Origin of the sequence: Sphingomonas sp. HMP9 (assembly GCF_013374115.1) — a bacterium.
Classification (GTDB): Bacteria; Pseudomonadota; Alphaproteobacteria; order Sphingomonadales; family Sphingomonadaceae; genus Sphingomonas.
Map to the genome: position 1 here is coordinate 692,243 of NZ_AP022673.1, position 57,671 is coordinate 749,913.

The following is a 57,671-nucleotide window of genomic DNA, read 5'->3' on the forward strand; positions in this document are numbered from 1 at the left end:
CGACTGTACCGCCTCGTCCGTCGCGTCACGATCAAGCTCGACGAAACTCTGCCGCGCGGCAACCCCGTTCTCGCGGTCAGGCGGCGATCGCGGCCAGCTCGATGGTGAAGCTGATCGGCAAGCCGGGGACGGCGTAGTCGCCAGCATGCGGCTTGAGGGTTTCACCAAGCGCGCGGGCGGTCGCGGGGGTCAGTCGCACGACCAGTTTATCGTCCGCTTCGACAACCGCGTCGCGCTCGCCCGGCTCGAACAGCACTCGTGACTGACCGTCGCCGCCTTCGCCGACGAGCAGCAATGGCCGATCGAACGGCAGGCGCAACGGCAGCAACCGCGTGAACTCGTCGACCTGCCGCGGCCCCAGTATGATGTGGTAGTCCGGTGCCCGCAAAAGCCGCTTGCGACCTGTCCACCTGAGTATGTCGGTGAGGAGATAGCCAGTCGATGAGCCATCGCGGATCGTACCGTCCTCGACCTGCTGCGACATTACCGGATCGGCCAGCAACGAGGTGCGCCCGAGATCGGTCACCAGCAGCGGCAGCTTGGGCCGGAACGCATCGAGCAGCCGCGACGTCTTCCACTGCTTGGCGGCGCGTTCCTCGTCCTCGGTCAGCCCGACGACCTGCAGGAATGCGACAGCGCCGGACGGTGTCTCCAGCGCGGGTAGTTCCGGGTCGGCCGTGAACGCGATGGAGCGCAGCGCGGTATCGCTCTCCTGCGACAGCGGGCCGTTGATCGGCATCCAGTCACCGTCGCGGAACACGTTGCCGGTCTGGAACACGTAGCGGGCAAGGTTCTGCAGGAAGTTCAACGCCCAGACCGGCGGCTCCTCCTCAGCCGGGTCGCAGGTCGGGCGGAACGTCAGTTCGAAACCATAGCCGCTGACCTCCGGGTCGTCGCTTTCCTTGGCGTAGAGTTCCGACAGGCCATAGGTCACGATATGCCAGTGCGGCACCGGCTCGAGCCGCTTCCAGGCACTCAATCCATCCAGCGGGTCCGGCCCGCCCAGGCTGTAGCGGATCAGCGGACCGAAGTGGCGCGGCTCCCGACCCGGGTAGAGGTGATCGAACGCTTCGGTAATCGCATCCCAGCCCGGCGACAGGTTGTCGGCGGCATTCTCTGCGGCATCGTCCAAGGCAGGGCTCCCAGCAACAAACGGATATCGCTGGCCTAGCTGCCGGATCGTCGGCTTGCTAGACGTTCAGGCCAGAGACTTTCCACCCCGGCGGCGCAAAGCCGGCGGCAGACGCGGAGATGCGTCCCAGCGTCGGCAGCGTAGATGGGGTCATCGCCGGAATGTCCATCGGGTCGGACGAGTCGGACGCTTCGGCGGCAGCGATGCAGATTCCCGGGGCCGCAAGAAGGAGGATCGTCACGTGGTCCTTTGGACCGAAGATTGCCTGCGACCGAACGTGCGGGCGCGGGACGGCCTCCGATCTGGCGTCCTCACGCGCGCCGCCCCGCCGTTCAGAAGCGCTGGCTCGGGAAGTCGGTGAAGAATTCGCGGCGGCAATCGCCCTCGGCAAGGCTCGCGCCGGAACCAGACCAGCCCATCATGACGGATTCGCTGACCTTGCCAGTGGTGCGCGACAGGCGGAGCTCGGTGTCGGAAGGCCCGCCGATCGAAGCGCGGCTGTCGTTGATGACGATCTCGTCCGCGGTCACCGTGCTGATCGCGGCGGGCACTTTGCATGCGCCGCGGCACCAGCGCTTGGCGTCGAGATCGATGCGGAAGCGTTCGGTCCAGGCGGTAGCGGGCACGCCGGTACGCTTCTGTTCCTTGCCCTTGCAGACCAGATCGAACTGGTTGGACGAAGCCGCGATCGCCGGCGCCGTGACGCCGATGGCGGTAAGCAAAGCGATGGCAACGAGGACTGGCCGCTTGAACATGATGCTTCCCGGTTGGTTTACGACGGCTCAAAAGTGGCATGCCGGTTGGTTGGCAGCAAGGCGTTTTAAAAACGCACGGTGCCTTGTCGTGGCGCGCCCCGTCCGACGTCGAGAACATGTCGCCCGCATACCGGAAGGACTGTGCCGGGTCTTGGCCTGGCAGAAACAGCTCACGCAATACGCCTGAAAACGAGGGGTAGCAAGCAAGGGCGCTGACGGCCTTGCGCCCGCCGAAGCTGGTCATGGCGGTCAACAATGTCTCGGTGGGCGCCGCGCGTGCGGCGGACGATTGGCTTGTAGCGCGCTGACTGTAATAGTCTCATTCTCGCGGTCCGGAATTTGATATTTCGGAAGAGGTTTCAGTCCCACGAACACGACGGAGAGTTGAATGATCGCGTTGGTTTTGATGCTGGCTGCCGGTAATTGTGGCGACAAGCCTAATCAGACGGCCATGACGATGTGTCAGAGGGCAGTCGCGAGTGCGGCAGATGTCGAGATGAACCAGGTGTGGAGACGGGTACGCGCTGTCATGCAGGCCGCCGACCGCAGCGCCAGTTCCAAGCCGGCAAAGGCAGGCAACGTCGCAGCGCTGCTCGCGTCTCAACGCACTTGGCTCACGTTTCGCGACGCGGAGTGTCGGATCGAGAGTTACGAATGGCGCGGCGGGTCGATGCAGCCGTTCACCGAGAACCAGTGCCTGACCCAAGTGACCCGGTCGCGCACGCAGCAATTGCGAGAGATGTTGAGCTGGCAACGATGAGGTAGCGGGGGCCGACACCCGCTGAACCGCTGCTCATGCCCGCAGCCTTGGCGATGGTACCGGCCGGTTCGCTCAGACGTACTGCATCGGCGGCGGGGCGGGGTAGACCGTGCCTCGTCTCCGCAAAGCAGCCAGTGCGTTCCGGTATTCCAAAGCGTCGCCGAAGGTGGCTGGACTGCTGTCGAACGGCGCTCGACGGCATGTACGGTAAGCGGAACGGCGAGACGGTCTGCCTGTGGCGCGGCGGCGATCACGACAATGAGATCCTGGAGAGAGACGGGTCCCCCGGTCTCTTGTCGTTCCCGATCGATCATCCTGGTGGGACAGCGTCAGCCTGCGTGGTCGCGGTTTATCTGCCGGACTGCCGCTTGGACCGTAGCATAGGCAGAGATTGATGATGCGCTCCCCATCACCTTGGCCGTCAGCAACGTCGAGTGCTCGCCGACTTTCGCACGACGGGAACTTAAGCTGACCTCTCTAGTTTGGACAGCATGTTGTCATAGCGACAGGATGCTGATTTGAGTGACCAAACATCGTCTGCCCCTGTCAGGGATCTTGCGCTCGCGGTGTTCGAGACGAACGGCCGCTTGGTCGATGCAGGCAATGCGCTGGTCCGTCCGATCGGCCTGACGACGGCGTGGTGGCAGGTCCTGGGGGCTTTGGGCTTTTCACCCCATCCGCTCCCGGTCGCGCATATTGCCCGCAACATGGGGCTGACCCGGCAGGCCGTGCAGCGTGTCGTCGATCTCCTCATCGCAAATGGGCTGGTTAGCCAGCAGCCTAATCCGCACCACCAGCGCGCCAAGCTGATCGTCCTTACCGCCGTCGGCTGGGCTGCACTTGCCGGGGCCGAGACAGCCGTCGCCCCGCTCGATCAGGCTATCCTCGATCGGATCGGCACCGATCGGATCGTCGCAGCCATTGCCGTGCTTCGCGAAATGAACGCAGCGATCGCCGACAGCCTTTCACCGATGACGGACGCTGCCGCACCCTCAACGCCCAAGGATATCGCATGACCAGCACATCGCTCCGTGACGGCTTCGACGCCGACGTCATCATCGTCGGCGGGGGACCGATCGGTCTGACGACCGCCTGCGCGCTCGCGCATCACGGCGTCGATTGCTTGCTGATCGAACAACGCAGCAAACCCAAAGAGTGGTCGCGGGCTAATAACCTGTGGGCCCGGCCGCAGGAGCTGCTTGCCAGCATCGGTGTACGCGATGCTATCGCTGCGCAAGCGTACAGCATCACTCAGGTCAACACGCTGCTGAACGGCCGCACGGTCGATCCGGTCGAGATCGCGGACGTACCAAGCCCCTACGGCCCCGTCCTCTACAGCGGGCAGGACGTCATCGAAAAGACGCTTGCCGATCAGGTGGACGCCAAGGGTGGCAGGATCGAGCGCGGGCGCAAGGTGACGGGGTTCGTCCAGGACGAGGACGGCGTGACCGTGACGCTCGCAACGGTCAGCGAGGACGACGAGACCGTGACGGTCGGCCCCGAGGAAACGCTGCGCTGCCGCTACATGATCGGCGCGGACGGGCCCAAGGGCTTTGTGCGCGAGGCGCTTGGTCTCGGCTTCGAGCCGAAGAAGCTGCCCAACTGCATGAACCGTCAGGTCGATGCCAAGCTGAGCTGGCGCCGCTCGACCGATTTCGACCATCTCTGGTTCTTTTACTATCCGCGCGGTTTCTGCGGCGTGCTGCCGGTCTGGGGCGGCTACCACCGCCTGTTCTTCCTTGCCGACGACACCGGCATCCCCGATCGCGATCCGACGCTCGAGGAAATGCAGGCGATCGCGCGCGAGGTCACCGAGGACGAGACGTTGACGCTCACCGATCCGATCTGGCTGACGCACAGTCGCTTCCAGCACGGCGCCGCGGCGCATTACGCGAAGGATCGCGTGCTGCTCGTTGGCGATGCCGGGCATTTGTCGCTGCCTGCCGGCGGCCAGGGTATGAACTCCGGCTTTCACGATGCGATCGGCGTCGCATGGCGGCTCGCGATGGTGCTGGCAGGCAAGGGCGCGCCGATATTGCTCGACTCGTACGACGAGGAACGCGGCGGTGAGCATCGCCGGCTGGATGACCAGCAGGTCCGCGGCTTCCAGAACAGCGTGTATCGCGGGAAGGTGAAGGACGCCGCGATGGATGTCGCCGCGCGCTTCATTCCCAACATCGGCACTCTCATTCAGGGCAGCGCCGATCTTCAGCAATTGACCGTAGGTTATCCCGATAGCCCGCTTAGCGAAGACCACCTTGGCGGCTTGCGTGATTTGCTGAGCCGCCATGCGCCGAAGGCGGGGGAGCGGGCGCCGGATGCAAAGGTGATCGTCGCGGATGGTGGTTCATCCACGCTGTTTGCGCACCTCTACAATCCCGATGGATGGAGCTGGGGCTGGTCGTTGCTCGCCTTTGACGGCCGGCGGGCCGACTCCCTGCCCGAGTTGCGGAAGGCCTTCGCCGAGGTCGCGCGTTGGGCGTGGGTCCGGCCACGGCTCGTGCTGGGCGCCGCTGTTGCTGCGAAGGATGATGCGAAGGTGCTCTACGATCTCGATGGCGAAGTCCACGCTGCCTATGGCGTCGGTGACACGGCCGCGCTGATCCTGGTTCGGCCGGACGGTCATATCGCCTTCCGTGGCAGAGCTGACCGGCCAGACATGCTCCGCGCCTATTGCCTGAAGGTGGCCGGTCACGAGGAGGAATAGTGCGGAAAGCTAAACTGGAGTCAGCAGATTGCCGCTGCGCTGCAGCTGTTCGATGTCACGACGGGGTGGCGCGCCGAACAGACGTGCATATTCGCGGTTGAACTGCGACGGGCTTTCATACCCAACGGCAAAACCCACGGCACTCGCAGTCGCGCCGCTCGACAGCATCAGGCGTCGCGCCTCCTGCAATCGCAACTGTTTTTGATACTCCAATGGCGTCATTTTCGTCACCGCCTTGAAGTGTTCATGGAGCGACGACGCGCTCATACCCGCAGCGGTGGCGATGTCTCCGATACGGAGCGGTCGGTCGAACCCGGTGCGGATCGTCGCAATAGCCCGGCTAACCTGGTTGAGGTGGCTGTCCGCGACCGCCATGTAGCGAAGGGCAGGGCCGTGGGGACCGGTGAGCAAACGATACAGGATCTCCCGTTCGATCAGCGGCGCAAGCGCGGCGATGCTGTCGGGCTGGTCCAGCAACCGCACCAGCCGGCACGCTGCGTCGACCAGATCATCGTCGCTGCGATATACCGCGAGCGCCGGTAGATCGGCCTTGGGCGCCCGGCCACCTTCCGCCAGGATGAGGTCCGCCAAAACGGCTTGGTCGATGTCGATCTTGCAGCAGAGATACGGGGCGTCACGCTCCGCCTGGGTGACGTGTCCGACGAGCGGCAGGTCGACCGAGACCAGCAGGTAATGCGCGGCATCGTAGAGAAGGCTTCGTCCACCGAGCGAGACTCGCTTGGCGCCTTGGGCAATTATGCAAAGCGATGCATCATATACGGCGGGCAGGGGCACGGTCGGCTCATCGGCGCGGAACAGCGACAACCGATCGATCGCCGTGCGTACCATGCCGGTTCTCGTGACTTGGCGTGCAACCAGTGCGGCGAGGTCTGCGATCGTGCTCATCTGGGCAGTGTGTCCGCTGTCACCCACCATCGCAAGCGTAAGCGACATCCTTTCGGAGGATCGTGCAAGGATCGCGGGCGATCGGTCTCACGCCTGCCGATCGTTCGGTTCCATCTGTGCTCAGCCGTCATGGCACCAGGACAGGAACCATCATGAACGACATCATCGACAAGACAGTGCTGATCAGCGGCGCTTCCAGCGGTATCGGCGAGGCGACCGTGCGCGAACTCGCGAGCAGAGGCGCGCGCCTTTTCATCGGTGCGCGCCGGACCGATCGTCTCGAAGCGCTCGCGGCTGAGCTCGGCGCGCATGTCGCTTGGCAGGCGCTGGACGTGACCGACGCGGCGAGCTTTGCCGCCTTCGCCGACGCGGCGGAAGCGCGGTTCGGGCGCGTGGACGTGCTGATCAACAATGCCGGCGTGATGCCCTTGTCGCCTCTTGCCGCGCTGAAGCAGGAGGAATGGACGCGGATGATCGACGTCAACGTTCATGGCGTGCTGAACGGGATCGCGGCCGTGCTGCCGCGATTCATCGCGCAGAAGGAAGGCCATGTCGTGAATGTGGCATCGATCGCCGCGCATTTGGTAATGCCGAGCGCCGCCGTCTACTGCGCGACCAAATACGCGGTCTGGGCGATTACCGAAGGGTTGCGCCAGGAGCATGACGACATTCGCACGACGATCATTTCACCCGGGGTCGTGGCAACCGAGTTGGGCAACGACATCACCGACCCGGATATTGCCTCCGCGCTGACCACGTGGCGGCAGAAGTCGCTCACGCCCGACGCGATCGCCCGCGCGATCCGGTACGCGCTGGAGCAGCCCGAGGGCGTGGACATCAACGAGGTCATCGTACGCCCTACCGCAGCCGGCATGTAGGCGGCACGAAGACGGCAGGGCGAAACTCAGTCCGGGCACACCTTCCGTCTGCCCGGACTGTTTCGAGACGACTTGCGGTCAGGCCGCCGGCGGCGCGTAGGAGCGTAGTTCATCGAGGATCGAATGCCGCGACGGGCGCCAACCCAGCTCCCGTTCGGCGCGTTCGCCCGAGACTAGTTGATCGCACGCAATCGCGTCCGCAAAGCCCCCGAGCGATTGCCGTGCCTCCTCCAACGGCCATGCCGCCACCCGACCCTCCGCGCCGGCGCTCTCGCTGGCGGCCCGCGCAATATCGATCAGCGGGACAGCGGCGCCGTGCGCGCCGTTGTAGATCGAGCCTGCCGGCGCCTTTTCGAGCGCGAGCAGATACAGGTCGGCGAGGTCATCGGCATGCACGCACGTCCAGCGGTTCTGCCCGTTGCCGACATAACGCGCAGCACCGTGCTCCTTGGCCGAGCCGTACATCATCATCGTGGTCCACGCGTGATGGCCGTAGACCCAGGCGGGACGGAGTATGATCCCGTGAACGCCATCGTCTGCAGCGCCAAGGATTTCCGCCTCGAGCGGCTGGCGAAAACGCACCAGCTCCAGCGGATTCAGCGGGCTATCCTCGGTGGCGGGCGTGGCGCCGGTGGCGCCGTACAGGAAGCAGCCACTGGTATAGAGAAAGCGCTTGGACGCGCCGCGCAAGGCATCGATGATCGCTCGTGTCGCGACTTCGTCATACGCCGCGCTGTTCTGGTCATTCGGCGACGCGGCGTGGACGACCGCGTCGACGTCCCGGACGGCGTTGGCGATGCTGGCCGCATCGTCCAGATCGCCGTGGGCCGCCTGATAGCCCATGCCGGTCAGCTTGGCCGCGCTCGCCTCCGAACGCGCAAGCCCCACCACGTCATGTCCCGCCGCCGCCACTCGACGGGCGACCGCGCCGCCGATCAATCCCGTTGCACCCGTTATCAATATACGCATGTCAGCACCTCTATTGCCCGTGTGCCACGACGTAGAGCGCAACGACGGTTCCGCGGGAAATCGCGAGACATGATACGGCGTCATCGGCGCGGCCGATGGCGTCAGGCCGATGCGGCGATCCCGGCAATGCAGTCGCGCAGCCAGACGGTGGCGGGATGATCGTCCACCCGGCGATGCCACATCATCGCCAGCGGCCAGTCGGACAATGCGATCGGCGGTTCATGCACCTCTATGCCCAGATTGGCCGCGGCGAACCGTCGGGCGACGCGCGCGGCAAGCGTCGCGATCAGGTCGGTTTCGGCCACGACGAACGGCGCCACCAGGAACTGCGGCAGGCTCAGCACAACGCGGCGTGACAGCCCCAGCGCTGCGAGCTTGCGGTCGACCAGCCCCGCGCGATCCCCCTCGGGCGATACCAGCAGATGCGGCGCTGCCGCGAACGCCGCGATGTCGGCATCGCGTGCAAAAGCGGGATGCCCCGGCCGCGCGATGCAGGCGAAACCCTCCCGAAACAGCGGGCGCGAAAGGATGCGTGCCGAGGCGTCGACCGAGACGCTGAGTGCAAGGCTCGCTTCGCCACTGTCGAGAAGATCTACGACTTCGTCCTTGCCGAAAATACCGCGGACCCGCACCTCGAGCCGAGGCGCGTCCACCGCGAGCCGCGCCAAGAGTGGCGGCAGCAGCACGAACGCCGCATAGTCGGTCATCGCGATCGTGACGACGTGATCGGCAGCCGCTGGATCGAAGCCATCGTCTTGCAGGACTGATCGCATAAGGCGAAGCGAAGACGAGATCGGGCCGGCGAGATCTTCGGCGCGCGGCGTCGGTTGCATCCCTGTCGGTGACCGCACGAACAATTCGTCGTCGAACACTTCGCGCAGCCGCGTGAGTGCACCGCTCATGGCCGGCTGGCTCAGACCGATGCGCTGTCCAGCACGGGTGACGTGGCGCTCCGCATACAATGCGTCGAAGGCCTTCAACAAGTTCAGGTCGAAGCCAGCGACATCCATCGGATGGTCATAGAGTGAAGAGATCGGCCGGGAAAGCAGGGGCGGTAAAGTCCGTCCCTATCGGGAGGTCAGGTTGGCGGCTGTCGAACCGAGCTTTCGCGATCGGCGAATATCGCCTGCATCTCCGCCATATTCTCGGTTCCCCAAACGCATAATGGTTCAAGCGCCTGAGCAAGGCTCTGGCCAAGCTGCGTCAGCGTGTAGTCGACGCGTGGCGGCACTTCCCGATAATCGTTCCTGCGCAACACGCCGTCCGCTTCCAGCTCTTTCAAATGCTGGATCAGCATCTTGTCGCTGACGTCGCGCACGGCGCGTTTGAGTTCACCGTAGCGCGTGGGGCCACGCAACAGGAAATACAGGATGAGCGGCTTCCACTTACCGGAAATGACCTTGAGCGTCGCGTCGAGACCGCAGGTGAAGGCAGGCGCAACGGACGCGGAAACCATACTGACAGGGCGGACCTCAACGGACATAATTGCTACTTACCAAAAGGTGCATACTTGCCGATAGGTATGCCGGGAGCCAGCTCCCTGCAACCAAGAACTGGAGGCATGTATGAACCGACTAGAAGGCAAGACCGCGATCATCACCGGAGGCGGCACGGGCATCGGTCTGGCTTCGGCGAAGCGCTTCATCGAGGAAGGGGCGTTCGTCTACATCTTTGGCCGGAGACAGGAGAAACTGGACGCGGCAGTGGCCACCCTCGGCGTGAATGCGCGTGCGGTAGCGGGATCGGTCACGGACGGCGACGATCTCGACCGGCTGTTCGAAACGGTGCGCCAACAGCGCGGCGCGCTCGATATCCTGTTCGCCAATGCCGGAACCGGTGCGCTGGTACCTCTTACCGAGATCACGTCCGAGCATTATGACGAGACCTTCGACATCAATGTGAAGGGTACGATCTTCACGGTGCAGAAGGGCCTGACGCTGATGGGCCAGGGTGGTTCGATCATCCTCACCGGCTCGACCACCGGCGTGATGGGGACGCCTGCGTTCAGCATCTACAGCGCTTCGAAGGCCGCTGTCCGCAACCTCGCGCGCAGCTGGGCGCAGGATCTGCGTGGTACGGGTATTCGCGTCAACGTCCTGTCGCCTGGACCAACGCTCACCGAACTGGCGGCGGAAGTCGTCGGTCGCGATGCGATGATCGAGATGGGGTCTACCACACCGATAGGGCACGTCGGCGACCCTGCCGAAGTTGCAGCGGCCGCTGCGTTCCTTGCTTCGTCGGATAGCAGCTTCATGACGGGCAGCGAGCTGTTCACCGATGGAGGCTTGGCGCAAATTTGAGGATCGAGGCCAGCGGGCGGAAAGTCCGCTGGCCTCGAACACGGTACCGGTCAAAGGCACAAACTTAGACGCGAGATGTGTCCGTTTCCGTCAGGCCTTAAAGGACCCTAGCGTGCGATGTTCACAGGAGTGCGGATTGGGATCTTGGTGAGCATTATGCCGGCTGCCCATTCCCGCCGGTCGATCCGAAAATCTGGCCCGTAGAATAACTCAATGATGGATCGGCTGCGGCAACGTAGAGTGCGGCAATCTCCGCCGGCTGGCCTGCTCGCGCCATCGGCGAATCTCCACCGAAGCTTCGCAACTTCTCGGGCGTTGCCCCGCCGCTGACCTGCAGGGGAGTCCAGAACGGACCCGGCGCAACGGCGTTCACGCGGATACCGCGGCTCGCGAGCTGCTTGGCCATGCTCTTGGTGAAGTTCAGCACCGCGGCACGCGTCAGCGCATAGTCGACGATGTCGGGCGAAGGGTTGCCAGCCTGTTCGGAGGACGTGTTGACGATTACCGCGCCCGCGCTCATCCGTTCGAGTGCCGCCTTCGTCAGCCAGAACGGCGCGTAGACATTGGTCTTCATCGTATCGTCGAAATCTTGGCTCGAGATATCGGCGATACCTGGACGCGTCTGCTGACGCGCCGCGTTGTTGATCAGGATATCGAGCCCGCCAAGCTGTTCGCTCGCCTGCTGCACCAGCCGCCGGCAAAAGCGTTCATCGCGCAGATCGCCGGGAATGGCGACTGCCTTGCGTCCCTCGGCCCGGATCAGCGCGACGACTTCGCGAGCGTCGGGTTCTTCGGCGGGCAAATAGTTGATCGCGACGTCTGCTCCCTCACGCGCATACGCGATGGCCGCAGCGCGCCCAATGCCACTGTCTCCACCGGTTATCAGCGCCTTCTTGCCCGCCAGCTTGCCCGAGCCCTTGTAGCTTGTCTCGCCGTGGTCCGGACGTGGTGTCATCTTCGACGCAAGACCGGGCCATGGCTGGCGCTGTACGGGGTAGGGGGGCTTGGGATAGGCTGTAGCGGCCGGTGTCGTCGCGGCGGTATTCCCACCGCTTTGCGTCGCGGCGTTTGCAGCGGTCGCGGCGATGGCACCCGCGGTAATGGCTGCCCCCGTCACGAATGTGCGGCGTGTGGTATCGGTCATCGTCATAGCTCCCGGAATGATCACGTCTCCAAGCGCCAAACGATTGCTTCTGTTCCGGATTCGCTAGCCTCTGCTCGGCCTAATGATAGAACGCCATCACCAGTCGCATACGCCTTGTCTCAATCTTCGGCCCAACGCCTGAGAAGATTGGACTGCGTTTTCGCCAGGAGGTCCAACTCTGGCGTTTTGCCGAGGCGGTCGAACAAGGCGTGCCGTGCCGTTTCGAGATCGAACAGCAATTCGCGGGCATCGGCATCGCGGACCAGGCTGCGAACCCAGGTGACGGCGGCTAGTCTTTCGCCGGATGTGACGGGTGCGACGCGGTGAAGCGCGGTCGTCGGGTAGACCACGGCATCGCCCGCCGCCAGTTTCACATCCTGTTCGCCTGCGGCGGACTCGATCACCAGCTCGCCGCCTTCGTACGTGTCGGGCTCTGACAGGAAAATCGTGACCGACACGTCGGTCCGCATGCCACCCATGATCGCGTCATCGACATGGCTCCCATACGCCATGCCGGGTTCGTAGCGGCTGAACAATGGAGGACGAACCACGTGCGGCCGGGTCGCCATCCGGAACAGCGGGTTCGCGAGCAGCCGATCGATCACGAGGTCCTGCATGTCGGCGAGTAGCGGGTCTGTACGGTCGACCTGCTCGTTGCGCTTGACCGGTCGGGCTTCGCGACCGGCGGTTCGCCGTCCGTCTACATAGCGCGTCCTGCCAAGATTATCTCGCAACGACCGGAGATTGTCGGCGTCCAGAACGTTGGCAATCATGATCAACATCAGGGTTCTCGCGGCATCGGCATAGCGTCGGGCGGGTTCCCTAACAGTCCAAGCCCATGCGGCCAACGCGTCGGCGAGTAAGGAATTTGATATGCGTACGAAATTATGGATGGGCGTTGGTGCGTTCGTGGTCGCGCAATCGGGCCAAGCGATCCTTACCGAAGCAGCAGCCAAGCCGCTGGCACCGTCGGTCGATCAGGTCGGCGAAGGCGGCGAGAGCGAGCGCGGCGAGGGCGAGGGTGAAGGCGAGGGTCGCCATGTCGTCCGCTCGACCAAGTCGCGCCACGTCGTCCGCAGTCCGCGTCGCGCACGTGCAGCGCAGCAACATGCCGGCCAGCGTGGCGAAGGTGAATATGAAGGCGGCGAAAACGAGGGTGGCGAAGGCGAGGGCGAACGCTGATCAAAACCGCGGATGACGAGGCGAAATCAACTGGCGGTATCTTGGCGGTCATCTCCCCAGGCCGCCATCGCGTGCTTGATCCCTGCTCGAATTGAGTCTGCGGGCACTCCATCCCGGGCTTGGATCGAAATTCCCAGCACCAAGCCATCGTACAGAGCGACCAGCCCTGCGACGTCGATGGTCGGGGCGAGATTCCCTGCACTGACGCCAGCCGTGATACACCGTTTCAGCGCCTGCCGCGTGGCGTCGCGCTCGGTTCGCGTTAGCAATCGGGTCGATGCGCATGCTTCGGACGAGATGGTTGCGGACAGCGTGACCATGCAGCCCTTGGGATGCGCAAGATCTGTCTGCATGGCGACCGACCCCATCAACGCCTGTTCGAGCCGCGCGCGGGGCGGCAGCCGTTCGTCGTCGAGCGCATCGATAATGCTGCCATGCCGGCCCAGATACCGCATCAGCGTCTCGCGATAGAGCGCTTCCTTCGAGCCGAACGCCGCGTAGAAACTCGCCGACGATATGCCGCCCATCGCGTGGCGAAGAGTCAGTAGCGACGCGCCTTCATACCCGTGTTCCCAGAACAGGTGCATCGCACTGTCCAGCGCTACATCCCGGTCGAAACCACGCGGTCGTCCGCTCCGTGCCATACGTCTCCGCTCCTGTCGTTGTGGATTAATCGATCCATTAATCGTTGACAAGCCGGCTGTGGTCGTCGAGTGCATTGGACCAATCGATCCAGAAGTGAGTGTTCCGTGCGTTCAAAAGCCATCCCGACCGACGCCGGCGCGAGCGAGACGCTGCCGCTCTCCGCCCTCCTGGCACTGGCGATGACTGGCTTCACCGCGATCCTGACCGAGACATTGCCCGCCGGGCTGTTGCCGCATATGGCCGCCGGGTTGGACGTGTCGGAGTCACTCGCCGGGCAGACGGTGACGGTTTACGCGGTAGGGTCGCTGCTCGCGGCGATCCCGCTGACGCTGTACACGCAAGGCTGGCGTCGCAAGCCGACGCTGCTGTTGGCGATTTGTGGCTTCCTGATCTTCAATTGCGTGACCGCGGTGTCGTCCTCCTACGCGCTGACGCTGGTCGCGCGGTTCATGGGCGGGGTTGCGGCCGGGCTCGGCTGGGGGATCATTGCAGGCTATGCGCGGCGCATGGTCGTCGCGCCGTTGCGCGGCAAGGCGCTGGCGATCGCAATGGTCGGCACCCCGCTGGCGCTGTCGATCGGCGTGCCCTTGGGGGCGATGCTAGGCAGCACGCTCGGCTGGCGCATGGCGTTCGGGCTGATGTCGATCACCACGCTGGCCTTGATCGGCTGGGTGTTGTGGCGGGTGCCCGATTTTCCAGGCCAGCCGGCCGAACAGCGGCTCTCGATCGCGCGTGTGTTCCGGACGCCCGGTGTTCGGACCGTGCTCGTCACGCTGTTCGCTTGGATCACGGCGCACAACATCCTCTATACCTATATCGCGCCGGTCGCCGCGCTGTCGGGTCTGCAAGCTCGGCTCGACCTGGTGCTGCTGGGGTTCGGCGCTGCCGCGCTGGTCGGGATCTGGGTTACGGGGGTGTTGATCGACCGGGCGTTGCGGCCACTCGTGCTCGTCAGCCTGACGGCGTTCGCGGTGGTGTCGCTCGCGTTCGGGCTGTTTGCGGCCAGCCCCGGCGTGATGATCGTCGCGACGATCCTGTGGGGGCTTTCGTTCGGCGGCGCCGCGACGCAGCTTCAGACGGCGCTGGCCGACGCGGCGGGCGATGGCGTCGATCTGGCGAACGCGATGCTGACGACAACGTGGAACGGCGCGATCGCCGCGGGCGGGATCGTCGGCGGCGTGATGCTCGAGCATCTGGGTGCAGGCTCGCTCGCCTGGGCGGTACTGGTCCCGACGGTAGTGGCGCTCGTGATCGCGTCGCGCGCGCACCGCCACGCCTTCAAGCCCGGTCCACGGGCATTCGATTGATGCGCCGGTCGTGCGCTGAATACAGGAGATCTCGATGAAAGCCTATCAAATCGGCGCGCAGGACGGCATCCATGCCCTCGTCTCGACGGCCCGGCCCGACCCTGTCGCGGGCCCGGGCGAAGCGCTGGTCGCACCGCGTCTCGTCGGTCTTATCAGCCGTGATGTGCAATTGTTGCGCGGCACCTACGGTCCTCGCCAGCCCGAGACGCGCATCCCGATGTCCGAAGGCGTCGGCGAGGTCGTCGCGATCGGGGAGGGTGTGACGGACATCGCGGTCGGCGACCGGGTCGTCTGCGGCCATTTCGCGAGCTGGCTGGACGGCGCGTTCCGGGCGGACGTCTTCGCGCACGATATCGGCATCACGCATGACGGCTGGCTGGCCGAGCGCGTTGTCCTACCCGCGGCGGCGCTGATCCGGGTGCCGGATGCGCTGGCCGACGTGGATGTCGCCGGACTCGCCTCCGCCGCGCTGACGGCCTGGAACGCGCTCATCGAAATCTGTCACGTCGAGGCTGGCGACACCGTGCTGTGCCTGGGCACCGGGAGTGTCTCGCTGGCCGCGCTGAAGATCGCCAAGGCGCGCGGCGCGCGGGTTGCCATTACCTCGTCCCACGATGCGAAACTCGAGATGGCGCGGGCGATGGGTGCGGATATCATGGTCAACTACCGGACTTCGCCCGATTGGCCGGGCGAGGTCATGGCGAAGACGGACGGGAAGGGGGCTGATATCGTGATCGAAACCGGCGGGGTCGATACGCTGGGCCAGTCGATCGCGGCCGCCGCGAGCAACGCGCGGATCATCGTCGTCGGCGTGTCGCCGGGCGAGGGGCCGGCGATCCCCGACTATCTGTCGCTCATCATCAAGAACGTGACGATCCGCGGCATCGCCAATGGCAGCCGCGCGATGTTCGCAGACCTGCTCGACGCAATGGTTTCGAACGGCATCACGACGGTCGTCGACCGGACGTTTGCCTTTGACGATGCACCGGAGGCCGTTCGCTACTTCGCGGCGGCTGGACATCTCGGCAAGGTGCTGATCGCGCTCTGACCGCGCGCGACCGATGTGGCGGCGCAGGCGTTGTACGCACGTCCGTAACCATAGATCGCTCGCGCCGCTTAAAACCTAGTTGTGCCCGGCACTGTTACGGGAGTTCGACATGCGCTCGGCATTAGCTGCGTTGGCGACGTCGATCGCTGCCCATTCTTCTTTCGAGTGGCAGGTTCGAGTGGGAAATAGGGAACCCGTCGTGTCCTCCCTCCGGCAAACAGGCTTGGGTGGTTTGGCCTTGGCGGTTGGCACAGCAGCATCTGTGGTCTTCGAAGGCGGAGGTGTTTGAGCAAGGCTCGCACTCGACGCCATCAGCAACGCAACTGCTATCGAAGCTTTCATTGTAAGCATTCCCATATCATTTTCGACAATGATACTGACCTTATAGGCATGCGCAAGCACGGTAATCGAGCAGCGAAATCTAGTCCGCTTTGCCTGCACGGACGGCGTGGACGTGCTGACATCCCCCCTGCCTATTACCGTTAGGGAGATACTCCCGGCTTCAGCTCGTCGATCAGCTGGGTAGCGAGTAGCAGAAGGGGGGCGTCGAGGCTGCGGACTGGATAACCCGTTCAGCGCCGGTTCGATCATATCGTTGCCAATGCCGAACACCCAGCCGGCTTGGTCAAGATCCCCAGTCGGACCTTCAGAGGCTTGCGTTAGGCCGTCGAACGATACGGACGCGGCACCGATCAGCGTTCCTCCGGGGCCCCGTCGGACCAAAAAAAGGGCGGCAGATCGATGACCTGCCGCCCCGGATATCGGTCCCGAAGGATCGATTACATGTCGATGGTCAGACCGACGAACAGGTACCGGCCGCTGGCCTCGTAGATGCCCGGATAGGTGTTGCCATTGCCGAGCGAGCCGATCGGCGATGCCGTCGCACTCAGGATCGGCGGCGTCTTGTCGAGGATGTTGTTCACGCCCATGCGGTAGGTGAACTTGTCTGCGACCCGCACCGTTGCGGCCAGATCGAAGTAGTTCTGCGCCTTGACGCGAGCATCGTTGACGAAGAACGAACCGGCGAGATCGCTATCGCCGCTGGTGCGCTCGAACTTGGTCGCCGACAGATACCGCCAGTTACCCGACAGGCCGATGCCGTTCGGCGTGGTCAGCGAGATGCGTGCCTGGTGACGCCACTTGGACATCGGATAGCCGCACTGCGCGCCGTACAGGCCCGCGCAATCGAACTTCGCGCCAACCTTGTCCGACGTGAACTTGTCCACATAGGTGCCGTTGAACGAAAGCCCGATCGTGCCGATGCTGTCCGACCGATAGGTGTAACCCGCCGACGTTTCGATGCCCTGCGTCGTCAGTGAACCCGCGTTGACGTTGGTATTGATGATGTAGCCGGCATTGCCCTGCCACAGCGAGCCGGTGGCATCACGTTTGATCGCGCCGCAGAATTGCTGGTCGGCAGTCTGGAGACACTGCGCGATGATCGTGTCGGAACCAATGGTACCGATCCGATCCTTCAGCTTGATGCGGAAGCCGTCGACCGACAGGTTGAAGCCCGGCAGGAACGACGGACGCAGGATCACGCCAGCGGTGAACGTGTCGGCCTTTTCGGGACGCAGGTTCGTGTTGCCGCCCAGCAGGCCGTTATACTGCTCGGATGGGTTGGGCGCGATCAGGCCGAAACGGCTCGCTGGCACGCCGGTGAGCGCACACTGCGCCGCGGTGTTGCCGTTGACCAGACCGTTGACCGCGCCGCCGGCACAGGGATCCGTCGCACCGTCCAGCTGGACCGACTGCTGGGCGAACAATTCCTGCGTGTTCGGTGCGCGAACCGCACGGTTGTAGCCGCCACGGAAGCGGATGTCCGAGATCGGTGCCCAGACCAGTTCGCCCTTGTACGAGCTTGCCGACCCGGCCGTGCTGTAGCTCGAATAGCGGTAGCCGCCGTTGACGGTCAGTTCGTTGAAGAACGGACGATCGCTGACGAGCGGCACCTGGATTTCGCCGAATGCTTCCTTCACGTTGTAGCTGCCGCGGATCGGCAACGTCGCGCCGCCCTGGCCGGCCAGATCGCCGCTCAGGAACGCGTTGTCGACTTCGAGGCTGAGCGATTCCTTACGATACTCACCACCGACGTTCAGTGCGATGCCTTCGTTCGCAAACGGCGACTGGACGCCGTATTCGGCTCCCTTGAAGGTGAACGACGCGTTGACGACCGTCTCCTTGTTCTCGCCCGACTGGAAGCCTGGCGTCTGGACATAATTGAGTGCCGCTGGCGTGATGCCAGCCGAACCGAAGATGTTCAGCGGAACGCAGTTCGGATCGGTACCGTCGACCACCGACCGGCAGACCGCTTGGCCGTTCGTCGCCGAACCGGGGCGGGTATCGGTAATGGCATCGAGCGCGCGCGTGGTACGCGAAACCGAGAACTCGTTGCGGTACACCTGGTTGAACACGGTGCTGCCGAACTGGCCGTACGCCTCGTACGAAATTCCCTTGTCGAGGTTACCGCTCGCACCAGCAACGAAGCGGTACTGGGTGTGGCGAAGATCGGCCTGACGACCGCCGCCCTCGACGTTGCGGCGGCCGATGCGGACGTTCGCCTGCTGATATTGCGAACCATCGGGATTGGTCAGGTTGATGACGTTGCCGTTCGCGTCCCGCACAAGGTTGGTGTCGCGAAAGAAGGTGGCTTTCTGTGCAGCCGACAGGAACGGGTTGTTGCTGTTCAGGACCGACGTGTTGTTGAAGTCGCCCGACGGTGCGATCTGCGCCACCGAGCGGTCATCCATGAACATGAAATCGGCGTAGGGCTTGAACGCGTCGCTGACTTCATATTTTGCGAGGAAGCCGGCCGTGTAGCGCTTGTCCGGACGCTGGTAATAGTTCAGCGGGTTGGCGTTGTAGAGCGTCGTACCTGGGACGAGTTGGCCGGCGGAATTCAGCGTGTAGCCGGTTGGCGGCCCCCCCTCGACTGCGTCGCCGAGCGAGAAGTTTGCCGGGAACGCAGTTGCGGATCCGCCGCAGACATAATCGTTGCCGACATTGCCCGAGGGTGCGTTCAGGCCGCACGCGCTGTAGTCCCGCGAACCCTGCAGGATCGCGCCGATCTTGCGATAGCCACCGTAACCGACGATGTGGCCGCGGCCGTCGCTGGTGCCCACGCCAACCTTGAAGTTGATGTCGAACTGCGTTCCGTCGAACGACTGACCGGTCGGCGACGGATAGCCGGCTGCGGTATTCAACGCCTTGAAGCGGTCGCTGCGATTGTTGTGATTGTAGATGCCACCTGACGTGTCGACGCTGAAGCCCTCGTAGTCGGTATCGAGCACGAAGTTGACGACGCCGCCGATCGCATCCGATCCATAGACCGAGCCTGCGCCGCCGGTCAGCACGTCGACGCGCTTGATCAGCGACGCCGGGATCATGTTGACGTCGGCAGCCGCGCTCGCCGTGCTGCTCGACGACGGGTTGCCCGGCATCAGGCGGCGGCCGTTGATCAGCACGAGCGTCCGCGATTCACCGAGGTTGCGAAGGTTGATCGTCGCGGTCCCGGTCGAACCGTTGGACACCGACGAGGTCTGCGTGGCGAAGGACGATGGGAGGCTGTTCAGCACGTCCTCGATACGCGTCGCGCCACGCAGCTTGATGTCCGCTGCGTTGACGACGGTCACGGGGCTTGCCGACGTGAGGTTGGGGTTCGAGATACGCGAACCGGTAACGACGATGTCACCACCCCCGGCCGTACCCGCAGCGGCAGGATCCTGGCTCGGCGTGTTGGAGATCGCAGGCGTCGTCGCGGCTGCGCCGTCATCGCTCGTCGTGCCTTGCGGCGCTGGTGCCGGCGCGGTCTGCGGCGCTGGTGCCGGCGCGGTCTGCGCCATGGCCGGCAGTGCAACAACCGCACCCGCGATCATCGTCGATGCTAGCAGGCAATCTCGAAACATGTGGCTTCGCATAGTTTAATCTGGTCCCTTTTCGGTATCGGTGGAATTTGGCCCAACACGATCTTTTGTAGGCCGCATGATCCCATCGCCGCGTTTTTTTTACAAAATGAACGCGCCTTGTCCAAAATAAAGTTACAGATTGGTTGCAGTTCATCGCATTGCGTCAGCGTTGTTGCCCAATGGCCACATCTTGGGTGCGCTGCGGTATCGTGCGGCGATACGCTGCGGTTGCGGGGTGTCGTATGCCGGCCTATCGCCTGGCCGGGTTGAAGATGGAGAGGGGCGATATGCGGGTCGCGATGATTTCGACAATGACCGGCGTGATCGGCATTGCGGTGATTGCAACGGCGGCAAACGCTGCCAAACCGCGCGATACGGAGCGTGCGCCTCTACTGACGGCGGTAACGCAGTGCCGCGCTGTAGCCGACCCTGCGGCCCGGCTCGCCTGTTTCGACAGATCGGTCGCTGCGCTTGATACGGCAGCGACCAACAAGGCCGTGGTCGTTATCGATCAACAGCAGGTGCGCGACGTACGTCGCAGCCTGTTCGGCGTCAGTCTTCCGGACACTGGACTGTTCGGCAACGGCAACGATCTGCCGCGTATCGAGACGACGCTGGCGAGCGCCTCGGTCGATGATTCCGGCCGATGGAGCTTTGTCCTCACAGATGGTGCGCGATGGGCGCAGACCGATGACTATATGATTGCGCGGCGACCGCGGGCGAATGATAAAGTCATCATCAAGCGGGCCGCACTTGGCAGCTTTCGACTGAGCGTCGGCGGGCAACCCGGCGTAAAGGCTAAGCGGCAAAATTAGAGCACGAGTATTGCCGCACCGCTGTCAACGCGCTGCATCCAGGCAATCTGCCTATCAGAATATATTCTATAACCTAAGGGCAATGACCGCGGAGCCGCATTGGCCTGGAACTTGCCCAGACCAACACGGCTCATCCTCCCACCATTATCGCTTACGTTGCCTGGTTGGACGACACAGGCTTTGCCGTGACGTCGAAACGGTCGGCGTTCATGACCTTGACCCATGCCCGGATGAAGTCGCGAGCGAACTTTTCCTCGTGACCATTCTCGGCATAGACTTCGGCCGTTGCGCGCAGCTGCGAGTTCGACCCGAAGATCAGATCGGTGCGGGTCGCCTGCCACTTCTTCTCGCGACCGCCACGATCGTAACCGATGAACTTCTCGTCGCTCGACGTGTCGACCAGATCCCAGAAGGTGTCGTTGTCGAGCAGGTTGACGAAGAAGTCGTTGGTCAGCTGACCCGGACGCTCGGTCAACACGCCGTCGGGCGCATCGCCGAAGTTAGCGCCGAGGACGCGCAGGCCACCGACCAGCACGGTCATTTCCGGCGCGGACAGCCCGAGCAGCGAAGCCTTGTCGAGCAGCAGCTCCTCGGTCTTCACTGGGTGACGCGTCTTCAGGTAGTTACGGAACCCGTCGGCCTGCGGCTCCATCCACACGAAGCTCTCGACATCGGTCCAGTCCTGCGTTGCATCGCCGCGGCCGCCAAGGAACGGCACCGTCACGTCATGCCCGGCATCGCGCGCCGCCTTCTCGACCGCTGCCGACCCCGCCAGCACGATCGCGTCGGCGAGCGACATGTTGCCCCGCAGTTCGTTCAGCTTGGCCAGCACCTGGCCCAGCTGCTCGGGCTCGTTGACCGGCCAGTCCTTTTGCGGCGCGAGCGCAATGCGCGCACCGTTCGCACCGCCACGATGGTCCGACCGGCGATAGCTCGATGCCGACGCCCAAGCGGTCTTGACCAGCTGGCCGATCGTCAGCCCGCTCGCCAGCACCGCGTCCTTGAACGCCGCAACGTCTGCGTCAGACGGCGCGGTGCCTTCTGGAACCGGATCCTGCCAGATCAGCGTCTCCTCCGGGATCTCGGGCCCGAGGTAACGGACCCGCGGACCCATGTCGCGGTGGGTCAGTTTGAACCAAGCGCGCGCGAACGCATCGTCGAGTGCCGACTGGTCGTCGCGGAAGCGCAGCGCGATCTCGCGGAACTCAGGATCCACCTTCAGCGCCATGTCCGCGGTGGTCATCATCGTCGGCACGCGCTTGTTGGGGTCGCGTGCGCCGGGTGCCATGTCCTCCGGCTCCGGGTTGACCGGCTGCCACTGCTTCGCGCCGGCCGGGCTTTCGGTCAGCTCATAGTCGTACTTGAACAGCAGGCGCAGATAGTCGCCGGTCCACTTGGTCGGGTTGTTTGACCACGCGCCCTCGATACCCGAGGTCGTGATATGGCCCTGGCCGATTTCCTCGCTGTCGGTCAGCCAGCCGAGGCCCTGCATGTGCACCGACTCCGAGGACGGGCTCTTGAAGTGCGGCGCAGCCTTTGCGCCGTGTGCCTTGCCGAAGGCATGGCCACCGGCCGTCAGCGCGACGGTTTCCTCGGAGTTCATTGCCATCCGCTGGAACGTCGCCTTCATGTCACGTGCGGACTTGAGCGCGTCGGGCTCACCGCCGGGACCCTCTGGGTTGACGTAGATCAGCCCCATCTGGATCGCCGCGAGCGGGCCTTCGAGCTCAGGCATGTCTTCGCTGATACGCGTCTGCGCGCCCTCGTTGACCCAGATCTCTTCAGCGCCCCAGAACGTGTCGCCTTCGGAGGCGAAAACGTCCTTGCGGCCGCCTGCGAAGCCGAACACCGGTCCGCCCATGCTCTCGATCGCGACGTTGCCTGCCAGGATGAACAGATCGGCCCAGCTGATGTTCTTGCCGTACTTCTGCTTGAGCGGCCACAACAGGCGACGCGCCTTGTCGAGATTGCCGTTGTCCGGCCAGGAGTTGAGCGGCTCGAAGCGCTGTTGACCCGACGACGACCCGCCGCGGCCGTCGGTAACCCGGTAGGTGCCTGCGGCGTGCCACGCCATGCGGATCATGAACGGCCCGTAATGCCCGTAGTCGGCTGGCCACCACGACTTGCTGTCTGTCATCAGCGCCGTCAGGTCCGCCTTGAGCGCGGCATAATCGAGCTTCTTGAACGACTCCGCATAGTCGAACTCGTCGCCCATCGGGTCGGGCGAGACGCCGTGCTGATGAAGCATGTCGATCGGCAGCGCATCGGGCCACCAATCCTTGTTGGTACGACCCAATAGCGAGCGGGCCTTGACCTCGCCGCCACCCTGGGGGCCCATCGGGCAACCGCTGCCCTTGGGCTGTTCGTAATCGGCCATCTTGGCGTCCTCTCTTAATGAGTATTACCGTCGTGCAACTAAGATGCAGGATTTGAGTGACATTTGTCCAATCGATTATTCGGGGTAGATCGATCACATCACTCGATTACAGATAAGGGGGACGGCGTATTCCTCCCGGGCGCGATTATCGTTGCCGATCCGACCGACATGCTACTGCTCACCACCGCAGGCGGGGTATCGACGACATCACCGGACGACTCCCAACAGGTTGATCGCACAGCCCATATATCTCCGCCTGCTATAGCACGATAAGTCCGACACCGGGGCGCGGGTGTCCCGGTATCGTCGAATCGGAGAAGTGCGTGAAGGTTGCGATCGTGGGGGCCGGTATCGCGGGGCTTTCCTGTGCCGTGCGGCTCCAGCAGAATGGCTGCGTGGTGACGCTGTTCGACAAGGGGCGCGGCGCCGGAGGCCGCATTGCGACACGGCGTATCGACACGCCGGTGGGCGAGGTCGCGTTCGATCACGGTGCGCAATATCTGACGATGCGCGACCCGGCCTTCAGCGCGGCGATGCACGCGTGGAAGGCGGCTGGCGTCGTCGCGCGCTGGCCTGCTGCCGGGGCCGATGCGTGGGTCGGCACGCCCGGGATGAATGCCATCGTCAAGCATCTCGCAGTGCAGACGGACGTTCGCTGGAATTGCCGCGTCACGGAACTTCGCAGGACCGCAACGGGATGGGTGGTCGACCCCGATGCCACGGGTGTGACGTTCGACGCCGCCGTCGTTGCGACGCCCGCGGAACAGGCGGTACCTCTGCTGGCGCCGCACGACGCGGCGATGGCGAACGCGGCGCTCGCCTGTCGATCCGCGCCGTGCTGGACGGCGATGTTCGCGTTCGACACGCCGCTCGCGATCCCGCACGATGTGCTGAAGGATATTGGGATCATCGGCTGGGCCGCGCGGAACAGCGCGAAGCCGGGACGCGACGGCCCGGAATCATGGGTGGTCCAGGCAACCCCGGACTGGTCGAGCGCGCACCTGGAGGAGCCCGTCGAGACCGTGGTCGACCAGTTGCAGGCGGCGTTGGCGGCACTCAGTCCGGCCGGATTACCGATGCCGATCGTTCGTACCGCGCATCGCTGGCGCTATGCGCGAACCGCAGGAACCGATCTTGGATCGTTATGGAATGCAGCCGAGCGGATCGGTGCGGCCGGGGACTGGTTGCTGGCGCCACGGATCGAGAGTGCCTGGCTGTCGGGACGGACGCTCGCCGAGCAGATCCTGGGCCATACGCAGCACGCAATCTAGCGCAGCGGCGCGCAACTTAGGTCGCTAACAGGATCAGGTCAGCGGGGGTGGGCGGAGCGGTCCGGTCCATCAGGAGGGCGCGGGCCTCTCCAACGGAGCGAGGGACATAGCCAAGGAAGAGGATCAGCGCGGCGCCGATGATCCGCGGCACCGCCTGGCCGAAGCCCTGCAGCATGTCGCCAAGCGGTTCGGTCGCCCCGTTGAGCCCCAGCGGCTGCGTCGCGAGGAACAGCGCGATGAGCAGGACCACCCAATAGGCTGCATCACCGGCCTGCGCGCCGATCATGGTCGGGTTGCGCGGGTTCGCGTTCGGCTCGCTGGCGTGGATCGCGAGCGGAGCCATACCCCTCCAGCGAAGTCGCGATCTTCGCCGGCGGATTGACGCGCGCCGCGAGCGACAAATCGTCCGCGGGTTACAAAATTGTGGTCAGAATCTTAATCACTTGTGCGCCTGTATCATGTCCCGGCAAGGACAGAATCTGTAGTCCTTGTAGATCACAGGAAAGGCCGCGAGCATGATGAATGTTACGCTCACGATATTGAACTCGGCAGCGATGATCGCCGGCGCTCAGCTATTCGGCCTGTTCAAGAAGCCGCCGCCCGTGGTCCCTCCGTCCGCAGCGATAGCGCGCGTCGCCGAGACAGCGGAAATGGCGGCGGCAAAATGCGACCTGAACCAAACCCAGCTTAAAAGTGCCGCGAAGTTCGACGCCATGGCAGTCGATAAGCGTGCGAAAATCAAGCGTAAGAAGCCCAAGGATGGTGCTGGCGGTTCCGAACTCAGCTTCAAGCTCGACTCGAAATATTACAGCAATGTATTTTTCGAGGGGTCGGTGTTGGCGGCGGGAAAACCCGTAATAAACCTGGTTATGGACGGCGTCGGTGCGCCGATATCCGAGAGTTACATCATGATCGGCAATGATGGCTATAAACTGCCGTCCACGTGGCAGGCGATACAACAGGCCTGCAACGTACCCAAGGTAATTACCCACCCCCAAATCTGACGGATTTTTAGGCGCCCAGGGTTGCTGCGATCGTACCGAAGATGTTGGCGCCAGGCGTGAGACGTGCGGTGGCGACGACGGTCCTGACATCGGCTTCGCCTTGGGCGGCCCACATGGCGCGGTATCCGTTGGTGACCTTGCGCTGGATGACAGCGGGGCGAAGGTCGCGCTCGCACGCGTTGTTGGTCGGCTCGACCTGGCCGGGCCAATAGGCAAAGGTCAGGAGCTGCTCTCTGGCGCGAGCAAACTTGTTCTGGAGCTTTCGGGTCAGATCGCACGCCGTCGCCGTACTGAGGATATCGCCGATGGTTCGCTCCAGAGCGCGTCGCCTGGCGGCAATCGTGGATCGTGCGAGATGGCGGATGTCCCTGGCCAGTCTGAACGCCTTACCAAGCCATAGTTTGAGGCGCATCGGCAAGAAGTCCTCACTGTTCTGAAGCGCGTAGGCGACATCGCGCGCAAGATGGGCGAGGCAGGCCTGGTGTGCATCGGCATGACCTTGCTGGGCTGCATAGCGGTCAGAGCACCAGACGTCCGGGCGATGCCCGTCCATCATGGTGCGTACCACGATCGCGCCGCGGGTCGGGGCCGCTGTGTGAACGACGGCACGGTCGCACCGAAAAACCCAGTGGTATGAGTTGCTGCCTTCGATACGCACCCCGGTCTCATCCGAGCTGACGACGCTTGCCTGACGCAAGCTCGACACCGCGTCCTCGCGTCCGTCCACGAAGTGCTCCTGTGCACGGCGGAGCATGTTCATCAGGCCGCCCTGACTGATCGTCAGGGCGAACAGGTCGGCAAACGCTCCCTGAAGTCGTTCGTAGGACAGCGCCTGAAAGGTCTTCAGATAGGTCGCGATCGCATGGATCCGTGCGCCGAACGGCGTTCCTTTCGCAGCGTCCGGTAGAGCCGCTGCCACGCGCATCCCGCACGATGGGCAACGAACCGACAACCGTCTGTGGCGCTCTACAATGGGCGTGATCGGCGGAAGTTCGACCGTGTCGTGCTCGCTGACGGTCTCGGCAGCCAGATCGACCGGTAGTGCCGCACAACAGCCGGTGCAGGTGTCCGGACGATGATCAATTGCGCGATCGAATGCGTCGCCTCGTATCCGGCTATGTCCCTCGTGGCCCGGCTTTGCCCCGCCCGGCCGCGAGGACTCGCGCCGCTCCTTGCGGTCGGTCGAGGGCGGCTTCGACGAGGTCTGCGACGTCTTGGCCGGGCGCTGCAGGCGCAGCACCAGCTCGATCAGTTCTTCGCGGCTCAGGCGCTCAAGATCCGGACGACCCATACACCCTTTGAATCAGCGATCGCGCTCGTCCGCAAGGGGGGTGGGTAATTACTACCCAAGGGTGGCATCATGGCATTCTGCAGGACTCCTACGTTTATCCGGCTGGCGCTGAACCAAGAAATACTGGACAAAATGGCCGCGTCTGGTTCGTCGCGTATCCGCTGGATTTCCCGCTTTGGCTCAGGTGCGCCCTATGGATGCAATTACCTTGCAGCGGACGAAGCGAAATCGATTCAATATGCGCTTTCGGCGTCCTGATCGGCCTGCGCTAACCCTGTAGTGCGGGCTGTCCCCGAGGCGCGTCTTCCTTGCAAACGATCGGGTGCGAGGGCAACGTCGCGCGGATGAGGGAGAAGCCTGCAATGTCCGACGAGTACGCACGCGGGCGGCGGGATGGACTGCGTATGGCGCTGTCGATCCTCGAAGCGGAGGAAGCGAAGTGGGAAGCGCTGCTTGGTGAAAGCCCGTCATGGCGGACCAACGCGACGCGCGCGATCCGCCACAAGGCCTATCAGGTAGCCCGCACGCGCGTGCAGACCGCGCTCAATCGATTACTGCCCAAGTCGGAGTCCGCTTTGCCAGTCGAGGTCGCATCGATGATCGATCAAGCCGGACTATAGGCTGATCATCGTGGCAAGGCCTGTTCTTCAGGTTCGAGCGCGCGGTGAGCCCAGCCGCATATCCCGGGTGGATGAATCGCGATTTGCCGCTGTTGCGAGTGCGGTATCATGTATTCGCGACGCCGCAGTGACGCGTGTGCGCCAACGTATCGACAACGGCGAGCGTGCCTGGTGCAAATAGGCCTGCAATCTTACGAACCTATGGAAGCTCCGGATCAGTCGGACGCCGACCCGGTTTCGGCATTGAAACGCTGGTTCGCGAAATCGATCGGCGAGGGACGTGTCTCGTCAGGAGCGATCGCGCTTTCCCGCCACGCACGGCACAGCATGTCGCGGAGCATCGCTGCACCGGCCGCTGTCTGTGCATAGACGAGCGCGCGCACGTCCTTGTCCGCGAAGTTGGAAAAACCGTCGCGCTGCTCCAGGCTGTAGACACGTTCCATCTTGTCGCCGGCGCCGTCGAGAAAGGCGAGTACCGCGTCGAACATGTCGCCGTCGCGGTGGCCTGGCGCGCCGATCCGCGGCGTAATGTCGGACGCGGTCAGTTTCATCCCGTCGACGAAGCGGCTTTCGAACCGGCCGTGGATCGACCGGTCGATCGTGTAGCCCTTGGGATTGGCCCCGCGCCAACCGTCGCTGTTGACCGAGTCATGCAGAGGCTGCGCGCCGTCGCCGATGTAATGACCCAGGCGGATGACATCGAAGGCGCAGTGTTGCTCGGCGAATGCGGCATCCCTGCCAGTCGCCTGGGCCGCGCGAACGTCGCGCATGCAGACGACGATACGGTCATAGGCTTCGATCGCTGCATACGGGAGGGTCCCAGTCCAGCGGACGTTCGTGCGCGAAGCGGTGACGGGATCGGAGCGCTTGATTTTCTCATGCTGTTTAAACACCGCAATGACGAATTCGTAGCGTGATCGAGGGATCGGTTTCAGGAACGTGAACTGCTCGCGGAACCAGCCGTGGTTCGGATCCTCCTCGATCTTCGAGAAGTTTTCGGACGACCCACGCCACGCGTCCGGCAGCGACGCCGACCCGGCGATATAGTCCACATGGCGGCGCAGGAAGACCGGGCCATCGTCGGGGATCGCCTCGATCGCCGCGCGGTCGATCACGGCATGCGCGGTGCCGCCCCAGGCCTGCGCCGACGTGGGTATCCAGGTCACGGCGAGAACGGCAATCGTGGCTAGCAGGGCAGGGCGCATGACGGGCTCCAAACGGACTCAGGGATCGAGCGGATCGCGCGGGTCGATGCGCAAGGATAGCGGCGAAGGCCGGAACTCGACTTCCGTCGGAGACAAGCGCCGACCGACCTGCCCGGGGACATAGCCTAGTTCGGCCAGGTTGCGTTGCGTGAACACGTCGCTGGTGATCGTCGCGCTCTGTCCCGGGTTGCAGACGATCAGCGCGTCCTTGTCGAGCGGCGCGCCAAGGGCGACGAGCAGGCGTGTGGCATTGCGCAGGTTGGTTGTCGTGTGCCGGGCATAGGGCTCGACGACGATCGCGTCTGCCGGCACGCCGTAGCGGTCGATCAGCGCGGCGCGCATCTGCTCCGCCTCGGTAAAGCGGGTGGCGCGAGGATGCGCGCGTCCGCCGGTCACGATGATCACCGCTATGTCGCCGCGCGCGAAGCGGTCCGCGGCAAGGCGCACATGGTATTTGCCGAAGGGACTGAGCGCGGTGTCGGGCGTCTCGGGTCCGACGCCGGTTACGATCATCGCGCTGTAGCGCCACCGCGTCCAGTCGAGCGACCGCGCGCGCTTCGTCGCGGCGGCGTTAAGCCCGCCGGTTAGCGGATCGAAGCCGATCGCATCGGTTCGGTCGCTGACGTCGAGCAAGGCCAGTGCATAGTCGATGCTGGGGTCGAGCACCTGGACGGACCGCGCGCGCGGCGTGCGGGACAGCCAGTCGGCAGCCTGCAATCGGGCGCGCGCTTCCGCCGGATCGATCGGGCCGGTGCCATCGATCTGCGGGTACCGCGGCACCTGACCAAGACCGAAGGTACGGAGAACGACGTTGATCCCCTCGATCTCGCGCTTGGCCTGCGCCGCAGCGCCGTCGTCGGCGGACGACAGACCCTTTGGCACGGCCTCGGCAAGAATAGCGGATTCGGTCGACGTCCAGACCAGCGCCTGCGCAGTGCAGGTGAGGTCGTCGGTACAGGCGGTCAGCCGTGCGGCACGCGCTGCCAGCATGGCCGCGACGGCTGGCTTCGCTCTCAACAGGTCGAGCGCCGCCGGGTCGGCGCCGACCGCGTCGAACAGCGGGAACAGCCGATGCGACAAGGTCCCCATGACGCGGTCGCCGACCGGCTTGGCCACCCCTTGCGCAACGACCGGCCGGGCGCTGGCCGGAACGCTCGCAAGGCCGACGGTCACCGCGGCAAACGCCCAGCCGTATCTCACCAGGACTTGCCCACCACCAGGCGGACGTTGCGACCGAAGATCGGACGGCCGTAGATCGCCTCGGAACTGCCCTGGCCGCTCAACTGGTCGGTCCGCGTGTTGCCTTCGGTCAGGCCGTGCGCATTGAACAGATTGTCGCCGACGACCTGCACCTGCCACGTGCCATGCCGCACCGTCACGCCAGCGCCGGTCGTGCCATAGGCAGGCAGCGCGGTGTTGTTGTAAAGGTCGACGAAGCGCTTCCCCATATAGGTATAGCGACCATAGATCGAGACGGCGTTGCCGGCGAGATCGAAGTCGAAGCTCGGGCGGATGTTGCCGTAGATCTTGGGCTGGCGAACGATCTGCTTGCCCTCGGCCTGGACCGGATCGGCGCCGGTCGAACTCTGGAAGTTCTTGTACTTGGGATCGCTGATCGTCAGCGCACCGTTCAGCGAGAACCAGGCGGTCAGTGCCAGCGATCCGTCGAACTCGATCCCCTTGACCTGCGCTTCGCCGATGAAGGGGATGTTGACGTCGTTGCGCCCGGTGATCGGGTCGAACGCCAGGAACGAGGCATTGAGCGGGTCGAAATTGGTGTAGAATCCGGTGACGTACAGGTACGAACGACCCGCGGCCAGCTTCAGCCCGGCCTCATACTGGTCGGCGATCGTGGTGAGGATCGTCGGTTTGATGCTCATTACGGTCTGCACGCTCGGCGGCGTCTCCAGATGCGAGGCGCGCCCGTAGATGCCGATATGCCGGTTGAAGTCGTAATTGGCGCCCGCGGTCCAGTTGGTGACGTGCGGCTTGCCCGTCTGGTTGATGATATCGCCGGTAAAGGCTTGCGTGGTGTCGTCGGCCAGCGTCGCGGCGTTACCGAGATTCGCCTGCCCGGTCAGTGCGGCATAGCCTTTGTAGCTATAGCGTTCGTGGCGGATGCCGGCGTCGAACCGTAGGCCTGGAAGAACTTCCCACGTATCATTTGCGAACAGCGCGATCATCTTCGCATCGGAATTGCCCCGGGACAGCGTCGCGGCATAGTTGAGCACGCCATTGTCCGTGACGGATCCGATCCGCGTTCCAGCGGCATTATAGGCGATCAGGTCGAGCGTCCGCGGCTTGCCCGCCACCTCGATCAGGTAGTTCTGATAGATCGTCTGGCTGTCCTCGCCGTACAGGCTGCCGTACACGCCGAGCTTGAGATCATGGCTGCCGAAGCCCGTCTCGAACTTCTTGGCGACCGAAAGGTTGACCTGGTTCGAATAGAATTTCGAATGGATGTCGCGGTACTGGCCCTGCACGACCAGGCCCGACGCGGCATAGGGATCGTAGACCGTGTTGGTGCCAGCGAGCACATAGCCGAACGATGCAACCGGGCCGAATGCCGCGTTAGCCCGGGTCCGATAGTCGTTGGGAGCACCAAGCGTCGGAAAGGCGTTCGCGTCGACAGGGTTGGTGGTCGAGTAGAACGCGTTGAAATCGAGCTTGCCCATCGTGAAGCCGGCCTTGGCGGAGACCAGCCAGCCGTCGAACTCGCCGTCATATTGCGTGCCGATGTTGATCATTCGCATGTGACGACCGTCGGCGAGGTCGCTTGCCTGGTTCTGGACGACGCCTGCACCGTCGCGGTAGCGCAGGTCGACGTTGCGCAACGCCGGCGAGTTCATCGTGCCGGAGAAATAATCGATGTAGCGATCGAGCGAGACGGCGGGATTGCGCGGATCCGCGGTCGGGATCGGCAAATAGAACACGTTGTGATCGTTGACGTAATTGACGCTGAGCCGAAGCGAGCCATTGTCCAGATTATGCTTGATATTGGCGCGGAACTGCCCGCCCTTGTCGTTGGGAAAGCCGTTGTCGCGGTAGCCGTCATGATAGCGCACGAAGCCGCCGACCGCATAGTAGGTCTTGCCGCCGAGGGGGCCGGACTGGACGATATCGGCGCGGTAAAGACCGGTGTCGCCGATCGTCACCTGCGCCTTGCCGCGTACGTCGTCCCGCCCCGTCACCTCGATCGCGTTGACGATCGCGCCCGAATAGCTGGCATAGACCGGCGCCGGACCGCCGCGGACGACCTCGACTCGCTCGGTCATCAGATCGGGTTTCAGGATCGCGTCGCCGCGGAAGAACACGCCGTCATTCTCGTGGAACAGCGGCAGGCCGTCCTGCTGGAAACTGACGAAGCCACCATCGTTCGGCAGGCCACGGATACGGTAGATGTTCTGGACTTCGCCGCCGGTGATCTCGGTCTGGAACCCCGGCAACTGACCGATCAGGTCGGCAAAGTTGACGGGCGCGATCTTCTCGATGTCCGCCTGCGAGACGACATTGATTGCGTAGGACGCGTCGAAGCGGCGTTGCGCGCGTGTCGATCCGGTGACGATGATGTCGCTTTTGGTATCCTCGGAGCCCGCCGGAGAAGCTGTGGCATCGGTCGCGGCGGTTGCGGCGGGGCTCGTCGCCTGGGCGAAGGCAGGCGTGGCGATCGCCGTGCTCAAGGCCATGAGCGCGGCACCGGTTGCGAGAATGGATTTGAGCACTGGCCCCCCCAAGGAACGAACTTGCCGAAGCGACAATCCGGCCGCGTTGGGGGGGAAATGTTACAGCTTGAATTACACGACCAAAAAAATACCAATCTCATCGCTTTCTGGGCGGAGATCCGGTGTGGTCGCACGCCGGAATGACGCCAAGGGTGGCAAGGCATGTCTGGGTTTCACCACGACGTTGCCTTTCGAGGCAAGACTATACGTCTCATCCCGGTAGCATAGCGTGTTAGTCGGTCATGTCCGGAAGAGGCGCCGCGGGATCGACCAGACCAGCATGACGGAGCTCCTGCCAGAACATCGCGGGTATGACGTCTGTCAGCGTTGCCCGAACCTCTGCACAGGCGTCATGATCCCGTCCGTCCCCGCAGCGTGGCGGGAAAGGGCGGGATCGCCTGAGTTTCGGTCGATATCTAGCGGCGTTCCAGGAGCAACACGCTGGCGGTCGTCGCCGCCGGTACGACGAAGGCCGCCGTGTTCGCCGCTGCATCTTGGACGGCGGCAATCGGCTTGCCCTTGAACCGTGCAACGACGGTGCCGGGCTGACCGTGGACGGTCACTGCGATGGTCTTCCACCAGGGTTTGAAGCTACCCTCGGGCTTGGCGAAGTCGATCGACAGGCCGGTCGGCGTGATCGCGCAGCGCACCGTCTGGCGGAAATAGCCGCGGCGCGTGTACGCCAGGCTGCGGCCATCGTCCTCGTAGAGCGTCCCCATGCAGTCCGCGCCGGGATAGACGTCGAGGCGCAGCGGACCGTTCGGGGTTTCGCTCGTGCTCTGGACCAGCGGCTGGCGGGGGAGGATCGTGCCCGCGCGGACGAACACGGGCAGGTGATCGAGCCGCGGCGTCTCGGTCACGCGGTCGCCCAGCGTCCGCACGGTGGGTACCGCCTGCGTCGCCGACTGGATGGGCCCGGCGGCGGCGGGTTCGGGCGTGCCGACGCGCTGGCCGGTCCAATAGTCGTACCAGCCACCCGCGGGCAGGCAGACGTCATAGGTCTGCGGCGATTCGGGCTTGGGCGGCGGCGCGATCAGCAGCGACTTGCCCAAGGTGAACGCCATCGACTGGTCGCACGACGCGGTCGCCGCCGCCGGATAGTCGTAGAAGACCGGGCGCATGATCGGATCGCCCAATCGCGCATTCTGGTCCGCCAGCGCGTAGAAATACGGCATCAGCCGATAGCGCTCCTCGATGAAGCGGCGGCGGATCGCGAGATGGTCGGGGCCGTCGACCCAGGGTTCGACGCGCGGCGTGCCGGTGGCCGAATGGTTGCGGAACACGGGCGTGAACGCGCCGATCTCGGTCCAGCGCGTGAGCAGGTCGGGGCTCGGCCCGCCCGCGAACCCGCTGACGTCGGCGGCGCTGTAGCCGAAGCCGGACAGGCCGAGGTTGATGATCTGCTGCACCGACAGCTTCAGGTGATCCCAAGTCGCGCTGTTGTCGCCGGTCCAGGTCACCGCGTAACGCTGTCCGCCGGCATAGCTGGCGCGCGTCATCACGAACGGGCGCTCGTCCGGGCGCAGCTTGAGCAGGCCGTCATAGGTCGCACGCGTGTTGAGCATGCCGTAGACATTGTGCGCCTCGCGGTGATCGGTCACGCGCGCGGCAAAATCGTCGCTGTCGATCCGGTGGCGCGTGTCGAGCGGCATCGTCTTGGTCGGCGTCTCGAAGATCGCCGGCTCGTTCATGTCGTTCCAGAAGCCCGCGATCCCGGCGTCGAGGAACCCCTTATACTGCGTGCCCCACCAGGTCCGCGCGGCGGTCTTGGTGAAGTCGGGGAACACCGACGGGCCGGGCCAGACCGGCGCGACATAGGGGCTGCCATCGGCGTTCTTGATGAACGCGTCGGCCTTCATGCCGCTCTGGTACGGCGCATAGCCCTGCTCGACCGCGGCGATGTGCAGGTCGGTGATCGCGACCAGCTTGATCCCGTCCGCCTTCATCTCGGTCGCCAGCTTGGGCAGATCGGGGAAGGTCTTGGCGTCGGTCGTGAACGGGCGGTTGCGATCCTGATAGCCGATGTCGAGCCAGATGACGTCAGTCGGCACGCGGTCGCTGCGCAGGCGCGCGGCGATCTGGCGGACCTCGTCGGCGCTGCCATAGCTGTAGCGCGACTGCTGATAGCCGAGCGCCCATTTCGGCGCGAGCGGCGCGTGGCCGGTCAGGTCGGCATAGCGGCGCGTCACCTCCGCCATCGAAGGCCCGGCGATGAAGTAATAGTCGATCGGGCCGTCGGGGCCGCCGAACGACAGCGTCTCGGCATCGCGGTGGCCGAAATCGAACCAGGTGCGATAGGTGTTGTCGAGCAGGATGCCGTAGCTGCCGCCGGCTCCACCGCTCCCGATGAAGAACGGGATCGACTTGTAGATCGGATCGTCCGCGCTGCTGAACCCGAACGCGTCGGTGTTCCAGTCGACAAAGCCGTGCCCGCGGCGGTCGAGCCCCTGGGTCTTGTCGCCAAGTCCGTAGAAATGCTCGGTGATCGGCAGCGTTTTGGCGATCGTGAACGCCTTGCCGTCGATGCTGACGGGGGCGGCATCGGCGGAGATGATCTTGCCGTCGAGCGTCTCGAACGTGACGGCGCCGCCCGCACCGACGCGGACGCGGACGCTGGCGGTCGTGAAGCCGTCGGGGGCCGCGGTCACCTTGGTGGTCTGCTTGCGGGTCGCAGCGGTCACCGCCCAGCTCGCATCCTCGGCGAACGCGCCGTTCTTGGCGACGCGGACGCGGACGAGCCCGTCGGTCATCGCGGTGATCCGCATGGTCGTCGCGCCTGCACGAACCTCGACGCCGTCATGGCGCGGGGTGAGCGTGGGGGCCGCGAGCACGGTCGTCTGCGCCTGGACGGGGACGCTGCACAGGCCGGCGGTGGCGGCGAGCAGGAGGGCGATATGTTTCATGCAATATCCTTGTGGTCCGCGGCGCGGAGACGAGAGGCGTGCGACCCGAAATTCATCGCACATCGGGTCAGGAAATCTTCGATCCGGGTCATGGCGACCGGGTCGATATCCGCACCGGGCGGGATCAGCCGCGCCGGCTCGGGAAAGGTGCCGTAGCCCGCGAACAGGCAGTGCCAGCTGATCGCGGAATAATAGCGGGCAAGCCCGGCGCGATCGATGGCCGCGACCATGTCGGCGCCGGTGAACCAAGTGGACATCAGCATCTTCATGTCGTCGGACAGGACCTCAATGCCGCGCGCTTGTGCCCAATAGCCGGTCGGATCGTCGTGGCGCTGGTTCAGCCGGTAATGCGCGACGATGTAATCGCGGACCCCGTCATAGCGTGCGGCGATCCGCGTATTGAACGCGCTGCGCACCGCGTCCGTCGCGCCGCCTGCGTCCACCCCGTCGAGGAACGCCTCGACGGTGGCGATCACGAGATGCAGCGCGGTCGCCTCGAGCGGTTCGAGGAAGCCCTGCGCCAGCCCGACCGCGACCGCGTTGTGCGACCAGCTGTCGCGCATGCGACCGACGCGCATCTTGAGGTGGCGGGCTTCGCCAGCCTCGCCCCCGACATGCGCACGCAGTTCGGCCTCGGCCTGCGCTTTGGTCAGGTGGCGGCTGGAATAGACATAGCCGTTGCCGATGCGACTGGTCAGCGGGATGTGCCACGCCCAGCCTGCCGACAGCGCGGTCGCCCGCGTCTGGCTGGGAATCGGCGCCCCGGGGGCGTGCGCGGTTGGCATCACCACCGCACGGTCGTTGAACAACGCGTCGGCATAGCTGACGAACGGTACGTCCAGCGCCGCGAAGATCGTACTGCGAAACCCGCTGGCGTCGACGAAGAAATCCCCGGCGATCCTCCCGCCGTCGGTATCGATCAGCGCGGCGATGCTGCCGGTCGGGGTGCGCTCGACGCTGGCAACCCGGCGCTGGAGATGGTTGACACCGAGTGCCCCGGTCGCATGCGCGGCAAGGAACGCGCCGACCTTGTACGCGTCGAAATGATAGCCGTAGCTCACCTCGAACGGGAAGCTCTCGGCGGGCTGCGGCGCGCAGTGCGCGGCGGCAAGGCGCGCGGGGAGCAGGAACCGGTCGGGATGCGCCTCGACATCGCGGCCCGTCCGGAGCGCGCGCGTATTGTAGAAGAACTGCGACGCGGTGTGGCCGTCGAGCGCGGTGGGGAAGGGGTGGAAATAGCGCTCGTGGCCCGCGCGGTCCGACCAGCCCTCAAACCCGATCCCGAGCTTGTAGGTCGCGTCGCACGCGGGCATCCACGCGTCCTCGGCGATGCCCAGCGTGTCGAAGAAGTGCTTCAGCTGCGGCGTCGAGCCTTCGCCGACGCCGACGATGCCGATCTCCGGGCTTTCGACCAGCGTCACCCGGATGCCGCGCGCGCTCCAGCGATGCGCGATCAGGCACGCGGTCATCCACCCGGCGGTGCCGCCGCCGAGGATGACGATGTGCTGGCCGAGCCCGTCGATCACCGCCGCAACACCAGCCCCGACAGCGGCGGCAGGCCGGTCGTGTCGGTGCTCTCGGTGGCGAAAAGACAGTCGCCATCGGTCGCGATCCCGGTCGGCCAGTCGCGTGGCTGCTCGCCTAGATTGAACGCGCAGAGTAGAGTCTCGTCATCGCAGATGCGTTCAAACGCGATCACTGCGTCGTCGCTGTGCACGATCCGCAGGCTGCCCGTCCGCAGCGCGGGATGCGCCTTCCGCGCGGCGATCAGCGTCCGGGTCCAGTGCAGCAGCGACGTCGCGTCCGCTTCCTGTACGTCGACTGCGATGGCCCGGTGGTCCTCGCCGAACGGTAGCCAGGGCTGCGTGCTGCCAAATCCGAGATCCGCTGCCGCGCCGATCCACGGCATCGGCGTGCGCGCGCCGTCGCGCGACAGCGTCAGCGGCCAGTTGGCGATCGCCTCGGGATCGAGCAGGTCGGCGAACGCGATGTCGACCTGCGTGAGCCCCAGTTCCTCACCCTGGTACAGGAAGATGTTGCCGCGCAGCGCGACCAGCAGCAGCATCTTCATCCGCGCGAACGCATCGCGCTGGTCGGGCGTCGTCCAGCGCGAGATCGCGCGTGGCGCATCGTGGTTCTCGAACGCCCAGCTCGGCCAGCCCAGACCCGGCGTATTGGGCCAGTTGCCGACCGCATCGACGATCAGCGCTGGCGTCAGGCGATCGGCGTACAGCAAGTCGAAGCCGTAGGCGCTGTTCAGCCGGCCGTTGCCGCCGGTGAACAGCTTCATCTCGCGGTCGCTGTCGTCGCCGCCGACTTCGGCGACGGTAAAGCCTGCGCCATATTCATCGAGCAGCGCGCGGATCCGCTCGATGAAGCCGACGATGTCCGGATGGCTCTGGTTGTGCAGCTTCTGCTGAAAATCGAACGAGCGGGTGCGGGCGCGGTTGGTCGCGGGCGCGGGCGGATTGTCGGTCAGCGCGGGGTTGTGCATCGCGAAGTTGATCGCATCGAGCCGGAAGCCGTCGACGCCGCGATCGAGCCAGAATTTCGCGGTCGCGATCAGCGCGTCCTGCACTGCGGGGTTATGCCCGTTAAGCTGCGGCTGCTCCCTTAGGAAATTGTGCATGTAATATTGGCCGCGCCGCGCATCCCAGGTCCAGGCCGGGCCGCCGAACACCGACTGCCAGTTCGACGGCGGCGTGCCGTCGGGCTTCGCATCCGCCCAGACATACCAGTCCGCCTTGTCGCTGCTGCGCGACGCGCGGCTCTGGCGGAACCAGTCATGCTCCTCCGACGTGTGCGAATAGACCTGGTCGATGATGATCTTGAGGCCCAGCGCGTGCGCGCGCGCGATCAGCGCGTCGAAATCGTCGAGCGTGCCGAAGATCGGATCGACGTCGCGGTAATCCGACACGTCATAGCCAAAATCCTTCATCGGCGAGGCGAAGAACGGCGACAGCCACACTGCATCGACGCCGAGCGCGGCAACATAGTCGAGATTCGCGGTGATGCCGTTCAGGTCGCCGATCCCGTCGCCATTCGCATCGGCGAAACTGCGCGGATAGATCTGGTAGATCGTCGCGCCCTTCCACCAGGGAAGGGCGGCGGCGGCTTCAAGCAATCGTGCAGGCATCAACGAGTCTCCGCGGCGCAGACGGCATAGCCGAACGCGGGCAGGGTGAGTGTCACACTGCCGGGAGCGGCAGCGCGAGGCGCGCACTGCCCGGCAAGTGTGGTGAAGCGCGTAGAGCCGGTCTCGACCTGCACGGCCTGCGTCAGCGGCTTGGCCGAGGTGTTGAACGCGAGCAGGGTTTCCGCACCCGTCGTCGGATCGAAGCGCGACACCGCGAGCAGGCCCGGCGTCTCGCTGCGGCTGCGGAGGAGCGTACGGCCCCGCGTGAGCGCCGGATGCGCAATGCGGATCTTCGCGAGTTCGGCGATCTGGCGGAACAGCGGATTGGTCTCGCCGAAGCTCTCGGTCGCGGTCGTCTTGGTCGTGCCGAGCAGCCGATTGTCGTTATAGATCGCGACCCTCGATGCGAACATGTCCTCGCGCGCGTCCTGGTCGTTGCCGTCGCCGACGAAGCCCTGCTCGTCGCCCGAATAGATCGTCGGCACGCCGCGCAACGTCAGCAGCATCGCGTTCGACAGCAGCACGCGCTTGAGCACTTCCGCGTCGGACGCCTGCGGGAACGCCTTCCGCACGAACGTTGCGAAGCGGCCGTCGTCGTGGTTGCCGGTGAAGGTCGGCAGGATCGCCGCGGTGTCGACGCCCTTCGCATACAGCACGTCGCCGTCGAACAACGCCTCGAACGCATCGGTGCCGCGCGTACCCGCGACCGTCTCGACCACCGCCTGGCGGAACGCAAAGTCGAGCACCGCGGGCAGCTTGTCGACGACCGTGTGCTGCGCAAGCACGGCGGGGCGAAGCTCGTGATCCGAGACTTCGCCGAAGATGTGGAAGTTCGGGATCCCTTTCGCTTGTGCCCGCGTCAGCATCGCCGGCACGAACTGTGCCCAGAATTCGGGGTTCACGTGGCGCGCGGTATCGATGCGGAAGCCGTCGACCTTGAACCGGTCGATCCACGATCCGAAGATGTCGATCATCCCGCTCACGACGCGCGGATTTTCCGTCATCACGTCGTCGAGTCCCGAGAAATCGCCCATCGTCGAGCTCTCGTTCATGAAAGTCGTGTCGCCGCGATTATGGTAATAGATCGGGTCGTTGAGCCAGGCCGGCACCTTCACAGCACGCTCGGCAGCGGGCACGTACGGCGTGTAGGCATAGGTCGTGTCGGTCAGCTTGGCGAAGTTCGCCGCTGTCCGCACATCGTCACCCACAAACCCACCATTTAAAGCCTTGCCGCCGACACCGCCCTTGCGCTGGTACGGATACGCGGCGCGGTCGCGGTACGGGCAGGGCGCGCCGACCGAGCATTCGCGGTACTGGATCACGTCGGCGGTGTGGTTGATGATGATGTCCATATACACCTTCATCCCGCGTGCGTGCGCGGCGTCGACGAACGCGGTCATGTCGGCGTTGGTGCCAAGATGCGGATCGACCTGCGTGAAGTCGGTGATCCAATAGCCGTGATAGCCCGCGGACTCGTGACCCGGCGAACCCTGTACCGCCTTGTTCTTGAAGATCGGCCCGAGCCAGATCGCGGTCGCGCCGAGATGCTGGATATAGTCGAGCCGCTTGGTCAGGCCCTTCAGATCGCCGCCGTGGTAGAAGCCCTTCGCGGTCGGATCATAGCCCGTCTTCAACCGATCGCCGGCGATCCCGCCGCGATCGTTCGAAGGGTCGGCATTCTCGAACCGGTCGGGCAGGACGAAGTAGATGACCTCGTCCTTCGGCGCGCGCGCGCGGTAGTCGGCGGGCGGCACGGCGGTCGCGCCGGACAACGCAAGCAGGATGGCGGCGGCGATGCTCATGCGCCGAGCCCTGCGGATGCGGCGCAATGCTGTGCGACGAACGCCGCATGGTCCTGCATCTGGCCAGCCTCGCGCGCATTCAGCTTGTCGATCGTATCCATGAATTCCCCCAGATCGCTCGTCGATATCGCGTCCGCCAGTGGGTGGTGGCCCGCCGGCATGATGCCTTGTCCCGCCAGCACCTGGAGCCAGCCGACTTCGGTAAACAACTCCTCATGCTCGCGGACGATGTGTCCGTTGCCGCGCCACAATTCGATCTTCGCGGCGAGCGTGTCGGGGACCGCCATGTCGCGGCACTGGCGCCAGAACGGCGTGTCGTCGCGCTCCGTCGCCTTATAGTGCAGGATGATGAAGTCGCGGATCCGGTCGTATTCGAAATCGCTCTGGCGGTTGAACTCGGCACGATCGGCGTCGGCGATCACGCGGCCCGGCAACAGCTTGAGCAGCCGCGAGATCGCCGACTGGATCAGGTGGATGCTGGTCGATTCAAGCGGCTCCATGAACCCGGCGGCGAGCCCGAGCGCGACGACGTTGCGGTTCCACATCCGCTTGCGCCGACCGGTACGGAATTCGATCGTCCGCGGGTCGGCCATCGCCGGCGTGTCGAGCCCGGCCAGCAACGTCGCGGTCGCTTCGTCCTCACTCATATGCGCGATGGAGAAGACGACGCCGTTGCCGGTGCGGTGCTGCAATGGGATGCGCCACTGCCAGCCCGCAGCGTTTGCAGTCGAGCGCGTGTAGGGCGTGAACGCATCGCTGCGCGCCGACGGCACCGCGATCGCGCGATCGCACGGCAGCCAATGCGTCCAGTCTTCATACCCGGTGCCGAGCGCCTCCTCAATCAGCAGCCCGCGAAAGCCGGTGCAGTCGACATAAAGATCGGCAGCGACAGTCGTGCCGTCCTTAAGCACCAAGCCGGAGACATCGCCGCTCTCGCCGTCGCGCGTGACGCGGACGATCTTCCCCTCGATCCGGTTGACGCCGCGCGTCTCGGAATAGCGTCGCAGATAGCGCGCATAGAGGCCGGCATCGAAATGATAGGCGTACGGCATCGACGGCAGCGCGTGCGACGTTCGGGCAGGACCACGCTGCATCCGCTCGCCAAGCGCGGCGTGCGTGTTGAGCGAATAGGCGCCGAGATCGCCGGCCAGCCCGAGCGACCGCGCGCGCAGCCAATATTGGTGGAACGGCAACAGCCCGACGTCGCGCCCGACGTCGCCAAACGCATGCATGTAGCGATGCCCTGGCTTGAACCAGTCGACGAACTCGATGCCGAGCTTGAACGTGCCGCCGGTCGCGCGAAGGAACGCGTCCTCGTCGAGCCCAAGCGCGTCGTTGAACAAATGGATCTGTGGAATCGTCGCTTCGCCCACACCGACCGTGCCGATTGCGTCGGACTCGATCAGGTCGATCTCGTATCCTGTCTCCAGGAACCGTGCGAAGGTGGCGGCGGCCATCCAGCCGGCGGTACCGCCACCGGCGATCACGATACGCAAAGGGTGATTGGCCATCGTCTACGTCCCCGCTTCGAGCCGCCAGTGCGGAGCATCTACGGGGCGGCGTGAACCGCCCCGCTATAGGCATCAGAACTTGTACGTGATGCCGACATAGTAGTCGCGACCATAACGCTGGTAATCGATCACCTGGCGCGGATCGTCGTTCTGATACGTCACGAACGGCCGGTCGGTCAGGTTCTTCGCCTGCGCCAGGATCGCGAAGTTCGCGAGCGGCCCCGACTGGAACTCATAGCCGATCTGCGCATCCAAAATGGCCTCGGACCGCGCGGTGCGGTAGGTCGGGTTGGCTGACAGACCCGCCACTTCGGCAAGGAAGCTCGAACGGTAGCGATAGTTCGCGCGCGCCTGGAAGCCCCATTTCTCGAAATAGATGGTGCCGCTGGCGGTGTATTTGGACAGCCCGGGCAGCGTGATCGCTTGGGTCGGGTTGCTGCCGTACTTGATCGTCGACTGCGTATAGTTGCCGCTTGCGAAGATACCGAACCCGTCGAGCGCGGACGTGATCGCCTTGAACGGCAGCGACACCGTGCCCTCGACGCCGAGCACTTCGCCGCGTCCGGTATTGGCGGGCGACGAGACGTTGCCGATGGTCTGGCCGGCCGCGATCACCTGCGCCTGCTGCGCCGCGGTCAGTGCGGGCAACAGTGCCGAGAAGTCATAGGCCAACGCGTTGTTCGGATCGACGAAGTCGGTGAGGTGCTTGAAATAGCCCGACAGCGCGACATAGCCGCCACCGTTGAAATACTTCTCGAACGACAGATCGATGTTGGTCGACTGATACGGCTTCAGATTGACGTTGCCGCCGGTCGACGTGAACACCGGGAACAGCCCGGCCGGCGTCTGGCCGATATTGGTCAGATTGATCGCAACGTCCTGCGTGACGCGCTCCTGGTCCAGGCGCGGGCGCACCATGGTCTGCGAGGCGCCAACCTTGACGAAGCCCAACGGGATCAGTTCGACCGACATCGTCGCCGACGGCAGGAAGTTGGTGTACTTCACCGACTGCGTTACTGGTGCGATCGTCACCGCGCCACCGACGACGCTGGCGATCTGCCCAGTCGAGCTCTGGTCCGAATGCACGACCTGCGCACCGATCGAGCCCTTGAGCGGCTTGTCGCCGACCAGGCCGTCGATCGTGACCTTGGCATAGCCGGTCCAGATCTTCTCGAGCACGACATTGTCACGGACCAGCGCGGACGGCCGCCCATTGAACGCCGCGTTAAGCGCGTTGTTATAGAGGTACAGCGGATCGAGCGTCAGCATCTGCGGGATGCCAAGGTAATCGAGTGCCACGTTCTTGCCGAGCAGTGCGTCGTTTGGCACGTTGCCGCTCAGCGGCGAATTGCTCGCCACGGTGCAGTTGGTGCCGCCGCCCGTCGGGCACAGGAAATAGGAGGTGTACGCGCTGGTCTTCTTGCGCTGGCTATAGTTGCCGCCGGCTTCCCAGCCCTTGACCACGCTATCCGAGAATTCGCCGTTGAGGCTGGCGCGCAGCGACTTCAGATCGTCCTTGAAGCTCGGCCGGTTGAGGAAGCCCGACTGGACGACCTGCTGTGTGCCGTTGTTGCCCCACCCTTGCGGATCGGTCAGCTTGAAGATGTTGGTGTTGGTGTAATCGAGCGTCGGCGAGAAGGTGTAGGTGCCGTTGCCGTTCTGCTTGACGGAGACGGTATCTGCCACGCCGCTCTTGGCGAAACCGGTGCCGGTATTGGTCTCGAGCAGGAAGTCGGTGCGCTTCGCACGGCTCCAGCTTGCATCGACGTTGAGGTGGATGCTCTCGGTCAGCTTGAGATCGTTGTTCCAGCCGAGCGAGAAATTGTCCGCCTTGCGCTGGTTATAATCGTTGCGCTGGACCGCAAAGACATTGCTGAACGTCGCGCCGGTGGCAAAGCCGTTGCTGACCGTCACTCCGGAAACGGTCGTGCCGCCGGGCGAGGTCGGCGTCGTCAACTGACCCGCCAGCGGGAATTCAATGCCGCGCAGGATCTGCGTTTCCTCGAAGTGCGAATACAGCGCGTCGAAGGTCGAGTGGAAGCTGTCGGACGGCTGCCACTCGATCGTTGCGACGCCGCCATAGCGCTTGAGTTCGTTCGACTGGACGTACGGCTTGGCGCCGTTGAGCAGGAACGGATCGGCCGCAGTGCCGGTGCCGCTATAGCCCCATGCGTTGTACCGCTCGTCTTGCGACGGCGTCTGCGTCGCCGACACGCCGATCGCGATGCCCAGCGTGTCGTTGGCGAACTTGTCGACATAGGTCGCCGACGCACGATAGCCGTAGCGCGTGCCATCGGGATTGAGCTTGTCGATGCCGTTCATCTGCGCGCGTGCGCTGACCGCAATGATCCGGTGCGCCTGGTCGAGCGGACGCAGCATGCGCAGGTCGACCGTGCCGGCGACACCCGCGGCGATCAGCGAGGCGTCGGCCGACTTGTAGACGTTGACGGTCTTGAAGAATTCCGACGGATATTGGTCGAACTCGACGCCCCGATTGTCGCCGGTCGTGACCTGTTCGCGGCCGTTGAGCAGCGTGGTCGAGAAATCGGGACCAAGGCCGCGGATCGACAGGCGCTGGTCGCGGCCTTCGAGACGCTGTGCGGTCACGCCGGGCAGTCGAGCGAGCGAGTCCGCGATCGACACGTCGGGCAGCTTGCCGACGTCTTCGGCCGAGATCGAGTCGACGATCAGGACCGACTGGCGCTTGATCTTGGCGGAGGATTCCAGGCCGGCGCGGATGCCGGTGACGACGATCTCGTCACCGCCGGCCGCATCGTCCTGCGGAGCAGGCGGCGCGGCATCGGCGGGCTGCGGCGTCGGTGCGGCGACGGTCGGTACCGCATCGACCTGCGCGGGTGCGGTCGAATTCGCGTTTGGCGTGCCGGGCGTCGCCTGCGCGAACACGGCCTGGCCAGGCAGGATCAGCGCGGCGGCGAGCGCGGTGGCGCTGACCCGGAGCGCGAGGCGGCTGTGCGCGGAAACGCCGGTCGTGGCGCGCGCGCGGCACGGTGCAAAATTGCTCATGAATACCCCTTTGGCGGGAGTGATCCCGCGCATCCTCAATGACTTGTGTCGGTAGCCTCGACGTCGTGCTTTCGCGTCGATTGTCGCAAGCCGGCTATATTTCGGGTGGGGGCGTTGCAAAAGAGACGGGCATACGTATTCACTGGTTCATGCAGACCCTGTCTCTTTTGCACCACTCTTGCCCGCCCAGGCGCCAATGACGGGCCGCCGACCGACATCGTTCGACATCGCGCAACTCGCGGGCGTGTCGCAGCCGACCGTGTCGCGTGCGCTGCGCGGATCGAAGTCGGTCAATGCACAGACCCGCCAGCGGATCGAGGCGATCGCGCAAAGTTTGCACTATGCCGTCGACAAGCATGCATCGTCCTTGCGCAGCCAGTCGTCGAACACGCTGGCGCTGCTGTTCTTCGAGGAGCCGGCCGAAGACGAATCGACGATCAACCCGTTTTTCCTGTCGATGCTGGGATCGATCACGCATGCCTGCGCCCGCGAGGGCTACGACTTGCTGATCTCGTTCCAGCAATTGTCGGGCGACTGGCACGTCGACTACCAGGACAGCCGCAAGGCCGACGGGATCATCCTGCTGGGCTATGGCGACTATGAAGCCTATCGCGCCCGGCTGGATCACCTCACCGAACAGGGGACCAAGGTGGTGCGATGGGGCGCGGTCGGCACCGGGCCGGCGGGCATCACGGTCGGCTCGGACAACCGCGGCGGCGGCGAGGCGGCGACGGCGCACCTGATCGCGCGCGGGCGGCGCCGGATCGCGTTCCTGGGGGCGGCCGATGGGCGATATCCCGAACTGGAAGACCGCTATCTCGGCTACCGGGACGCGTTGGCAGCCGCGGGAATGGCGGTGGACGACGCGCTGCAGGTCGATGCGATCACCACCGAAGATGCCGGACAGGACGCGATCGCGGAACTGACGCGGCGTGGTGCGACGTATGACGCGATCTTCGCGGCAAGCGACGCCATCGCGATCGGCGCGATGCGCGCGCTGGCGGCCGCCGGGCGATCGATCCCCGACGACGTCGCGATCGTCGGTTTCGACGACATCGCCTCTGCGCAACTCACCAACCCACCGCTCACGACCGTAACGCAGGATGCGCGCCGGGCAGGGGAGGCGTTGGTGCGGACCCTGCTGGCCAATTTACGCGGCGAGGTGGCGGAGGATCCGCCCTTGCCGACACGATTGGTAATTCGCGCGAGCAGCGGGGCGTAGCCAGCAGCTCGTGTGCGTTCCACCTATCCCGTTCTGCCCATTCAATCGTCGAACAAGAACAGATTGAGCGTCAGCCGTCCGGCCATTGGGTCGGGGCTCAGCGTCACGTCCGGCGGCAGATAGGCGCAGTGCAGCGTGTTGCCGGCATAGACGAGCGCACGGTTGAACCGCGCCGGCTGGACCGCGATGCGTTCGTACAATGCCGTATCGCCGGCGATGTAGGATGCTTCGGGCATGCCGTGCGTTTGCACGCCTGCTTCCAGTTCCGCCTTGGCCCGGCCGAGCCGCGCGCCGTCGACGCTTTCGAACCCGGTCGCACGCTGCCGGTAGAAGGCGGTGCCTCCTTGTTCGCCGTGACCCAGGAACAGCAACACCGCGATCCGCCGCGGTTCGACGCCATCGAAATGCGGCAATCGCTGGATCGGCGCGAGATCGCCGGGGGCCGTGGTGACCAGTGAATAATAGGCTTCCAATACTGCGGGTGCCGGATCGATACCGAAATGCTGCGCCAGCAACGGCGCGATCCGGCGGCGCATCGTCTCTGCCAGGCGCGGCGGTACCTCGGCACGGACACCGGGATAGTGCGGACCGATCGCGGTCATCCGCAGGCTCGCTGCATCCTCGCGCAGCGCGTCCGGATCAGGCCAGAAATCGTCGATCGTCAGTAACGGGCGCTGCTCCTCTCCTTGCAGATGGAGCGTAACTGTCGGCGTGTCGGTCATGCCGCCCCTCATGCAGCGCGGCTGTGGCATGGAGCAAGGTATTCGTATGCATGGTTGTTTTGCCCTCCGCTTGGCGTCAAGCCGAAGGCGCAGGATCGTCGTGCGGACAAGCGACGGCCAGGGGAGCCGAATTTTGACTGACAAACCAGTCCAGGGCTTTGGCGGCCTTTGGAACATCAGCTTCGGCTTTTTCGGTATCCAGATCGGCTTCGCGTTGCAGAACGCCAATATGAGTCGGATCTTCCAGACGCTCGGCGGGTCGCTCGACGATCTCTCCTATCTGTGGATAGCGGCGCCGCTGACCGGACTGCTCGTCCAGCCCATCATCGGCCATTACAGCGATAGCACCTGGACGCGCTTCGGTCGCCGTCGCCCCTATTTCTTCGCGGGCGCGGTGCTGGCCGCGCTCGCGCTGTTCGTGATGCCCGAGGCGAAGGTGCTTTGGTTCGCGGCATTGACGCTGTGGGTGCTCGACGCCTCGATCAACGTCTCGATGGAGCCGTTTCGTGCCTTCGTCGGCGACATGCTGCGCAAGGATCAGCACACTGCCGGCTATGCGCTCCAGACCGCCTTTATCGGCGCGGGCGCGGTGGTCGGCTCGATCTTCCCGTTCGTGCTCGCGCATCTCGGCGTGTCCGGCGACGCGCTGGCGGGCGTGCCGGATACGGTACGCTACAGCTTCTGGTTCGGCGGTGGGGCGTTGCTGCTGGCGGTGCTTTGGACGGTCGGCAGCACGCGCGAATACAGCCCGGAACAAATGGTTTCGTTCGCCGAGCGTGACGGGCACGGGGCGCTGCCCGCACCGGCCCGCGCGCTCGCCAGTCGCGGTTTTGGATCCAGCATAGCCTGGATCGTCGCCGGGATCGCGGTAATCGTCGCGGTTCCCGAGCTCGCGTTGCAGAAGGAAGTGTATCTGCTCGGAGGGTTGCTCGTCGCGTTCGGCGTCGCCAGCCTCGTTGCTATCGTGCTCGCCCGGGCCGGCAACACCGACAACGCGTTGAGCCAGATCGTCGGCGATTTCGGCGACATGCCCGATGTGATGAAGCAGCTGGCGCTCGTCCAGTTCTTCAGCTGGTCCGCACTGTTCATCATGTGGATCTTCAGCACGCCGGTCGTCGCGCAATATATGTACGGGTCGAGCGACGCGACGAGCGCCGCCTACAACGCCGGCAGCGATTGGGTCGGCGTGTTGTTCGCAGTCTACAATGCGGTCGCGGCGCTGGTCGCGTTGCTGATCCTGCCCAGGCTGGCGAAGCGGATCGGGCGGGTGAAGACGCATATCGCATGTCTACTCTGCGGTGCCGCGGGGTTTGCGAGCTTCCTCGTGGTGCGCGATCCCACCATGTTGATCGTCAGCGAAATCGGCGTTGGCATCGCCTGGGCGTCGATCCTGGCCATGCCGTACGCGATCCTCGCCTCCAGCCTGCCGCAAGCCAAGCTCGGCATCTACATGGGGTTGTTCAACATCTTCATCGTCCTCCCGCAGCTACTGGTCGCCACGCTGATGGGGTCGGTGCTCAAGGCGTTCTTCCCGACCGAGCCGATCTGGACGATGGCGTTCGCGGCAATCGTCATGGCGCTTGCCGCGCTGGCGATGCTGCGCGTCCCCGAAATCGAAGAGGACGTTTCCTGATCCGATCGGGAATGGGGCGGCGATGGTGCGCGCGCCGAATGGTCCACGTGATCGCACTCAGGGCGTCGGTTTCTAACGCGCGGTCCTGTGTCGTCTTTCGCCTGTCTGTCACGACCTGAAGGTCGGGCTTGCGCACGGCGCCGCGGCGAGCGATCACGCCGCGCGGTGGGTCGGCGACCTGTCGATGAGTGCAGACCTCGGCTGGCAACAGGCGATACGCGCGGACAAGAGATGAGGGATGAGCAATGTCTGAGATCGTGCAGTACGACATCCTGATCGTCGGCTCAGGTCATGCGGGCGCACAGGCCGCCATCGCTCTGCGTCAGCGTAATTTCAGCGGCACGATCGCGCTGCTCGGCAACGAGCCGTCGCTTCCCTATGAGCGTCCGCCCTTGTCGAAGGAGTATCTGTCGGGCGACAAGCCGTTCGAGCGTATCCTGCTGCGTCCTGCGGCATTCTGGACCGACCGCGCGATTACACTATTGCCCGGACGGACCGTGGTTGCCGTCGATGTCGAGGCCCATCGGGTGACGACCGCCGATGGTGGGATCGTCGTATACGGCACACTGATCTGGGCAACCGGGGGATCGCCGCGGCGGCTGACCTGTGCGGGCCATGACCTGACCGGGGTCCACGGCGTGCGCACGCGCGACGATGTCGACCGGATGCTGGACGAACTGCCGATGGTCGAGCGCGTCGTCGTGATCGGTGGCGGCTATATCGGTCTCGAGGCCGCGGCTGTCCTGACCAAGCTCGGCAAGCATGTCACCGTGATCGAGGCGCAGGACCGCGTTCTGGCGCGGGTCGCAGGCGAGCCGCTGTCGCGGTTCTATGAAGCGGAACATCGCGCGCGCGGTGTCGATCTGAGGACCGGCGTCGCGGTTTCGTGCATCGAGGAGGTCGATGGCGCGGCATCCGGCGTTCGTCTGGCGGGTGGCGAGATACTGCCTTGCGAGATGGTGATCGTCGGGATCGGTATTGTGCCCGCGGTCGGGCCACTGCTCGCCGCCGGGGCCGAGGACGACAACGGCGTGACGGTCGACGACCATTGCCGCACGACGCTGCCCGACGTCTTCGCGATCGGTGACTGCGCGGCGCATGCAAACGCGTTCGCGGACGGCGCGACGATCCGGCTGGAATCGGTGCAGAACGCAAACGACCAGGCAACGACCGTGGCGAAAATGCTGACCGGTACGCCCGAACCTTATCACGCGGTGCCGTGGTTCTGGTCGAACCAGTACGACCTCAAGCTCCAAACGGTCGGTTTAACGACGGGCTATGATGAGGCAATTCTGCGCGGCGATCCGGCCGAGCGCAGCTTTTCGCTGATTTATCTGAGGGCGGGCCGCGTGATCGCACTCGACTGCGTCAACCGCGTCCGCGATTATGTTCAGGGCCGTGCGCTGGTCGTCGGGGCGTTCCAGGTCGATCCGGCGTTAATGGCTGATACGACGATCGAACTGAAATCGTTGGCGAGTGCCCGCTCCGAAGCTTGAATCGCGCTCGTCCACGCGATTGCCTTGGGGTCCTCTTGCCAGCGCGGGGAGGGGGGGGCTCAGTCGTGGAGGCCTGCCACGCCAAGTGTCCCCAGGTTCAGGGTCACCTGGACGTTCAGCGCATTGTCCATTTGCGCCCGAGCGCCGCCTCGCGCGAAACGATATTGGTTGAGGTAGCCGATATCGGCCGTCACCGCCTTCGCCAGAGGGAAAGCCAGCCCGACAATGTTGCGCATCCGCTCGTACCCGGCACGCTGGCCCCACGCCGTGCTGTTCGGCAGGAAAAAGCTCTCGTGGCTGGCGAACATCACCATTCGCTCGGATCCGAGCGGATGATTGTAGCGCAGCAGCGGCCGGACCCGGAAGCCGATCTCGCTCCCGTCTGGATTGAAACGTTCGTCGAGCCTCAGGCGTCCAGCGAAGCGTCCACGGGCGACCACGATCTGTTGGCGGAGTCGTTCCTCGTCGGGGGCGAGGTTGCGGCTATGAAATCCGACATGGCGGTATCCGAACCCGAGTTCGACACCCTCGGCCACCTGCCAGCCGACGAGCGCGCCGAACTCCGTGGTATAGATGCCGCGCTGGCGATCGCTGATCCGCGCGATTTCCTCCAGCGTCACGCGCCATTGCGGCGCGACGGGAACGACCACGTTGAGCTGTTCCCAAGCCTGCGCATCCTGCTGTTGCGCCAACGCCGGAGTCGCGGCGAGAAGCAACGGGAAGACCGTGACCGACAATGAACGATTCATCGCGCGTGATTTGGCACAGCTTGGCTGATGCAGGCAATGGAGACCGTACTACTTTAGCGACAGACGGCAGGCTTCGTATGAACCGATCGGCGAACCCTATATTCAAGCGACGTCGGACACCTCTTTTGCCTCCGACGCCGTCCACCCGCCGAAACGGGCGTAGAGCGTCGGCAGTACGAACAACGTCAGCAGCGTCGCGGATACCAGGCCGCCGATCACCACGGTCGCGAGCGGCTTCTGGACTTCGGCACCGGCGCCGTGGCCGAGTGCCATCGGTACGAAGCCCAGGCTGGCGACCAGTGCGGTCATCGCAACCGGCCGCAAGCGGGCGAGGGCACCATCATGGGCCGCTTCGCCGCGCGCGACGCCTTGCGCCATCAGGTCGTGGATCGACGACACCATCACCAGCCCGTTGAGGACCGCAATCCCCGACAAGGCGATGAAGCCGACCGCGGCCGAGACGGAAAACGGCATGCCTCGCGCCACGAGCGCCAGCACGCCGCCGACCAGCGCGAGCGGTACGCCGGTGAACACGATCGCCGCATCGCGGACCGAGCCGAGCGCGCCGTACAGCAGCACCATGATGACCGCGAAGCAGACGGGTATGACGAGCAGCAGCCGATCGCGCGCGGAGGCGAGGTTTTCGAACTGCCCGCCCCATTCGCCATAGGTGCCGGGCGGCATCGCCACGTGCGCGTCGATCGCCGCGCGCGCGTCGGCGACCACGCCCGCGACGTCGCGGTCGCGGACATTGGCTTGGACGACGACGCGTCGCTTGCCGTTCTCGCGGCTGATCTGGTTGGAGCCGTCGACGACCGCGATGTCGGCGACGGTCGACAACGGTACGAACCCGCCTGCCGACGTCGGCACGGGGATCTGCGCCACCTGGGTCAGGTCCGAGCGGGACTCCTCCGACAGGCGGATCACGACGGGGAAACGCCGGTCGCCTTCGAAGATCATGCCGGCCGCGCGGCCCCCGATCGCTGCCGCCACGGTGTCCTGCACGTCGCCCGCCGTGACGCCGATCCGCGACATCGCCATGCGGTTCGGGCGGATGTCGAGCATCGGCAGCCCCGCTGTCTGTTCGACGCGCACATCGACGGCGCCGCGTGTCCTGCGCAGGACGTCGGCGATGCGGTCGGCGGCGGCGTTCATGCCGCCGAAATCGTCACCGAAGACCTTGACCGCGATGTCGCCGCGCACGCCGGCGATCAGTTCGTTGAAGCGCATCTGGATCGGCTGGGTGATTTCATACCCGTTGCCGGGCAGCGTCGAAAGCCGTGTTTCTATCCGCGCGACCAGCGCTTTCTTCGTCAGGCCCGGGTCGGGCCATTCGGCCTTCGGCTTCAGAATGACGAAGGTGTCGGAGGCGTTCGGCGGCATCGGATCGCTGGCGATCTCGGACGTGCCGGTGCGCGAGAAGGCGAAGCGGACCTCGGGTTGGCGAGCGAGCAATTTCTCGATCTGGAACTGCATCGCCTGGCTTTGGTCGACCGAGGTGCCCGGAATGCGGACCGCCTGGACGAGGATGTTGCCCTCGTCGAGTTGCGGCAGGAATTCCTGGCCGAGCGTCGTGAAGGCAATTCCGGCGAGTGCGAGCGCGCCGACCGCGATGCCCAGCGTGATGCCCGGGCGGCGCATCGCCTTGCCGAGCCCAGGTTCGTAGCGATGGCGGAGCCAACCGATGATCCGGCTCTCCTTCTCGTCGACGCGCCGGCTGAGCGTGATCGCGATCGCCGCGGGCACGAACGTCATCGACAGGACGAAGGCGAAAACGAGCGCGATGATCACGGTTAGTGCCATCGGTTCGAACATCTTGCCCTCGACACCCGTGAAGGTGAGAAGCGGCGCGTAGACGAGGATGATGATCGCCTGGCCGTAGACGGAGGGACGGATCATTTCGCGCGTTGACGCCGCGATCAGGTCGAGCCGTTGGCGCAAGGGCAATGGCTCGCCGTGGCCATGCTGCGCGTCACCCAGGCGGCGGAGCGCGTTCTCGACGATGATGACGGCGCCGTCGACGATCAGCCCGAAGTCGAGCGCGCCGAGACTCATGAGGTTGGCGGACACGCCGGCCTTCAGCATGCCGATACTCGTCAGCAACATCGTGACCGGGATCACTAATGCGGCGATCAGCGCGGCGCGGAAGTTGCCGAGCAGCGCGAACAGCACGACGATGACCAGTATTGCTCCTTCGGCGAGGTTGCGGGCGACGGTCGAGATGGTCGAGTCGACAAGTTCGGTGCGGTTGAGCACCGGCTTCACGACTATGTCGACGGGAAGGGCGCGGCCGATCTCCGCCAATCGCGTGCCGACGCCGGTCGAGACGGTACGGCTGTTCTCGCCGATCCGCATCACCGCGGTGCCGACGACGACCTCATGGCCGTTCTCCGACGCCGAGCCCATCCGCAATGCCTGGCCGGTGCGGACGGTGGCGATCTGGCTGAGCAGGATCGGCACGCTTTCGCGCGTCGCGATCACGGTGCGCGAGAGTTCGTCGGCGTTGCGGATCCGGCCGTCGGCGCGGACCGCGAGGCCTTCGCCGTTACGATCGACGATCCCCGCACCGGCGCTGGTATTGTTGCGTTCGAGCGCGGTGGCGAGATCCTGCAGCGTGATCTTCATCGCCGCCATCCGCTGGATATCGGGGACGACAAGATATTGCTTGGTATAGCCGCCGAGGCTGTCGACACCGGCAAGACCGGCCGTGCTTTTCAGCTGCGGCGTGACGATCCAGTCCTGAACCGTGCGCAGATACGTCGCCTTGTCGGGTTCGCTGACGAGATGGTCGCCCTCCGGCGTGATGTAGCTGCCGTCTTTCTGCAGGCCGGGCTCGCCGTTGCGGTGGCGGACCTGGTCGAGTTCGCGGTATTCGACCGTCCACATGAAGATGTCGCCGAGCCCGGTCGCGATCGGTCCCATCTCGGGCACCACGTCGTCCGGCAGGTCCTGCTCGGCGGTCCGCAGCCGCTCCGCCACCTGTGACCGTGCGAAGTAGATATCGGTCTTCTCGTCGAACACCGCGGTAACCTGCGCGAAGCCGTTGCGGCTGAGCGACCGCGTGTAGTCGAGGCCGGGGATGCCGGCGAGCGCGGTCTCGACGGTGAAGGCGACCTGTTTCTCGATCTGGTCGGGCGAGAGCGCGGGCGCGCGGACGTTGATCTGTACCTGGTTGTTGGTGATGTCAGGCACGGCGTCGATCGGCAGCCGCTGGATCGCGAACACGCCGGCGAGCGCGGCGGCGAACGTCAGCAACAGGACGAGCCAGCGCTTCTCGACGGCGACCGTTACAATGCGTGACAGCATGGTCTAGTCCTCGTCCTTGGCCGCGCTCTTGCCGAGTTCGGCCTTGAGCGTGAACGAGTTGGTGGACGCGATGCGCTCCTCGCCGGTCAGGCCCGCGGTCACGGTGACGGCGCCGCCATTGGTGCGGCCGAGCGTCACCGGGGTGGCCTTGAAGCCGCCCGCCGTACGCACGAACACGTGCGGCCGGTCGCCGATCATCTGCACCGCCGCCGAGGGCACGGCGACGCTGCGGTCCCCGCTCGCGGGGAGCAGCACCGATACCCCGACATTCTCGCCGACGCGCCAGATGCCGCCTGCATTGTCGATCGTCGCGATGACCGGGACCAGGCGCGTGGTCTCGTCGAGGATCGGCGAGACGAAGGTCACGCGCCCGTTCCGACGCCGACCGGCGGAGGTGACTTCCACGCGCGCGCCAGGCGTCACGCGGCCGGCGTCGGCAGGGACAAGCGACATCGTGACCGACACCTTGGCGAGATTGGCGACGCGGAACAGTTCGGCGTCGGCAGCGACCTGTTGCCCGAGCGTTGCCGACCGGGCGATCACCTGACCGGCGATCGGCGCGCGTACTGCAATGCGGTTGAGTGCGCCGCCGCCGCCGCCGCCGCCTCCGCCGCCGCCTCCGCCGCCGCCAGTTGCCGATCGCTGTTGCTGCGCGAGACGCAGCGCGATGCGGGCCTCGGTCGCGGCGGTCCGGGCGGCGACGAGATCCTGTTCGGGCGAAACACGTTCGGCGAACAGCCGTTGCTCGCGCCGGAGGTTCGACTGGGCGAGCGCGGACCGCGCCCCGGCGGCCTCGACCTCGGCATTGAGCGACGCGGCCTCGCGGCTCTCGATGATCGCCAGCGTATCGCCGCGGCCGATGGATTGACCGAGGTTGCGAGTGAGCGAGACCAGCCGGCCGCCGATCGTCGCCGCCACGACCTGCACGCCCTGCGGATCGCCCTCGATCGTCGCGGGAAGTTCGATCGCGCCGGCGACGCCGCCGACGCTCGGGCGCGTAACCTCGATACCGGCGTCGGCGATCTGCTGCGCCGACAGCGTCGCGACCGACGGATCGCCGGAGGCTTTGTCGCCATCCTCGTTCGCCACAGCGTTCGTCGCGGGCGCGGGATCCGGGGAGGGGCCACAGCCTGCCAAGGCCAGAGCGACGGCGGCAGGCGTGATCGCCCGGATGATAAGGCGGTTCATCGGTCGGTGTCCTTGGCGATCGGCGCTGCGGCGGTCAGCCGGTCGAGGCGCGCGCGTGCGTCGTGATAGGCAGCCAGTGCGTCGATCGCCGCCGTCCTTGTGTCGAGAAGAGTCCGCTCGGCGTCGAGCAGGTCGAGCTGCCCGAACTTGCCTTCGCGGTAGCCGATGCGCGCGATCCGCGCGGCCTCGACAGCGCCGGCAAGCGCGGGTCCCAGGGCGTTGCGCGCGGTGGTCGCGGCATTTGCCGCCTCGGCCTGCGTGGTCGCGATGTCCTGCTCGGCATCAAGTAACGCCGCACGGCGCAGGGCGTCCGACTGGTCGCGCTGCGCGTCAGCGACGGCAACGGCCGAGCGACCGCCGTTGAAGACGGTCAGCGGGATCGAGACGCCGAAAACCGCCGCCGTGTCGTTGGTCTGCTCGAGCCGTCGTGCGCTTGCACTCAGGGTCAGGTCCGGCACGCGTTGGCTGCGCGCCAGTCGAACCTGCGCGGTCGCGGCGTCGAGATCGGCGCGGGCTGCTGCGGCGACCAGCGTGCCGGTCGATCCCGGCGGTGGTCGGACCGAGTCGGGCGCCTCCACCTGCTGGAACCAGCCCTCGTCCAGTGCCCCGACCGGCATCCCGATCAGCCGGGCGAGGTTTGCCGCGGCGACATCCGCCGATCGTTCGGCGCGCTCCTCAGCGCCCTCGGCGGCGACGTGCGCGACGTCGGCACGTTGTTGCTCGAGCGGCGATGCCCGACCGGCCTGCACGCGCACCCTGGCCGCGCGGAGGACTGCGGCGGCAGTGCCGACCTGATCGCGGGAGACCGCGGCGCGGCGCCGCGCAGCTACCGCGACGACGTACGCCTGCGTCACGCGAAGGCGAAGATCGGCGCGGGCGATCGCCGCGCCGATACCCGCGCGGCCGATCTGCGCGTCGGCGAGCGCGATCCGGGCCTGCCGCTTGCCACCGCGTTCGAGAGGCAGCGCCAGCCCTAGCGTCGTCTCGGACGAGCGCAGGCCCCGATAGAGTCCGGATCCCGCGACGTTCTCGGTCTCCGCGATGATCGACGGGTTCGGACGCAGCGCGGCGACCTGACGCTGTGCTTCGGCGGCGCGCACGCCCGCCGAAGCCACGTCCCGAAACGGCGAGGATACGCCTGCGCGGGCTAGCGCCTCGGCGAGCGTGAGTACCGGTTCCGCTGATATGTGCGGACTGGTCTGGGCCTGCAGCGACGGTGCGCAGACGCCTGCGACCATGATGGCCGCAAAGATGCGATGCATTGAATTGCTCCTGACGATGTGGAAGCAGGCGCGCATCGCGCACCCGATCGACGTGTCAGGCCTGGGGCGGCCGCAAGGCGGTATCGGCGTTCCGACCGACGAGCGTGGCGCCGTCGAAGGCAATGAGCGTGGCGCGCGCGATATGCGTCATGCCGTCCAGCGGTTCGGAGTCCGGCGCGCTCATGTGATGCGCGTGGCAGCTGCCATGATGGTGCGGGTACCCGTTGTCCGCATCGGCCGCGACGTGATCTGAATCGCCATCGAGATGGGCGGTGGATTCATATTGGCTGGTCTCGATGCACCCGCCGACCTCGGCCGCATGCGCCACGCCGACCCATGCGGTCAGGACCAGCATCAGACAGGCAAGGAAGGGCAGAAGCCTACGCATGGCGTGGCAGGTAGCAGATGCGGCTGTTGTTGTAACCGGGGCGACGAGCATGAAACTTTTCCGCACGTCATCAGTCGCCGGGAAGGGTTCGCCGGGATGACTTGTCGACGGCAGGCGGTGTATCGATCGGTGCGGGCGGCGCCCGCGCGAACGGATCGCTCGTACGGGTGAGTTGCAAGCACGCGCGGGCAGGGGGTGGCCTAACGCGCTCCTCGATCTAAAGAAGCATCATGATTGGCTTATTCGGTCCCCTAATATCGGCAAAACGCTGGACGCCGTCGCGGTATAGGGCGTTGCTGCGCGCGCGCGGACCGCGATCGACGCAGTTTCGGACGCGTGTCGCGATCCTCACGGGCGCGATCCTCGTGGGCATCGTGGCGACGCTGTTCGCGGAGGCGGCCGACTGGGCCGGCATGGTGTTCAGCCACTTTGCAACGACATGGCACTGGATACCGCTCGTCACCACGCCGCTGACCTTCATGGGACTGGTGTGGATGACCCGTCGCTATGCGCCGCTCGCGCGGGGATCCGGTATCCCGCAGGTCATCGCGGCTCAGGCCAATCCCAACGACGCCACTCGGACTCTCATTTCGGTCCGGACGGTCGCGGCCAAGGCGGTGCTGACGATCGGTGCGGTATTGAGCGGCGCATCGGTCGGCCGGGAAGGCCCGACCGTCCAGCTGGCAGCGGCCGTCATGGGCGTCACGCACCGGCTCGTCCGCGTGCCGTTGCGCGGCGGGGTCGTCATCGCCGGCGGTGCGGCGGGCGTGGCGGCCGCGTTCAACACGCCGCTGGCCGGCCTGCTGTTCGCGATCGAGGAGCTCGCCTCCGCCTATGAGCAGCGCGTCACGCTGCTCGTCCTCGCCGCGATCGTCATCGCCGGGATGGTCGCCCAGTCGGTGCAGGGCGACTATATCTATTTCGGCGCGATCGGCGCGCACATGCCGCTGCTGTCAGCGCTGGTGGTCGCGCCGGTCGCCGGCATCGCCGGCGGCATGTCGGGGGGACTCTTCTCGCGGATAGTGTTGAGCATGGCGGTGAGCCGCAACCGGCTGACGGATTGGACGCGGGCGCATCCCGTCGCGTTCGCCGGCATGTGCGGCGGCGTGGTCGCGGTGCTCGGCGTCGCGACCGGACTGACATGGGGAACCGGCTACGCGTCGGCGCGCGCCATGATCGTCGGCGTGGATGCACCGCTCTGGTTCGGGCCTGCCAAGCTGATCGCGACGGCCGCGACGGCGATCGCCGGCCTGCCGGGCGGGATCTTCGCACCGTCTCTCGCGGTCGGTGCCGGCGTCGGCAATCTGCTCCGCGAGATATTCCCCGGCGAGCCCGCCAGCGCGATCGTGATCCTCGGCATGGTGGCCTATTTCGCCGGCGTCGTCC

Annotated in this window: 45 protein-coding genes (1 of these 45 cut by a window edge); 16 read left to right on the plus strand and 29 right to left on the minus strand. The window is 65.1% G+C overall.

The window, feature by feature from the left end:
- Positions 1–76: 76 nt before the first annotated feature.
- The 3 genes from HMP09_RS03065 to HMP09_RS03075 all read right to left on the minus strand — a co-directional run bounded on the left by HMP09_RS03065 (position 77) and on the right by HMP09_RS03075 (position 1,887).
- Positions 77–1,132 carry a suppressor of fused domain protein gene (locus HMP09_RS03065; protein ID WP_176499131.1) on the minus strand — a complete coding sequence of 352 codons (1,056 nt, stop codon included), beginning with the start codon at positions 1,130–1,132 and terminating at the stop codon, positions 77–79.
- Positions 1,133–1,190: 58 nt separating this feature from the next.
- Positions 1,191–1,373 carry a hypothetical protein gene (locus HMP09_RS03070; protein ID WP_176499132.1) on the minus strand — a complete coding sequence of 61 codons (183 nt, stop codon included), beginning with the start codon at positions 1,371–1,373 and terminating at the stop codon, positions 1,191–1,193.
- Positions 1,374–1,464: 91 nt separating this feature from the next.
- On the minus strand, positions 1,465–1,887 hold the full coding sequence (locus tag HMP09_RS03075) for a hypothetical protein (RefSeq protein ID WP_176499133.1): 423 nt from the start codon (positions 1,885–1,887) through the stop codon (positions 1,465–1,467).
- Positions 1,888–2,275: 388 nt separating this feature from the next.
- Between HMP09_RS03075 and HMP09_RS03080 the strand changes: the two genes are divergently transcribed.
- The 3 genes from HMP09_RS03080 to HMP09_RS03090 all read left to right on the plus strand — a co-directional run bounded on the left by HMP09_RS03080 (position 2,276) and on the right by HMP09_RS03090 (position 5,354).
- A complete protein-coding gene (locus HMP09_RS03080) occupies positions 2,276–2,647 on the plus strand; it encodes a lysozyme inhibitor LprI family protein (RefSeq protein ID WP_176499134.1) in 372 nt (123 codons plus the stop codon).
- A gap of 518 nt (positions 2,648–3,165) precedes the next feature.
- Positions 3,166–3,663, plus strand: coding sequence for a MarR family winged helix-turn-helix transcriptional regulator (locus HMP09_RS03085; protein WP_176499135.1), 498 nt, complete (start codon positions 3,166–3,168; stop codon positions 3,661–3,663).
- Complete coding sequence (locus HMP09_RS03090) at positions 3,660–5,354, plus strand: FAD-dependent oxidoreductase (RefSeq protein ID WP_176499136.1); 1,695 nt, start codon at positions 3,660–3,662, stop codon at positions 5,352–5,354. The genes HMP09_RS03085 and HMP09_RS03090 overlap by 4 nt, the downstream gene beginning before the upstream one ends.
- 9 nt (positions 5,355–5,363) lie before the next feature.
- Here HMP09_RS03090 and HMP09_RS03095 read toward each other — a convergent pair whose 3' ends face one another.
- A complete protein-coding gene (locus HMP09_RS03095; protein ID WP_176499137.1) occupies positions 5,364–6,260 on the minus strand; it encodes an AraC family transcriptional regulator in 897 nt (298 codons plus the stop codon).
- Between the two features lie 152 nt (positions 6,261–6,412).
- Here HMP09_RS03095 and HMP09_RS03100 point away from each other — a divergent pair, with 152 nt between their 5' ends.
- On the plus strand, positions 6,413–7,138 hold the full coding sequence (locus HMP09_RS03100; protein WP_176499138.1) for an SDR family oxidoreductase: 726 nt from the start codon (positions 6,413–6,415) through the stop codon (positions 7,136–7,138).
- A 78-nt stretch (positions 7,139–7,216) separates the two neighbouring features.
- Here the strand turns inward: HMP09_RS03100 and HMP09_RS03105 are convergent, their stop codons facing one another.
- The 3 genes from HMP09_RS03105 to HMP09_RS03115 all read right to left on the minus strand — a co-directional run bounded on the left by HMP09_RS03105 (position 7,217) and on the right by HMP09_RS03115 (position 9,590).
- Positions 7,217–8,107 carry an NAD-dependent epimerase/dehydratase family protein gene (locus HMP09_RS03105; RefSeq protein WP_176499139.1) on the minus strand — a complete coding sequence of 297 codons (891 nt, stop codon included), beginning with the start codon at positions 8,105–8,107 and terminating at the stop codon, positions 7,217–7,219.
- A 101-nt stretch (positions 8,108–8,208) separates the two neighbouring features.
- The gene (locus tag HMP09_RS03110; RefSeq protein WP_176499140.1) at positions 8,209–9,117 is read right to left on the minus strand and encodes a LysR family transcriptional regulator; all 909 of its coding nucleotides are present in this window, start codon (positions 9,115–9,117) and stop codon (positions 8,209–8,211) included.
- Between the two features lie 68 nt (positions 9,118–9,185).
- Complete coding sequence (locus HMP09_RS03115) at positions 9,186–9,590, minus strand: winged helix-turn-helix transcriptional regulator (RefSeq protein ID WP_232090599.1); 405 nt, start codon at positions 9,588–9,590, stop codon at positions 9,186–9,188.
- An 82-nt stretch (positions 9,591–9,672) separates the two neighbouring features.
- Between HMP09_RS03115 and HMP09_RS03120 the strand changes: the two genes are divergently transcribed.
- Complete coding sequence (locus HMP09_RS03120) at positions 9,673–10,407, plus strand: SDR family NAD(P)-dependent oxidoreductase (RefSeq protein ID WP_176499141.1); 735 nt, start codon at positions 9,673–9,675, stop codon at positions 10,405–10,407.
- 154 nt (positions 10,408–10,561) lie between these two features.
- On the opposite strand, the gene HMP09_RS03125 is transcribed toward HMP09_RS03120, so the two are convergent.
- A complete protein-coding gene (locus HMP09_RS03125; RefSeq protein ID WP_197942453.1) occupies positions 10,562–11,551 on the minus strand; it encodes an SDR family oxidoreductase in 990 nt (329 codons plus the stop codon).
- 119 nt (positions 11,552–11,670) lie between these two features.
- Positions 11,671–12,333, minus strand: a complete 663-nt coding sequence (locus HMP09_RS03130; protein WP_176499143.1) for a Fe2+-dependent dioxygenase — start codon at positions 12,331–12,333, stop codon at positions 11,671–11,673.
- A gap of 91 nt (positions 12,334–12,424) precedes the next feature.
- Here HMP09_RS03130 and HMP09_RS03135 point away from each other — a divergent pair, with 91 nt between their 5' ends.
- Entirely contained in the window at positions 12,425–12,733 is a 309-nt protein-coding gene (locus tag HMP09_RS03135) for a hypothetical protein (RefSeq protein ID WP_176499144.1), read from the plus strand.
- A 26-nt stretch (positions 12,734–12,759) separates the two neighbouring features.
- Here the strand turns inward: HMP09_RS03135 and HMP09_RS03140 are convergent, their stop codons facing one another.
- On the minus strand, positions 12,760–13,320 hold the full coding sequence (locus tag HMP09_RS03140; protein WP_232090601.1) for a TetR/AcrR family transcriptional regulator: 561 nt from the start codon (positions 13,318–13,320) through the stop codon (positions 12,760–12,762).
- A gap of 162 nt (positions 13,321–13,482) precedes the next feature.
- On the opposite strand from HMP09_RS03140, the gene HMP09_RS03145 reads away from it, so the two are divergent.
- Positions 13,483–14,685, plus strand: coding sequence for an MFS transporter (locus HMP09_RS03145; RefSeq protein WP_232090603.1), 1,203 nt, complete (start codon positions 13,483–13,485; stop codon positions 14,683–14,685).
- Positions 14,686–14,719: 34 nt separating this feature from the next.
- A complete protein-coding gene (locus tag HMP09_RS03150; protein WP_176499146.1) occupies positions 14,720–15,733 on the plus strand; it encodes a zinc-dependent alcohol dehydrogenase family protein in 1,014 nt (337 codons plus the stop codon).
- A 779-nt stretch (positions 15,734–16,512) separates the two neighbouring features.
- Here the strand turns inward: HMP09_RS03150 and HMP09_RS03155 are convergent.
- The gene (locus HMP09_RS03155) at positions 16,513–19,638 is read right to left on the minus strand and encodes a TonB-dependent receptor domain-containing protein (RefSeq protein ID WP_232090605.1); all 3,126 of its coding nucleotides are present in this window, start codon (positions 19,636–19,638) and stop codon (positions 16,513–16,515) included.
- Positions 19,639–19,880: 242 nt separating this feature from the next.
- On the opposite strand from HMP09_RS03155, the gene HMP09_RS03160 reads away from it, so the two are divergent.
- Positions 19,881–20,453, plus strand: a complete 573-nt coding sequence (locus HMP09_RS03160) for a hypothetical protein (protein ID WP_232090607.1) — start codon at positions 19,881–19,883, stop codon at positions 20,451–20,453.
- A 151-nt stretch (positions 20,454–20,604) separates the two neighbouring features.
- Here HMP09_RS03160 and katG read toward each other — a convergent pair whose 3' ends face one another.
- Positions 20,605–22,830, minus strand: coding sequence for a catalase/peroxidase HPI (gene katG / locus HMP09_RS03165; RefSeq protein WP_176499148.1), 2,226 nt, complete (start codon positions 22,828–22,830; stop codon positions 20,605–20,607).
- Between the two features lie 323 nt (positions 22,831–23,153).
- On the opposite strand from katG, the gene HMP09_RS03170 reads away from it, so the two are divergent.
- A complete protein-coding gene (locus HMP09_RS03170) occupies positions 23,154–24,101 on the plus strand; it encodes an NAD(P)/FAD-dependent oxidoreductase (RefSeq protein WP_176499149.1) in 948 nt (315 codons plus the stop codon).
- Between the two features lie 16 nt (positions 24,102–24,117).
- On the opposite strand, the gene HMP09_RS03175 is transcribed toward HMP09_RS03170, so the two are convergent.
- Entirely contained in the window at positions 24,118–24,444 is a 327-nt protein-coding gene (locus HMP09_RS03175; protein WP_176499150.1) for a mechanosensitive ion channel family protein, read from the minus strand.
- Positions 24,445–24,616: 172 nt separating this feature from the next.
- On the opposite strand from HMP09_RS03175, the gene HMP09_RS03180 reads away from it, so the two are divergent.
- The gene (locus HMP09_RS03180; protein ID WP_176499151.1) at positions 24,617–25,105 is read left to right on the plus strand and encodes a hypothetical protein; all 489 of its coding nucleotides are present in this window, start codon (positions 24,617–24,619) and stop codon (positions 25,103–25,105) included.
- Between the two features lie 7 nt (positions 25,106–25,112).
- Here the strand turns inward: HMP09_RS03180 and tnpC are convergent, their stop codons facing one another.
- A complete protein-coding gene (tnpC, locus tag HMP09_RS03185; RefSeq protein WP_176499152.1) occupies positions 25,113–26,396 on the minus strand; it encodes an IS66 family transposase in 1,284 nt (427 codons plus the stop codon).
- A 362-nt stretch (positions 26,397–26,758) separates the two neighbouring features.
- On the opposite strand from tnpC, the gene HMP09_RS03190 reads away from it, so the two are divergent.
- Positions 26,759–27,016, plus strand: coding sequence for a hypothetical protein (locus tag HMP09_RS03190; protein WP_176499153.1), 258 nt, complete (start codon positions 26,759–26,761; stop codon positions 27,014–27,016).
- 215 nt (positions 27,017–27,231) lie between these two features.
- Here the strand turns inward: HMP09_RS03190 and HMP09_RS03195 are convergent, their stop codons facing one another.
- The 9 genes from HMP09_RS03195 to HMP09_RS03235 form a co-directional block, all read right to left on the minus strand.
- Positions 27,232–28,182, minus strand: coding sequence for a nuclease (locus HMP09_RS03195; RefSeq protein WP_232090609.1), 951 nt, complete (start codon positions 28,180–28,182; stop codon positions 27,232–27,234).
- A 57-nt stretch (positions 28,183–28,239) separates the two neighbouring features.
- Positions 28,240–29,421 carry a YdcF family protein gene (locus HMP09_RS03200; protein WP_232090611.1) on the minus strand — a complete coding sequence of 394 codons (1,182 nt, stop codon included), beginning with the start codon at positions 29,419–29,421 and terminating at the stop codon, positions 28,240–28,242.
- On the minus strand, positions 29,418–31,943 hold the full coding sequence (locus tag HMP09_RS03205; RefSeq protein WP_176499155.1) for a TonB-dependent receptor: 2,526 nt from the start codon (positions 31,941–31,943) through the stop codon (positions 29,418–29,420). The genes HMP09_RS03200 and HMP09_RS03205 overlap by 4 nt, the downstream gene beginning before the upstream one ends.
- Positions 31,944–32,359: 416 nt before the next feature.
- On the minus strand, positions 32,360–34,846 hold the full coding sequence (locus HMP09_RS03210; RefSeq protein ID WP_176499156.1) for a glycoside hydrolase family 31 protein: 2,487 nt from the start codon (positions 34,844–34,846) through the stop codon (positions 32,360–32,362).
- Positions 34,843–36,315: a tryptophan halogenase family protein gene (locus HMP09_RS03215; RefSeq protein WP_197942477.1), complete on the minus strand. Its 1,473-nt coding sequence runs from the start codon at positions 36,313–36,315 to the stop codon at positions 34,843–34,845. The genes HMP09_RS03210 and HMP09_RS03215 overlap by 4 nt, the downstream gene beginning before the upstream one ends.
- Before the next feature lie 53 nt (positions 36,316–36,368).
- Positions 36,369–37,982, minus strand: coding sequence for an alpha-amylase family glycosyl hydrolase (locus HMP09_RS03220; RefSeq protein ID WP_176499158.1), 1,614 nt, complete (start codon positions 37,980–37,982; stop codon positions 36,369–36,371).
- Complete coding sequence (locus HMP09_RS03225; protein WP_176499159.1) at positions 37,982–39,784, minus strand: alpha-amylase family glycosyl hydrolase; 1,803 nt, start codon at positions 39,782–39,784, stop codon at positions 37,982–37,984. The genes HMP09_RS03220 and HMP09_RS03225 overlap by 1 nt, the downstream gene beginning before the upstream one ends.
- The gene (locus HMP09_RS03230; RefSeq protein ID WP_176499160.1) at positions 39,781–41,295 is read right to left on the minus strand and encodes a tryptophan halogenase family protein; all 1,515 of its coding nucleotides are present in this window, start codon (positions 41,293–41,295) and stop codon (positions 39,781–39,783) included. Before HMP09_RS03230 ends, HMP09_RS03225 begins: the two co-directional genes overlap by 4 nt.
- A 72-nt stretch (positions 41,296–41,367) precedes the next feature.
- Positions 41,368–44,319: a TonB-dependent receptor gene (locus tag HMP09_RS03235; RefSeq protein WP_176499161.1), complete on the minus strand. Its 2,952-nt coding sequence runs from the start codon at positions 44,317–44,319 to the stop codon at positions 41,368–41,370.
- 196 nt (positions 44,320–44,515) lie between these two features.
- Between HMP09_RS03235 and HMP09_RS03240 the strand changes: the two genes are divergently transcribed.
- Positions 44,516–45,541, plus strand: a complete 1,026-nt coding sequence (locus HMP09_RS03240) for a LacI family DNA-binding transcriptional regulator (RefSeq protein ID WP_176499162.1) — start codon at positions 44,516–44,518, stop codon at positions 45,539–45,541.
- Positions 45,542–45,582: 41 nt separating this feature from the next.
- Here HMP09_RS03240 and HMP09_RS03245 read toward each other — a convergent pair whose 3' ends face one another.
- Positions 45,583–46,263 carry a DUF6445 family protein gene (locus tag HMP09_RS03245; RefSeq protein WP_176499163.1) on the minus strand — a complete coding sequence of 227 codons (681 nt, stop codon included), beginning with the start codon at positions 46,261–46,263 and terminating at the stop codon, positions 45,583–45,585.
- 133 nt (positions 46,264–46,396) lie between these two features.
- Between HMP09_RS03245 and HMP09_RS03250 the strand changes: the two genes are divergently transcribed.
- Both HMP09_RS03250 and HMP09_RS03255 read left to right on the plus strand, forming a co-directional pair.
- The gene (locus HMP09_RS03250; protein WP_232090618.1) at positions 46,397–47,896 is read left to right on the plus strand and encodes an MFS transporter; all 1,500 of its coding nucleotides are present in this window, start codon (positions 46,397–46,399) and stop codon (positions 47,894–47,896) included.
- A gap of 245 nt (positions 47,897–48,141) precedes the next feature.
- A complete protein-coding gene (locus HMP09_RS03255; protein ID WP_176499165.1) occupies positions 48,142–49,392 on the plus strand; it encodes an NAD(P)/FAD-dependent oxidoreductase in 1,251 nt (416 codons plus the stop codon).
- Between the two features lie 59 nt (positions 49,393–49,451).
- On the opposite strand, the gene HMP09_RS03260 is transcribed toward HMP09_RS03255, so the two are convergent.
- The 5 genes from HMP09_RS03260 to HMP09_RS03280 form a co-directional block, all read right to left on the minus strand.
- The gene (locus HMP09_RS03260; RefSeq protein ID WP_176499166.1) at positions 49,452–50,141 is read right to left on the minus strand and encodes a DUF2490 domain-containing protein; all 690 of its coding nucleotides are present in this window, start codon (positions 50,139–50,141) and stop codon (positions 49,452–49,454) included.
- Between the two features lie 102 nt (positions 50,142–50,243).
- Positions 50,244–53,447, minus strand: coding sequence for an efflux RND transporter permease subunit (locus HMP09_RS03265; protein ID WP_176499167.1), 3,204 nt, complete (start codon positions 53,445–53,447; stop codon positions 50,244–50,246).
- Positions 53,448–53,450: 3 nt separating this feature from the next.
- The gene (locus tag HMP09_RS03270; protein WP_176499168.1) at positions 53,451–54,635 is read right to left on the minus strand and encodes an efflux RND transporter periplasmic adaptor subunit; all 1,185 of its coding nucleotides are present in this window, start codon (positions 54,633–54,635) and stop codon (positions 53,451–53,453) included.
- The gene (locus HMP09_RS03275; protein WP_176499169.1) at positions 54,632–55,897 is read right to left on the minus strand and encodes a TolC family protein; all 1,266 of its coding nucleotides are present in this window, start codon (positions 55,895–55,897) and stop codon (positions 54,632–54,634) included. The genes HMP09_RS03270 and HMP09_RS03275 overlap by 4 nt, the downstream gene beginning before the upstream one ends.
- Positions 55,898–55,952: 55 nt before the next feature.
- On the minus strand, positions 55,953–56,285 hold the full coding sequence (locus HMP09_RS03280; RefSeq protein ID WP_176499170.1) for a hypothetical protein: 333 nt from the start codon (positions 56,283–56,285) through the stop codon (positions 55,953–55,955).
- 230 nt (positions 56,286–56,515) lie between these two features.
- Between HMP09_RS03280 and HMP09_RS03285 the strand changes: the two genes are divergently transcribed.
- A protein-coding gene (locus tag HMP09_RS03285; RefSeq protein WP_176499171.1) for a chloride channel protein crosses the window boundary here: on the plus strand, positions 56,516–57,671 show its 5' portion. 179 nt of this gene lie beyond the right edge of the window; only the first 1,156 of its 1,335 coding nucleotides appear in the window; its start codon is at positions 56,516–56,518; its stop codon lies off the right edge, out of view.

Bases quoted from the DNA above. Each gene is read 5' to 3' on its own strand.
- HMP09_RS03095 (WP_176499137.1), bottom strand. From the start codon at position 6,260: ATGAGCACGATCGCAGACCTCGCCGCACTGGTTGCACGCCAAGTCACG.
- HMP09_RS03130 (WP_176499143.1), bottom strand. From the start codon at position 12,333: ATGTTGATCATGATTGCCAACGTTCTGGACGCCGACAATCTCCGGTCG.
- HMP09_RS03270 (WP_176499168.1), bottom strand. From the start codon at position 54,635: ATGAACCGCCTTATCATCCGGGCGATCACGCCTGCCGCCGTCGCTCTG.
- katG (WP_176499148.1), bottom strand. From the start codon at position 22,830: ATGGCCGATTACGAACAGCCCAAGGGCAGCGGTTGCCCGATGGGCCCC.
- HMP09_RS03110 (WP_176499140.1), bottom strand. From the start codon at position 9,117: ATGGATGTCGCTGGCTTCGACCTGAACTTGTTGAAGGCCTTCGACGCA.
- HMP09_RS03115 (WP_232090599.1), bottom strand. From the start codon at position 9,590: ATGTCCGTTGAGGTCCGCCCTGTCAGTATGGTTTCCGCGTCCGTTGCG.
- HMP09_RS03080 (WP_176499134.1), top strand. From the start codon at position 2,276: ATGATCGCGTTGGTTTTGATGCTGGCTGCCGGTAATTGTGGCGACAAG.
- HMP09_RS03235 (WP_176499161.1), bottom strand. From the start codon at position 44,319: ATGAGCAATTTTGCACCGTGCCGCGCGCGCGCCACGACCGGCGTTTCC.
- HMP09_RS03090 (WP_176499136.1), top strand. From the start codon at position 3,660: ATGACCAGCACATCGCTCCGTGACGGCTTCGACGCCGACGTCATCATC.
- HMP09_RS03190 (WP_176499153.1), top strand. From the start codon at position 26,759: ATGTCCGACGAGTACGCACGCGGGCGGCGGGATGGACTGCGTATGGCG.
- HMP09_RS03125 (WP_197942453.1), bottom strand. From the start codon at position 11,551: ATGACCGATACCACACGCCGCACATTCGTGACGGGGGCAGCCATTACC.
- HMP09_RS03160 (WP_232090607.1), top strand. From the start codon at position 19,881: ATGCCGGCCTATCGCCTGGCCGGGTTGAAGATGGAGAGGGGCGATATG.
- HMP09_RS03220 (WP_176499158.1), bottom strand. From the start codon at position 37,982: ATGCCTGCACGATTGCTTGAAGCCGCCGCCGCCCTTCCCTGGTGGAAG.
- HMP09_RS03155 (WP_232090605.1), bottom strand. From the start codon at position 19,638: ATGTTTCGAGATTGCCTGCTAGCATCGACGATGATCGCGGGTGCGGTT.
- HMP09_RS03075 (WP_176499133.1), bottom strand. From the start codon at position 1,887: ATGTTCAAGCGGCCAGTCCTCGTTGCCATCGCTTTGCTTACCGCCATC.
- HMP09_RS03135 (WP_176499144.1), top strand. From the start codon at position 12,425: ATGCGTACGAAATTATGGATGGGCGTTGGTGCGTTCGTGGTCGCGCAA.
- HMP09_RS03265 (WP_176499167.1), bottom strand. From the start codon at position 53,447: ATGCTGTCACGCATTGTAACGGTCGCCGTCGAGAAGCGCTGGCTCGTC.
- HMP09_RS03225 (WP_176499159.1), bottom strand. From the start codon at position 39,784: ATGAGCATCGCCGCCGCCATCCTGCTTGCGTTGTCCGGCGCGACCGCC.
- HMP09_RS03180 (WP_176499151.1), top strand. From the start codon at position 24,617: ATGATGAATGTTACGCTCACGATATTGAACTCGGCAGCGATGATCGCC.
- HMP09_RS03105 (WP_176499139.1), bottom strand. From the start codon at position 8,107: ATGCGTATATTGATAACGGGTGCAACGGGATTGATCGGCGGCGCGGTC.
- HMP09_RS03150 (WP_176499146.1), top strand. From the start codon at position 14,720: ATGAAAGCCTATCAAATCGGCGCGCAGGACGGCATCCATGCCCTCGTC.
- HMP09_RS03240 (WP_176499162.1), top strand. From the start codon at position 44,516: ATGACGGGCCGCCGACCGACATCGTTCGACATCGCGCAACTCGCGGGC.
- HMP09_RS03245 (WP_176499163.1), bottom strand. From the start codon at position 46,263: ATGACCGACACGCCGACAGTTACGCTCCATCTGCAAGGAGAGGAGCAG.
- HMP09_RS03100 (WP_176499138.1), top strand. From the start codon at position 6,413: ATGAACGACATCATCGACAAGACAGTGCTGATCAGCGGCGCTTCCAGC.
- HMP09_RS03230 (WP_176499160.1), bottom strand. From the start codon at position 41,295: ATGGCCAATCACCCTTTGCGTATCGTGATCGCCGGTGGCGGTACCGCC.
- HMP09_RS03260 (WP_176499166.1), bottom strand. From the start codon at position 50,141: ATGAATCGTTCATTGTCGGTCACGGTCTTCCCGTTGCTTCTCGCCGCG.
- tnpC (WP_176499152.1), bottom strand. From the start codon at position 26,396: ATGGGTCGTCCGGATCTTGAGCGCCTGAGCCGCGAAGAACTGATCGAG.
- HMP09_RS03120 (WP_176499141.1), top strand. From the start codon at position 9,673: ATGAACCGACTAGAAGGCAAGACCGCGATCATCACCGGAGGCGGCACG.
- HMP09_RS03175 (WP_176499150.1), bottom strand. From the start codon at position 24,444: ATGGCTCCGCTCGCGATCCACGCCAGCGAGCCGAACGCGAACCCGCGC.
- HMP09_RS03275 (WP_176499169.1), bottom strand. From the start codon at position 55,897: ATGCATCGCATCTTTGCGGCCATCATGGTCGCAGGCGTCTGCGCACCG.
- HMP09_RS03210 (WP_176499156.1), bottom strand. From the start codon at position 34,846: ATGAAACATATCGCCCTCCTGCTCGCCGCCACCGCCGGCCTGTGCAGC.
- HMP09_RS03280 (WP_176499170.1), bottom strand. From the start codon at position 56,285: ATGCGTAGGCTTCTGCCCTTCCTTGCCTGTCTGATGCTGGTCCTGACC.
- HMP09_RS03255 (WP_176499165.1), top strand. From the start codon at position 48,142: ATGTCTGAGATCGTGCAGTACGACATCCTGATCGTCGGCTCAGGTCAT.
- HMP09_RS03140 (WP_232090601.1), bottom strand. From the start codon at position 13,320: ATGCACCTGTTCTGGGAACACGGGTATGAAGGCGCGTCGCTACTGACT.
- HMP09_RS03215 (WP_197942477.1), bottom strand. From the start codon at position 36,315: ATGACCGCGTGCCTGATCGCGCATCGCTGGAGCGCGCGCGGCATCCGG.